50 protein-coding genes (1 of these 50 cut by a window edge) are annotated in these 57,532 nt (G+C 60.9%); 28 read left to right on the top strand and 22 right to left on the bottom strand.

Annotated features, from left to right (window positions below; genetic code table 11):
• Positions 1 to 108, top strand: partial view of an aminotransferase class I/II-fold pyridoxal phosphate-dependent enzyme gene (locus NCR98_RS16695; RefSeq protein WP_250526721.1) — the end only. 1,011 nt of this gene lie to the left of the window's left edge; 108 of the gene's 1,119 nt are visible here — the last part of the coding sequence; its start codon lies beyond the left edge, outside the window; the stop codon is at positions 106 to 108.
• A 5-nt stretch (positions 109 to 113) separates the two neighbouring features.
• Here the strand turns inward: NCR98_RS16695 and msrA are convergent, their stop codons facing one another.
• Genes msrA through msrB form a run of 3 tightly spaced genes read right to left on the bottom strand, consistent with a single transcriptional unit; the run spans position 114 to position 3,191 of the window.
• A complete protein-coding gene (gene msrA / locus NCR98_RS16690) occupies positions 114 to 827 on the bottom strand; it encodes a peptide-methionine (S)-S-oxide reductase MsrA (RefSeq protein ID WP_250526720.1) in 714 nt (237 codons plus the stop codon).
• A 17-nt stretch (positions 828 to 844) separates the two neighbouring features.
• A complete protein-coding gene (locus NCR98_RS16685; RefSeq protein ID WP_250526719.1) occupies positions 845 to 2,650 on the bottom strand; it encodes a cytochrome c biogenesis protein DipZ in 1,806 nt (601 codons plus the stop codon).
• A gap of 43 nt (positions 2,651 to 2,693) precedes the next feature.
• The gene (msrB, locus tag NCR98_RS16680; RefSeq protein ID WP_250526718.1) at positions 2,694 to 3,191 is read right to left on the bottom strand and encodes a peptide-methionine (R)-S-oxide reductase MsrB; all 498 of its coding nucleotides are present in this window, start codon (positions 3,189 to 3,191) and stop codon (positions 2,694 to 2,696) included.
• 153 nt (positions 3,192 to 3,344) lie between these two features.
• On the opposite strand from msrB, the gene NCR98_RS16675 reads away from it, so the two are divergent.
• From NCR98_RS16675 to NCR98_RS16665, 3 genes are all read left to right on the top strand, one after another.
• On the top strand, positions 3,345 to 4,058 hold the full coding sequence (locus NCR98_RS16675; protein WP_244829660.1) for a response regulator transcription factor: 714 nt from the start codon (positions 3,345 to 3,347) through the stop codon (positions 4,056 to 4,058).
• 5 nt (positions 4,059 to 4,063) lie between these two features.
• Positions 4,064 to 5,587, top strand: a complete 1,524-nt coding sequence (locus NCR98_RS16670) for a sensor histidine kinase (protein ID WP_250526717.1) — start codon at positions 4,064 to 4,066, stop codon at positions 5,585 to 5,587.
• Positions 5,588 to 6,518: 931 nt separating this feature from the next.
• On the top strand, positions 6,519 to 6,749 hold the full coding sequence (locus NCR98_RS16665) for a hypothetical protein (protein WP_250510055.1): 231 nt from the start codon (positions 6,519 to 6,521) through the stop codon (positions 6,747 to 6,749).
• A gap of 19 nt (positions 6,750 to 6,768) precedes the next feature.
• Here the strand turns inward: NCR98_RS16665 and NCR98_RS16660 are convergent, their stop codons facing one another.
• Positions 6,769 to 7,674, bottom strand: a complete 906-nt coding sequence (locus NCR98_RS16660) for a LysR substrate-binding domain-containing protein (protein WP_250526716.1) — start codon at positions 7,672 to 7,674, stop codon at positions 6,769 to 6,771.
• A 185-nt stretch (positions 7,675 to 7,859) separates the two neighbouring features.
• Here NCR98_RS16660 and NCR98_RS16655 point away from each other — a divergent pair, with 185 nt between their 5' ends.
• On the top strand, positions 7,860 to 9,176 hold the full coding sequence (locus NCR98_RS16655; protein ID WP_250526715.1) for an MFS transporter: 1,317 nt from the start codon (positions 7,860 to 7,862) through the stop codon (positions 9,174 to 9,176).
• A 62-nt stretch (positions 9,177 to 9,238) separates the two neighbouring features.
• Here NCR98_RS16655 and NCR98_RS16650 read toward each other — a convergent pair whose 3' ends face one another.
• Positions 9,239 to 9,925: a GntR family transcriptional regulator gene (locus NCR98_RS16650; RefSeq protein ID WP_244829665.1), complete on the bottom strand. Its 687-nt coding sequence runs from the start codon at positions 9,923 to 9,925 to the stop codon at positions 9,239 to 9,241.
• 234 nt (positions 9,926 to 10,159) lie between these two features.
• Here NCR98_RS16650 and NCR98_RS16645 point away from each other — a divergent pair, with 234 nt between their 5' ends.
• From NCR98_RS16645 to NCR98_RS16610, 8 genes are all read left to right on the top strand, one after another.
• Complete coding sequence (locus NCR98_RS16645; RefSeq protein WP_250526714.1) at positions 10,160 to 11,704, top strand: Rieske 2Fe-2S domain-containing protein; 1,545 nt, start codon at positions 10,160 to 10,162, stop codon at positions 11,702 to 11,704.
• A 78-nt stretch (positions 11,705 to 11,782) separates the two neighbouring features.
• Positions 11,783 to 12,781, top strand: coding sequence for a PDR/VanB family oxidoreductase (locus NCR98_RS16640; RefSeq protein WP_250467053.1), 999 nt, complete (start codon positions 11,783 to 11,785; stop codon positions 12,779 to 12,781).
• Positions 12,782 to 12,981: 200 nt separating this feature from the next.
• Positions 12,982 to 13,815: an ABC transporter substrate-binding protein gene (locus tag NCR98_RS16635; RefSeq protein WP_244829668.1), complete on the top strand. Its 834-nt coding sequence runs from the start codon at positions 12,982 to 12,984 to the stop codon at positions 13,813 to 13,815.
• Positions 13,816 to 13,861: 46 nt separating this feature from the next.
• Positions 13,862 to 14,578, top strand: coding sequence for an amino acid ABC transporter permease (locus NCR98_RS16630; protein WP_244829669.1), 717 nt, complete (start codon positions 13,862 to 13,864; stop codon positions 14,576 to 14,578).
• 14 nt (positions 14,579 to 14,592) lie between these two features.
• Entirely contained in the window at positions 14,593 to 15,243 is a 651-nt protein-coding gene (locus NCR98_RS16625) for an amino acid ABC transporter permease (protein WP_250526713.1), read from the top strand.
• On the top strand, positions 15,240 to 15,980 hold the full coding sequence (locus NCR98_RS16620) for an amino acid ABC transporter ATP-binding protein (protein WP_244829671.1): 741 nt from the start codon (positions 15,240 to 15,242) through the stop codon (positions 15,978 to 15,980). Before NCR98_RS16625 ends, NCR98_RS16620 begins: the two co-directional genes overlap by 4 nt.
• 14 nt (positions 15,981 to 15,994) lie before the next feature.
• A complete protein-coding gene (locus tag NCR98_RS16615; protein ID WP_250526712.1) occupies positions 15,995 to 16,756 on the top strand; it encodes an IclR family transcriptional regulator in 762 nt (253 codons plus the stop codon).
• A gap of 444 nt (positions 16,757 to 17,200) precedes the next feature.
• Positions 17,201 to 19,030: a serine aminopeptidase domain-containing protein gene (locus tag NCR98_RS16610; RefSeq protein ID WP_250526711.1), complete on the top strand. Its 1,830-nt coding sequence runs from the start codon at positions 17,201 to 17,203 to the stop codon at positions 19,028 to 19,030.
• Here NCR98_RS16610 and NCR98_RS16605 read toward each other — a convergent pair.
• On the bottom strand, positions 19,018 to 19,506 hold the full coding sequence (locus NCR98_RS16605; RefSeq protein ID WP_250526710.1) for a nucleoside deaminase: 489 nt from the start codon (positions 19,504 to 19,506) through the stop codon (positions 19,018 to 19,020). The two genes, NCR98_RS16610 and NCR98_RS16605, sit on opposite strands and share 13 nt — an antisense overlap.
• Positions 19,507 to 19,672: 166 nt before the next feature.
• Between NCR98_RS16605 and NCR98_RS16600 the strand changes: the two genes are divergently transcribed.
• The 10 genes from NCR98_RS16600 (at position 19,673) to NCR98_RS16555 (ending at position 31,318) form a co-directional block, all read left to right on the top strand.
• Entirely contained in the window at positions 19,673 to 21,841 is a 2,169-nt protein-coding gene (locus NCR98_RS16600) for an NHL repeat-containing protein (RefSeq protein WP_502799759.1), read from the top strand.
• A 212-nt stretch (positions 21,842 to 22,053) separates the two neighbouring features.
• Positions 22,054 to 22,749, top strand: coding sequence for a GntR family transcriptional regulator (locus NCR98_RS16595; RefSeq protein WP_250467041.1), 696 nt, complete (start codon positions 22,054 to 22,056; stop codon positions 22,747 to 22,749).
• Positions 22,750 to 22,800: 51 nt separating this feature from the next.
• Positions 22,801 to 24,069, top strand: coding sequence for an S-methyl-5-thioribose kinase (gene mtnK, locus NCR98_RS16590; RefSeq protein WP_250526709.1), 1,269 nt, complete (start codon positions 22,801 to 22,803; stop codon positions 24,067 to 24,069).
• 16 nt (positions 24,070 to 24,085) lie between these two features.
• Positions 24,086 to 25,165 (top strand): S-methyl-5-thioribose-1-phosphate isomerase, encoded by a 1,080-nt coding sequence (mtnA, locus tag NCR98_RS16585; protein WP_250526708.1) that lies wholly within the window; start codon positions 24,086 to 24,088, stop codon positions 25,163 to 25,165.
• Positions 25,162 to 25,833: an L-fuculose-phosphate aldolase gene (locus tag NCR98_RS16580; RefSeq protein ID WP_250526707.1), complete on the top strand. Its 672-nt coding sequence runs from the start codon at positions 25,162 to 25,164 to the stop codon at positions 25,831 to 25,833. Before mtnA ends, NCR98_RS16580 begins: the two co-directional genes overlap by 4 nt.
• Positions 25,834 to 25,897: 64 nt before the next feature.
• Positions 25,898 to 27,010, top strand: coding sequence for a sugar ABC transporter substrate-binding protein (locus tag NCR98_RS16575; RefSeq protein WP_250526706.1), 1,113 nt, complete (start codon positions 25,898 to 25,900; stop codon positions 27,008 to 27,010).
• Between the two features lie 74 nt (positions 27,011 to 27,084).
• Positions 27,085 to 28,629: a sugar ABC transporter ATP-binding protein gene (locus NCR98_RS16570; protein WP_502799758.1), complete on the top strand. Its 1,545-nt coding sequence runs from the start codon at positions 27,085 to 27,087 to the stop codon at positions 28,627 to 28,629.
• Positions 28,626 to 29,627 (top strand): ABC transporter permease, encoded by a 1,002-nt coding sequence (locus NCR98_RS16565; protein ID WP_244828172.1) that lies wholly within the window; start codon positions 28,626 to 28,628, stop codon positions 29,625 to 29,627. Before NCR98_RS16570 ends, NCR98_RS16565 begins: the two co-directional genes overlap by 4 nt.
• A gap of 41 nt (positions 29,628 to 29,668) precedes the next feature.
• Positions 29,669 to 30,679 carry a dihydroxyacetone kinase subunit DhaK gene (locus tag NCR98_RS16560; protein WP_250526704.1) on the top strand — a complete coding sequence of 337 codons (1,011 nt, stop codon included), beginning with the start codon at positions 29,669 to 29,671 and terminating at the stop codon, positions 30,677 to 30,679.
• A 12-nt stretch (positions 30,680 to 30,691) separates the two neighbouring features.
• Positions 30,692 to 31,318 carry a DAK2 domain-containing protein gene (locus tag NCR98_RS16555; RefSeq protein WP_250526703.1) on the top strand — a complete coding sequence of 209 codons (627 nt, stop codon included), beginning with the start codon at positions 30,692 to 30,694 and terminating at the stop codon, positions 31,316 to 31,318.
• Between the two features lies 1 nt (position 31,319).
• On the opposite strand, the gene NCR98_RS16550 is transcribed toward NCR98_RS16555, so the two are convergent.
• Positions 31,320 to 32,951, bottom strand: coding sequence for an ABC transporter substrate-binding protein (locus NCR98_RS16550; RefSeq protein WP_250493402.1), 1,632 nt, complete (start codon positions 32,949 to 32,951; stop codon positions 31,320 to 31,322).
• A gap of 407 nt (positions 32,952 to 33,358) precedes the next feature.
• Between NCR98_RS16550 and NCR98_RS16545 the strand changes: the two genes are divergently transcribed.
• A complete protein-coding gene (locus tag NCR98_RS16545; protein WP_250526702.1) occupies positions 33,359 to 33,586 on the top strand; it encodes a hypothetical protein in 228 nt (75 codons plus the stop codon).
• A 102-nt stretch (positions 33,587 to 33,688) separates the two neighbouring features.
• Here NCR98_RS16545 and NCR98_RS16540 read toward each other — a convergent pair whose 3' ends face one another.
• The 14 genes from NCR98_RS16540 to NCR98_RS16475 are packed head-to-tail and all read right to left on the bottom strand — an operon-like array spanning position 33,689 to position 46,943.
• Complete coding sequence (locus NCR98_RS16540) at positions 33,689 to 35,119, bottom strand: MFS transporter (protein ID WP_404989423.1); 1,431 nt, start codon at positions 35,117 to 35,119, stop codon at positions 33,689 to 33,691.
• Between the two features lie 40 nt (positions 35,120 to 35,159).
• Complete coding sequence (locus NCR98_RS16535; RefSeq protein WP_250526701.1) at positions 35,160 to 36,395, bottom strand: NAD(P)/FAD-dependent oxidoreductase; 1,236 nt, start codon at positions 36,393 to 36,395, stop codon at positions 35,160 to 35,162.
• Complete coding sequence (locus tag NCR98_RS16530; protein ID WP_250526700.1) at positions 36,388 to 37,353, bottom strand: VOC family protein; 966 nt, start codon at positions 37,351 to 37,353, stop codon at positions 36,388 to 36,390. The genes NCR98_RS16535 and NCR98_RS16530 overlap by 8 nt, the downstream gene beginning before the upstream one ends.
• A gap of 10 nt (positions 37,354 to 37,363) precedes the next feature.
• Complete coding sequence (locus NCR98_RS16525; protein ID WP_250526699.1) at positions 37,364 to 38,854, bottom strand: aldehyde dehydrogenase; 1,491 nt, start codon at positions 38,852 to 38,854, stop codon at positions 37,364 to 37,366.
• A 15-nt stretch (positions 38,855 to 38,869) separates the two neighbouring features.
• The gene (locus NCR98_RS16520; protein ID WP_250526698.1) at positions 38,870 to 39,694 is read right to left on the bottom strand and encodes an aspartate dehydrogenase; all 825 of its coding nucleotides are present in this window, start codon (positions 39,692 to 39,694) and stop codon (positions 38,870 to 38,872) included.
• A complete protein-coding gene (locus NCR98_RS16515) occupies positions 39,687 to 41,354 on the bottom strand; it encodes a thiamine pyrophosphate-binding protein (RefSeq protein WP_250526697.1) in 1,668 nt (555 codons plus the stop codon). The genes NCR98_RS16520 and NCR98_RS16515 overlap by 8 nt, the downstream gene beginning before the upstream one ends.
• Positions 41,347 to 42,156 carry an SDR family oxidoreductase gene (locus NCR98_RS16510; protein WP_250526696.1) on the bottom strand — a complete coding sequence of 270 codons (810 nt, stop codon included), beginning with the start codon at positions 42,154 to 42,156 and terminating at the stop codon, positions 41,347 to 41,349. The genes NCR98_RS16515 and NCR98_RS16510 overlap by 8 nt, the downstream gene beginning before the upstream one ends.
• Positions 42,153 to 43,019, bottom strand: coding sequence for an IclR family transcriptional regulator (locus tag NCR98_RS16505; RefSeq protein ID WP_250467011.1), 867 nt, complete (start codon positions 43,017 to 43,019; stop codon positions 42,153 to 42,155). The genes NCR98_RS16510 and NCR98_RS16505 overlap by 4 nt, the downstream gene beginning before the upstream one ends.
• Before the next feature lie 17 nt (positions 43,020 to 43,036).
• Positions 43,037 to 43,894 (bottom strand): alpha/beta fold hydrolase, encoded by an 858-nt coding sequence (locus NCR98_RS16500; protein WP_250526695.1) that lies wholly within the window; start codon positions 43,892 to 43,894, stop codon positions 43,037 to 43,039.
• A gap of 8 nt (positions 43,895 to 43,902) precedes the next feature.
• The gene (locus NCR98_RS16495; RefSeq protein ID WP_250467008.1) at positions 43,903 to 44,430 is read right to left on the bottom strand and encodes a cupin domain-containing protein; all 528 of its coding nucleotides are present in this window, start codon (positions 44,428 to 44,430) and stop codon (positions 43,903 to 43,905) included.
• Positions 44,431 to 44,463: 33 nt separating this feature from the next.
• Positions 44,464 to 45,219 carry an SDR family oxidoreductase gene (locus NCR98_RS16490; protein WP_250526694.1) on the bottom strand — a complete coding sequence of 252 codons (756 nt, stop codon included), beginning with the start codon at positions 45,217 to 45,219 and terminating at the stop codon, positions 44,464 to 44,466.
• Entirely contained in the window at positions 45,212 to 46,270 is a 1,059-nt protein-coding gene (locus NCR98_RS16485) for an aromatic ring-hydroxylating dioxygenase subunit alpha (RefSeq protein WP_250526693.1), read from the bottom strand. Before NCR98_RS16485 ends, NCR98_RS16490 begins: the two co-directional genes overlap by 8 nt.
• A gap of 45 nt (positions 46,271 to 46,315) precedes the next feature.
• Positions 46,316 to 46,624 (bottom strand): recombinase-like helix-turn-helix domain-containing protein, encoded by a 309-nt coding sequence (locus NCR98_RS16480; protein WP_250467002.1) that lies wholly within the window; start codon positions 46,622 to 46,624, stop codon positions 46,316 to 46,318.
• 1 nt (position 46,625) lies between these two features.
• Positions 46,626 to 46,943 (bottom strand): non-heme iron oxygenase ferredoxin subunit, encoded by a 318-nt coding sequence (locus NCR98_RS16475; RefSeq protein ID WP_250467001.1) that lies wholly within the window; start codon positions 46,941 to 46,943, stop codon positions 46,626 to 46,628.
• Positions 46,944 to 47,406: 463 nt separating this feature from the next.
• Between NCR98_RS16475 and NCR98_RS16470 the strand changes: the two genes are divergently transcribed.
• Entirely contained in the window at positions 47,407 to 48,480 is a 1,074-nt protein-coding gene (locus NCR98_RS16470) for a porin (protein WP_250466999.1), read from the top strand.
• On the opposite strand, the gene NCR98_RS16465 is transcribed toward NCR98_RS16470, so the two are convergent.
• On the bottom strand, positions 48,477 to 49,358 hold the full coding sequence (locus NCR98_RS16465) for an IclR family transcriptional regulator (protein WP_250526692.1): 882 nt from the start codon (positions 49,356 to 49,358) through the stop codon (positions 48,477 to 48,479). The genes NCR98_RS16470 and NCR98_RS16465 overlap by 4 nt on opposite strands.
• A gap of 377 nt (positions 49,359 to 49,735) precedes the next feature.
• On the opposite strand from NCR98_RS16465, the gene bcsA reads away from it, so the two are divergent.
• The 3 genes from bcsA to NCR98_RS16450 are packed head-to-tail and all read left to right on the top strand — an operon-like array spanning position 49,736 to position 57,243.
• Positions 49,736 to 52,108 (top strand): UDP-forming cellulose synthase catalytic subunit, encoded by a 2,373-nt coding sequence (gene bcsA / locus NCR98_RS16460; RefSeq protein ID WP_250526691.1) that lies wholly within the window; start codon positions 49,736 to 49,738, stop codon positions 52,106 to 52,108.
• Between the two features lie 13 nt (positions 52,109 to 52,121).
• A complete protein-coding gene (locus NCR98_RS16455) occupies positions 52,122 to 54,440 on the top strand; it encodes a cellulose biosynthesis cyclic di-GMP-binding regulatory protein BcsB (RefSeq protein WP_250526690.1) in 2,319 nt (772 codons plus the stop codon).
• Positions 54,421 to 57,243: a cellulose synthase subunit BcsC-related outer membrane protein gene (locus tag NCR98_RS16450; protein ID WP_250526689.1), complete on the top strand. Its 2,823-nt coding sequence runs from the start codon at positions 54,421 to 54,423 to the stop codon at positions 57,241 to 57,243. Before NCR98_RS16455 ends, NCR98_RS16450 begins: the two co-directional genes overlap by 20 nt.
• The last annotated feature ends 289 nt before the right edge of the window (positions 57,244 to 57,532 follow it).

Below are 57,532 nucleotides of genomic sequence, written 5' to 3'. Positions count from 1 at the left end.
TTGCTCGATTACGGCGACGCACATTTTCGCATTGGCTTCGGCAGGCGGAATATGCCCGCCGTTCTCGATTACGTCGACGCCTGGCTCGAAACGCGCGCACCGTGCTAAGACGTTCATTTCGATGCGACCGCCACGAGCACCGCGTCGTTTCTATAAGCCTGCGGGAATAATTGCTTGAGATTTCCCACCTTAGGCAGATCGTTAATCGCTATATACGTGCTTTCCGGATGTTCGGTCAAGTAATTCTGGTGGTAAGCCTCGGCCGGATAAAAGCCTTTGTAATTCTCGACATGAGTCACGATCTTGCCGGAATAAACATGCGCCGCATCGAGTTGCGCGATATATGCGGTAGCGACATCGCGCTGAGCCGTATTTTGCGGAAAGACTGCCGAGCGATATTGCGTGCCGTGATCCGGTCCCTGGTAATTCAACTCGGTCGGGTTATGCGCGACCGAAAAGAAAATCTGCAAGAGCCGGCCATAAGTCACTTCGGCAGGATCGAAGGTTATGCGCACCGACTCCGCATGGCCCGTATCGCCTTCGCTTACGCGCTCGTATTGAGCGGTGTCGGCATTGCCGCCCGTATAGCCCGAGACGACTTTCTTAACGCCACGCACGTGCTGAAACACGCCTTGCACGCCCCAGAAGCAACCGCCGGCAAATACCGCCGTCTCCGTGTGGGTGGCGCCTACGCTCTCGTCATGCGCGGGCGCCGGAATGACCTTGGCGTCTTCACTCGAATGCGCGGTTTGCTGCAACGCGAAAGCACCTGCAGCCAGCGCAGCCACGCTAAGGGCCTTGCCTGTCTTGCTGAATTTATTCGCCATGATGGCTCCTCGATGAATCAACCAAAGGTGAAGGCATAAGCCTCGACACCCGAATCCAGAAATTCGATGCTAAAGGTGCGGTCCTTGACAGGGCCCGCTTGCCGCACGAGTTGATAAAGGCGCTGTTGCGTCACGGTACCACTTCCATCGGCTGCGACATCGCTACCATGCGAAGCACCGGGAGGCGCGCCGTCGATACTGACGCGAAAGCGTACGGGCTTGCCATCCGGCGAAGGCCCGAGCACGAGATGCAGATCGCGCGCATGGAAGCGATAAACGATTCGTCCCGACTTGCCCGCGAGCGTCGCGTGCTCGGAGCCGATCTTCCACGGGCCGGCAACACCCCAGTCGTTCACATCGAGCGCCTTGGGCGGGGCATAGTCATGCACACGATCCTGCGTCTGGCCGCCAGGCGACATGAACTGCTCGGCGCGCGCATAGCCAATATAGGTTTCGGGTGAGCGCACGTCCGCGTTATCGGCTTGCATCATCGCGCCTTGTGCCGCGATATCTTCGTTGGTGTCGGGCTGCTTCGCCACGGGCGCATTACCGTGACCCGCTTCCGCTAGCAACTGGCGGATCACCTCTTCCGAATGCGCATAGTCGCCCTCGCCGAAATGGTGATAGCGGATCTTGCCCTCGGTATCCACGAAATAATGCGCCGGCCAATATTCATTGTTGAGCGCGCGCCAGATCGCAAAGTTATTGTCAATGGCTACCGGATAGTCCACACCCAGGTCATGCACGGCTTTCTTCACGTTGTCGACGTTTCGTTCGAACGCGAACTCAGGCGCATGCACACCGATCACCACGAGCCCTTGGTCACGATACTTTTTTGCCCACTCCTTCACATAAGGCAAGGTACGCAGGCAATTGATGCATGAATACGTCCACACGTCGACGAGCACGACCTTGCCGCGCAGCGCGTCCTTCGTGAGCGGCGGCGTGTTGAGCCATTGCACCGCGCCATCGAGCGAGGGCAGCGTGCCTTCCACGGGCAACGAAGCCGTCGGCGCAGTCGAAGGCGCCGCGCTCGCGCGCATCATGCGCGGTGCATCGGCGTCGGCATTGGTATTAGCGGCTTTCATGGCGTTATTGCGAGGCGAAAACCGGTCGACCAGCTTTTGTTCTATGCCCGCCGTCGTTACTGTCGATACCCTTGCAAGCACGCCCGTATCGAGGCCCAATGCGATAGCGGCGACGCCTGCAAGCATCGCGACGCCGATGCCGCGCCGTATCCATTCGCCCGCGCCGAGCGAGCGCTTCATCGCGGCGAATACGCGGCCACCGATGAGCAGCGCCACGGCAAGCGAAGTCGCGGCGCCCGCGGCATAAGCGAGCAGGAGCAGCGTGGTGCCTACGCTTGCGCCGTTCAATGCGGCACCCGTCAACACGAGTCCGAGAATCGGACCTGCGCACGGTGCCCACAGAAGACCCGTTGCGATGCCAAGCAGGAACGAGCCGCCGAAGCTCGCCTTGCCATCGCCGCGCTGGGCGAAAGCCGTCAGTCGGTTACCGGCGCTGACGAGCGGATGCATGATGCGATCGGCCAGGCGCGGCAACAGTAAAGCAAGTCCGAATACGGCGAGAAGCGCGATGGCGGCCCAGCGTCCATATTGATTTGCTTGCGTGGCCCAGCCGCCGCCAAGCGCGGCGAGCGTCGCCACCAACGCGAACGTGATGCCCATGCCGAGCAGCAACGGCAAGCCGCTTTTAGCAAACGGCTGATCCGCGCGAGAAAACACGAAGGGAAGGACAGGCAGGATGCACGGACTGAGTATCGTCAGCGCGCCGCCGAGATAGGCGAGAACGATGAGCAGCATGGTCGTGACTTTTTAAAAAGTTAATAAGCGTTGAGGTGGCCAATCAAGCAGCGCCAGCGGTGAACTTCATCGCGACGCCGTTCATGCAATAGCGCAGACCGGTCGGCTTAGGTCCATCGTCGAACACGTGGCCCAGATGTCCACCGCAGCGGCGGCAATGCACTTCGGTGCGCAAGACGCCGAACGAGCCGTCCTGCCGCGTGGCAATAGCGTGATCGAGCGGCGCCCAGAAGCTCGGCCATCCGGTGTGACTTTCGAATTTGGTGCTTGAAGAGAACACCGCAAGGGCACAACCCGCGCACGAGAAAGTGCCGGCCCGATGCTCGCCATTCAACGAACTCGTGTAGGGCCGCTCGGTGCCTTCGCGACGCAGGACGTCGTATTGCATGGAATCGAGCATGCGACGCCATTCGTCGTCGCTATGCGTGATTTCGAACTTCTCTTGCGGCGAGGGCGCGGCCAGCGCACGCAGACGGCCTGTCAAGGCAAACGCGGCTGCGGCAGCGGTGCCCGTCAGCAGAAAGCGGCGACGGTCTAGCATGATGTCTTTTCCTTCGCTCGATCAGATGAGCCCCATCTTAGGCGTGCGCGGCTTACCGAGTCCTCACCGAAAGTTAAATTAAATGTGATACTTGGCCGCGCCGCTTTTCTGCACAATATCCGGGCTAGCGCTTTAATTCTTTTGAATTTCCTCATGGACCAACCTAAACGCATTCTGATCGTGGAAGACGACATGCATATCGCCGATGTGCTGAGCCTGCATCTGCGCGACGAGCGCTATGAGGTCGTGCATTCCGCGGATGGCGCCGAGGGCTTGCGCTTGCTCGAACAAGGCGGGTGGGATGCGTTGATTCTCGATCTGATGCTGCCCGGCGTGGATGGCCTCGAAATTTGCCGGCGTGCGCGCGCCATGACGCGCTATACCCCGATCATCATTACTAGCGCGCGTTCCAGCGAGGTGCATCGCATTCTCGGTCTCGAACTCGGTGCGGACGATTATCTTGCCAAGCCTTTTTCGGTGCTTGAACTGGTGGCGCGAGTGAAGGCGCTTTTGCGTCGCGTGGATGCAGTCGCCAAGAATTCGCGCCTGGATACAGGCCGTCTCGAGGTCGCGGGTATCGCTATCGATCCGCTTGCGCGCGAAGCGTGGGTAGATGAGCTGCGCATAGAACTGACACCACGCGAATTCGATTTGCTTTATTACTTCGCCCAGCATCCCGGTAAAGTATTTTCCCGCATGGATCTGCTCAATGCGGTTTGGGGTTATGCGCATGAGGGCTATGAGCACACGGTCAATACGCATATCAACCGCTTGCGCGCCAAGGTCGAAAAAGATGCCACCGAGCCTGCCCGCATCGTGACCGTCTGGGGACGCGGATACAAACTCGCGACGGACAGCGCATCGTGAAGTTCATGAAGCTCACCCTGTCGCAACGGCTTTTCGCTGTGTTCTGCGTGCTGCTGCTTGCATGCTGCGGCGCATCGGCATGGTTGCAGATTCGCGCAAGCGATTTGCGCGAGAAGGAAGTCATTCAGAGCCTGTCGCGCGGGCTCGCTGCGCATATCGCCCACGATGGCGCGCTCATGGACGCAGGCGATATCGACGCGCCCGCCGTGCGCCGTCTCTTCAGCCAGTTGATGGTGGTGAACCCGAGCGTCGAAGTCTACCTGCTCGACAACGAAGGCCGCGTTCGTGCCGACGATGCGCCTCCCGGTCATCTGAAGCGCGATCGTGTCGATCTTGCGCCCGTGCATCGTCTGATCAATGGCGCGCCGCTCCCTATTCTGGGCGACGATCCACGCAGCATCGACAAGCGCAAAGTCTTTAGCGCCGCGCCGCTTGCCACGCCCGACAAGCCGCCTTTCGGTTATGTCTATGTGGTTTTGCTTGGCGAAGAGCACGACGAGCTTGCGGCGAAAGCCTCGGCGAGCGCGGTCTTGCGCACCACGCTTCTGTCCATGGGACTCGTGACCTTGCTCGGACTCGTTGCGGGCGTGATCGCTTTCGGGCTCATTACGCGTCCGTTGCGCCGCTTAACCGATGCCATGCGCAGGTTCGACGCAAGCGGGGCATCGGCCGAGCCATCGCCTGTACCGTTGCACGTGGCGGCACGCGAGAACGAGCGGGACGAAATCGTGGTGCTCGAAAGCGCCTTTTCCCAAATGGCCGCGCGCATCGGCGAACAATGGCGCGAATTGCAGCGGCAGGATCGTGAAAGACGCGAACTCGTCGTCAATATTTCACATGACTTGCGCACGCCGCTTTCTTCCTTGCATGGCTACTTGGAAACGCTTTCGCTCAAGGCCGATGTTCTTGCCGACACAGACCGCCGCCGTTATCTGTCGATCGCACTTGCACAAAGCGCGAAGGTCGGGCATCTCGCGCAATCGCTTTTTGAACTAGCGCGGCTTGAACACGGCATGGTGCATCCCGAAGCGGAGTCGTTCTCGCTCGCCGATCTGCTGCAAGATGTGTTCGAGAAATTCGAACTGCCCGCCGATGCGCGCAAAGTGCGACTTGATGCGCGCATCGAGCCGCGCCTGCCTAATGTATCGGCTGATCTTGGCATGATCGAGCGAATCCTCACGAATTTGCTCGACAACGCGATTCATCACACGCCGGAAGGTGGTACGGTCACGGTTAGGCTTGCACATTCAAACGGCCACGTGGAAGTCACGGTAAGCGATACAGGTCCCGGCATTCCAGCCGACGTGCGCGGCGTGCTCTTTCAGCGCGCTTTCGCTTCGGGAGGCAGGCATCGCGGCGGATTTGGCTTGCTGATCGTGCAGCGCATGCTTCAGTTGCATGGCAGCCAGATTCGACTCATCGATTTGGATCAAGCGGGCGCGGCGTTTAGCTTCGAGCTTCCCGCAAGCAGTGCCAGGAGCGGCGAGCATGCTCCGCAGTTGCCCGACCCATCGAATAAAAACGTTTAAAAAAGAGCCCGGCATCGCTGCCGGGCCAAATGGGACGGTCATCACCTACGCTCTTAAGCCTGAAGCAAAGCGCTTTGAGCGTTGCCCGGTTTGACCATCCGCGTGGACCTTGCTTGACTGAACGTGTTTCGTGATGGTTTTAGCCCGGAACCCTTAAACCATCCTTAAGATCGCCTGCGGCGGTTGACATTGGTGACGTTTTTAGTCAGGTGATTTTCTAAAGCAGACCCCCGGCCTTCGTCTTATTCCCCGCATAATCATGAACCTTGGCGCACGCGTCTAAGATGCAGCAAGCAAAACATTCCGGATGACATTTTCGTGTAAGCCATTGGTACTTTCCTCGGCAAAAGTTTTCTTGGTATTCGACAATATGTTTGCTAGCATGTACTGCATCTGCATGTTTAAACTAGCGCTCCGAGTCTCAAAGCGGTCACCCGTTACCTTATTAAGTCTTTTTTGCGCCTGGTTTTCTTTAGGCGCATTGGCAATCGACAACGTTGTGCTTTCCATCTCGATCTTTGGCAACGGGCACGCACACTATGGGATATTGCGTGTCAAGCTTATTTCCGTAAGCCAGTGCAAATGCCTGCATGGAATTTTTTCGCCGTTCTAATCGCGAAAAAATGCGGCCCGAAGTGAATGCCGCGCGTTTTCTTGGCTTAAAGAATGATTTTCAGGCAAAGGTTCGCCATTCTCGATAGCTCGAATAATGGCGGCGAAATCTTGCGCTTGCGATCCGCGCAACAGACAGGGAGGGCATGTGGAAACCGAACTGAGTCTACGGCTTGCGAGAGCTTTGCGGCGCTGCGCGTCGCATGGCTGTGTATTTCCCTATCAACGCTTTCACGCGTTATGCGGTAAAGGCTTACCGCTCGCAGAACGCTACGCCGCGCTTGAAACGGCCATAAGCGCCCTGGCTGATCTAAGGGATATGGACTACGGCGTGCTCATGGCGCTCGATTGCGGCCTGCCCGGCGCTGAGTTTTTCCAGCGTTATCTCAGGCATCGATACAGCGAGTACGTCACCTTGATGGGCGACCCGAAGTATCAGCGACAAACTCTCGCGCGCAAACGGGCGCTGGTTGCGCGTGAACGCGAGCGCGTTTTCGAACATGCGCGAGCAATCGAGGAAAAAGGCGAGAAGCAGGCTATCGCAGCCTGAAACAAGCGGCTCGATTTACTCAGGCTTCGACAGTTTCGTCGAGGCCTGCTTTCATCAGCACCCAGTCGCGAAAGCATTTCACCTTTTCGACATTGCGCTCGGTTACGCGATAGGAAAGGAAGTGCGTTTCTCTCGCAAGCGGCGCGAAGATGCCTGCCCCGAGTTCAATCAAATCGCCACGCGCAAGCTCGCGTTCGGCGAGCCGTGTCGTTTCCAGCGCGACACCCATGCCATCCGCCGCCGCCGATATCGCGAGTGCGGCACGGTCGAACGACGGTCTCGGCCCGCGCGGCATTTCCAGTTCGTTCAATGCAAACCATCCCGGCCAGGTCACGCGGCTGAGTTGCGAGTCGATGAGCGTCAGCTTACGGATTTGCTCGGCAACGGGCACGTCGTCGCGCACGAGCGCAGGCGAACAAAGCGGCACGATGCGCTCCGCTCCGAGCGCGCGCGTGATCACACCGGGACGCTCATGCGCGAAGCCATAAGAGATCGCGACATCGACTTCACGCACGCGCGCGAGATCGGCCGGCTCCGCATCCGATGACAGGCGAATGGTCACCATCGGATGCTCGTTCATGAACTCGGGCAGACGGGGCGCGAGCCACTTCGCCGCAAAGCTCGGCGCGCAGTGCACGGCAAGCACTTGCGCCTGGGGTTCGAGCGCGACCTCACCACACGCGGCTTCGATCACATCGAACACGCGTCCAAGGCTCTCATGAAGCCGGCGCCCTTCGGAGGTCGTCTCGACCCGCCGGTTGCGTCGATGAAAAAGCGGCCTGCCGAAGTACTGCTCCAGCTCCTTCACCTGATGGCTAATGGCCGATTGCGTGAGGTGCAGTTCGCTTGCGGCAAGCGTGAAGCTCTCCAGCCGCGCGGCCGCCTCGAATGCGCGCAAGAGAACGAAGTTGGGGATGCGCCTCATGGCAATTCCTTATGCATGAATGCGTGTCATGGTTCTATGAACAGGCATCGTTTGTCTTTCGTTGTGCGCGCCACGAACATGGAAGCCGTCGAGACATATCCATAACGGTCGTTCAAGGCCACGACACCGGCAAGAGGCACGCGATGCATGCGACGCCGCACCTGCCCCACAACGGAGACACAACAATGAGTTCCCATAGTCCGGTTGCGTACCTGGCGGGCGACGAATCGTCCACCTATGCAAAGGTGACATGGCGCCTGCTGCCATTTCTTTTCGTGTGTTATCTCTGCGCTTATCTCGATCGCATCAACGTGAGCTTTGCCAAGCTGCAGATGCTCAATAATCTGCATTTCAGCGAAGCGGTCTATGGAGCCGGGGCGGGCGTATTCTTTATCGGCTACCTTCTGTTCGAAGTACCAAGTAATCTGATCCTCTTGCGCGTAGGCGCTCGACGCTGGATTGCGCGCATCATGGTGACGTGGGGTGTCATCTCCGCCGGCATGATGTTCGTGACCAGCCCGACGAGCTTCTACATCATGCGCTTTTTGCTCGGTGTGGCCGAAGCTGGCTTCATTCCAGCCATCCTGCTCTACCTCACGTACTGGTTTCCGGCCTCGCGGCGCAGCAAGGTGACCGCGCTCTTCATGACTGGCATTCCGATGTCGGGCGTCGTTGGCGGACCGCTGTCGGGCTGGATCATGAGTCATATGGGCGGCATGCACGGTATCGCGGGATGGCAATGGCTCTTTCTGCTCGAAGGCATTCCGACCGCGCTCTTTGGCATCATCGCGTTCTTTTATCTCGACGATAAAGTCGCCGATGCAAAGTGGCTCAGTGACTCGCAAAAGGCCATGCTCGAAGCGAATCTTCGCGATGAGAAGCCCGCACATGCACTGCATTCCGTGAAGGATGGCCTCTTGCATCCCAAGGTGCTGCTGCTGAGCGTGACTTACTTTTTCTTCACGATGGGCCTCTACGGCGTGAGCTTCTGGCTGCCGACGCTCGTCAAGGCAAGCGGCGTTTCCGATCCGCTCAACATCGGTCTTCTGACGGCAATTCCATATGCGGCCGGCGCCATCGCCATGCTGGCAGTCGGTCATAGCTCGGACAAGCTCGGCGAGCGTCGCTGGCATCTGGCGGGCGCGGGCATTGTCGGCGCAATCGGTCTGTATTTCAGCGTGGTGTATGCGCACTCGACCTTCTTCGGCATGATCGCGCTCACGATTGCGACCATGGGCGTGGTCACGACCATCTCGCAGTTCTGGGTCTTGCCGCCCGCGATTCTCAGCGGCGGTGCGGCAGCCGCAGGGCTCGCGCTTGCCAATTCGGTGGGCAGCATCTCGGGTGTCGTGAGCCCGTGGCTGATTGGCATCATCCAAACGCATTCGGGTTCGACCGGTAATGGTGTGCTTGGTCTTGCGGTAAGTTGCGTGATAGGCGCCCTCATGGTCTTTACGATACCGGCTGCGTTGGTGAATAGCCGCCGTCGCACGGACCGATGAAAGCAGTTCAACACGAAAAGCCCTGCAAATGCAGGGCTTTCTCGCGCGATGCCGATTCATGTTCACGTTGCTTCCGCCTGCCTCTGTTCATTCAGTACAAGACCCAGACGCTCGACCAGATTCTTGCGCGCGTTCGCGGTATGGAGATCCGTGAGTTCGGATGCGCGTTGCGCGTCGCCTTCCGCGATTGCCGCTGCAATGGCGGCGTGCTCATCCCAGATCGACTTGCGCTGTCCCGATGCCTGCAAGACCGCGCCCATCACGCGACGCAGATGTACCCAATGCATCTGCGCGGTATCGGCGATCAGCGGATTGCCCGAGGCTTCGTAGATGGCGCCATGAAACGCCATGTCCGCATCGATCATCGCCTTGACATCGTCGCTTTTCGACGCGCGCCGGCCGTTCGCGATCAGCGACTTGTCGAGCTTCGCTCCACGTTCCGCCGCGAGGCGTGCGGCAAGCGAATCCAGTGCACCGCGAATCTCGTAGAGATGGCTGATCCACGCGGGATCGAGCGGGGTGACGAGCAAACCGCGACCGGGCGCGTCCTGCACGAGCCCATCTTTTTTTAGGAGCCGCAGCGCCTGCAGCACGGGTGAACGCGATACGGCGAGTTGCTCGGCGATCTCTTCCTGCGTGATGCGCGTACCAGGCGCGAGCGAGCCGGAACTGATGGCATCGAGCAAGACCTTGTAGACCTCGTCCACGTAGTCCGTGCGGGCCTGAAGCTTGAGAAGTTTGGCGGGCATGATGTCGAGATCAATCTCTGGATACAGAATACGACAAGGTTACAGCCCGCCAGTGCGGCGGTCAACGAACGAAGCCACGCATGCTAGTCAACATCCGCGTTTACCCATAGAGACAACGCAGCAGTCCGTCGCTAATCTTTGTATACAGAGTACGGAGTTCGGTAACCGGAGTTCGGGCTTCATCTATCAAAAGCAGCGGACCATATCCATCCCCACATCAGGACGAGACTCTCCATGACGATCAGATCAGACAAGCTGGAAGGGCAGAAGAGCAGTGGCGGCGCCACGCCCGCCGTCAAGAAGCTGATTCCCTTCGGCGGGTACTACACGAGCAAGGTGCCGGGCCACGATCCGGAGTTGACCGAGACCGGTCCCGGCACGCCGATGGGCGAGTACATGCGCGCGTTTTGGCATCCCATCTGCATGTCGATCGAACTGACCGATACTCCGCGTTACCTGAAAATACTCAACGAAGAACTCGTGGCGTTCCGTGACGGCAGCGGAAGGATTGGTGTGCTGCACGCGCATTGCGTGCATCGCGGCGCATCGCTTGAGTACGGTGCCATTCAAGAACACGGCATCATGTGCTGCTATCACGGCATGGTGTTCGATGTGGATGGCGCGTGTCTTCACGTACCGTTCCCTAAGGGCGAAGAAAAAGAGGCCGAGAAGTATGCCTGTTCGATTCGTCAAGGCGCTTATAAAGCCGTCGAACGTAACGGCCTGGTGTTCGCTTATATGGGGCCGCCCGAGAACGAGCCGCCGTTCCCTGAATGGGAAGGCGACTACACGGTGCTGCCCGGCGATGAACTCGTCCCCTACAGCAACTTCCAGCATTGCAACTGGCTGCAAGTGCAGGACAACGCCGCTGACAACTATCACCCGACCGCGCTGCATGCGGCCAAGAACGTCGTCAATGGCAACTTCCAGGGCACGACGTTCGATGAAGTCGGCGCGGCCTCGATGGAAGTCGCTCCCGATATGCATTTTCAACCGGTGCAGCAAGGCCGAAGCCTCGCTTGTGCGGGCGCGCGCCGCGTGAACAAGGATCGTCTCTTCGTGCGGGTGCAGCATCAGGTGCTGCCGAACCTAAGTCTGCATGCATATACGTCGGAGGACGGTTCGAAGAAGAAGCTCTTTAGCCGATTTCATATCGTGCGCTGGACCGTGCCTGTCGACGATCAAAACAGCAAGATGATTGGCTGGCGCGTGATGGGTCCGGGCATCGACACACGCGGTGTGGGCAAGAAGGAAATGGTCGGCTACGAGTCGATCGACTTTCTCGAAGGGCAAGTCGCCATGCGTCGTCCGGAACGCTTTGGCAAGTACAAGATCGAAGATATCGTACCGATTCCGCCGAACCATCGCGAGCGCGAGACTTATAAGGAAGCGCAATATGCACCGGGCGATTACGAAGCGATCATTTCGCAGCGGCCCATTGCCGTGCACGCGCTCGAGAATCCGACGAAGTTCGATGCGGGCCTCTTCCTCTTCCGCAAGATGTTGCGCGATGCGGTGCGCGGTTCGAACCCGGCGGCATCCGCGCAGAATTTCGCCGAATGGTTTCGCGAGAACGCCGGCTCGCCCAACAGCTTCTGCTCGGGCAACGTGTTCGAAATTCCCGAGGGCAAGACCGTTGAAGAAGAAGTCACGCGTCGTCGCGCCGTCACCAAGAAGATCGTCGCCATTATCGCGCAGAGCGAGACGATGAAGGGTGATGAGCGCGCTAACTTCGTGCGGCAAAGCTTCGAGGAACTCGAGCAATCGATGAAGCAATAGCGGCTTATGGCGAAGGCGCTTTGACCAATGCCGAGCGCTTTCGCAGGCCCGCCGCTCATCGATCGAGGAGACGCAACCATGTCGACACAACCCATATCAACCGACCGCCAGGCACAGACGCTGCAATTGATGGTGCGACAAGTCCGCTTCGAAGGACGCGGCATCAACTCCTATGAGTTCGTCGACCCTGAGGGACATGCATTGCCGCCGTTCACGGCTGGCGCGCATTTGGACATCCATCTTGCAGGCGGCGTGATCCGTCAGTATTCCATCTGCAATGCGCCGCGCGAACGGCATCGCTATGTGATTGCCGTTCTGCGCGATGAGCGCGGACGCGGTGGCTCGAAAGCACTGCACGAGCAACTGCGCGTACAGGACATCGTGAAGGTGAGTCTTCCGCGCAATAACTTTAGTCTCGTCGATGGCGCGCGTCGCGTGTTACTGATCGCAGGCGGTATCGGCGTCACGCCGCTCAAGGCGATGGCGCACGAACTGGACGACGCCGGCATCGACTACGAGATGCATTACTGCACCAGGGACGCAAGCTGCGCCGCGTTTGCTGACGAGTTCGAATCGATGCGCGCAAGCGGAAAGCTGCACCTGCATTTCGATGGCGGCGACCCGGCCACGGGCCTCGATCTGCGCCGGTTGCTCGACGCACCGCGCGAAGGCGAGCATGTGTATTACTGCGGCCCAGGCGGCTTCATGAAGGCATGCGCCGATGCCGCCGGACACTGGCCCACCGGCACGGTGCACTTCGAGCATTTCAAGGCGCCGGAGCGCAATCTCGACGATGAAGCCGCCAACGATGCACTTGACAGTTTCACCGTGCGCATTGCGAGTACGGGACAAGAGATCGAGGTATCTAAGGAAGAAAGCATTGCAGACGCGTTGGCACTGGCAGGCGTACCGATTGAAACCTCTTGTTGCGCAGGTCTATGCGGCACCTGCAAAGTGCGCTATCTCGAAGGCGAAGTCGAACACAACGACTGCATTCTCGGCGACGACGAAAAGACCGAATTTCTCACGGCGTGTGTATCGCGTGCGACGAGCAGGGTGCTGGTGCTGGATCTTTAGCAAGCGCTTGAACCACCACGAAGGGCAGACAAAGAAATTTGTCTGCCCTTTTTCTTTGCGAGCCTCTAATCCATCCACGCGTAAACCCGCTTGCCTCAAGTTTTTTTTAGTGGAAGACTTGCCTCCCATCTGCCGCGTCGGATACGTGTCCGATATATCGGACAAGCCTCAAACGGATTTTCCTCTTGCGAGATGCACACATGAAACTTGTTAGAGAAAGCGCGCGCTTTGCTCGTTGGGTTGCAATTGCCGGCCTTGTCGCGTTGGCGGCCTGTTCGAAAGTCGAAGCACCAGCGCAGGATGGGGCGGCAAGCTCAACGCTTAAGACCGTTTTGCAACGCGGCACCTTGCGCGTAGGCGATTGCTTGAGCTTTGCGCCCTTCGGTTTCTATAACAAGGACGGCCAGCCGGACGGCTACGACGTCGATCTCGCTAAGGAACTCGCTAAACAAATGGGCGTAAAGCTCGAAGTGGTCAACACCACCAGCGCCAACCGCATTCCAAATCTGCAGACGAGTAAGGTGGATGTCGTGTTCTGCAATTTCACTCGCAATCTCGAACGGGCCAAGGAAATTGCCTTCACCAATCCGTACGTGGTGGCGAGTGAAGCGCTGCTGGTCAAGAAATCGAGCGGGATCAAATCCATCAAGGACATGAGCAACCGCACGATTGCCACCGTCAAAGGCTCGACCAACGGCGACGAAGTGCGCTCACTCAACATGCAGGTGAAGATTCAGGAATTCGACAGCTCGCAAGCCGCCATTCTCGCCGTCAAGCAAGGCCAGGCTGACGCGATGATCGAAGACAACAACTTTCTCGCATACCAGGCATCGCTCGATCAGGAACTTACCGTCACTGACGAAGCCCTCGTGCCGCTTGAATACAACGCGTTCGGCGTCAAGGCCGGCGATCAGGTCTGGCTCAACTATCTGAACCTGTTCCTGTTCCAGATCAACGCGTCCAAGCAGAACGCGCAGCTCTATAAAAAATGGTTTGGGCAAGAGCCGCGTTTCCCGCTCAACCCGCAATATTAATTTAACCGTGACGCCGGTTGCGTGACGTCCAACGTGAGGAAAAATCATGGGCTATGAATGGTTGACGCTTGCGGGCTATTTCAGCGACTTCCTGCATGCCGCATGGCTCACGCTGCAAATCACGCTGCTGGCGTTCATTCTGGCAATGGCGCTCGGTCTTTTGACGGCGCTTGCAAGCGGGTCCAAGAGCCGCGTGCTGCGCGGAATCGCAAGCGTTTATATCGAAGTCATCCGCAACACGCCGGTCCTGCTGCAGATATTCATCGTGTTCTTCGGCTTGCCGTCCCTTGGCATTACGCTCGATGCTTATACAGCAGGCGTGATCGCACTAGGGGTGAACGTAGGCGCTTATCTGGCGGAAGTGTTTCGGGCGGGCATCCAGTCGGTGCCCAAGGGTCAACTCGAAGCGGCATCGATTCTCGGACTAGAGCGCTCGCAGATCTTCACGCAAGTGGTCTTGCCGCAAGCGGCACGCGCTGTTTATCCGGCTATCGTCAACAACCTGATCCAGCTTTTGCTCGGCACGTCGCTGCTTTCCGCGATTGCACTGCCCGAGTTGAGCGGTACGGCGACCGTCATCAATTCGCGCACGCTGCTTTACGTACAGACTTTCACGGTCACGCTTCTTGCCTATCTCGTGCTCAGCAACCTGCTTTCCTGGGCTGCAGGGCAGATTGGCTTGAGGCTCTTTCATCCGCCGCTCGTCATCAGGAAGCCTTCGCGCCGATCGTTCATGCTGCGCCGTCCTGCCGCGCGCACTTAATCGGAGAGCGAGACATGTCGAGCGATTTATTGACGACGAGCCTGTCGATCCTTTTGCAAGGGCTCTTGATGACGCTGGCCTTGTCGGCCGCGTCGATCGTGGGCGGTACGGTAATCGGTCTTCTGGCCGCCGTGCTTCGTTCTTTCGGGCCTTGGGGCACCGACAAGATTGCAAGGCTCTACACCGAACTCTTCCGCGGCACGCCAGTGCTCATCACACTGATGTTCATCTATTTCGGCGTGTCCTACTTCGGCTATGCCATCGATGTCTTTGCCGCCGGAGTCGTCGGCTTGAGCGTTTATCAAGGCGCGTATATCGCCGAAGTATTTCGCTCAGGCATCGAGGCGGTCCCTAAAGGACAGTGGGAAGTCTCGCAGATTCTCGGTCTATCCAAAACGCAAGCGTTCTTCTCCGTAGTCTTGCCGCAGACCGGCCGGATCGTTTTGCCGCCGCTGGTCGGGCAATATCTCTCGCTTATCAAGGACACGTCGATCGTTAGCATGATCGGCATGTCGGAGTTGATGCACGGCGGCCAGGCGATCGTCGATCGCGTGGGCAAGCCAGTCGAGATTTATGGCCTCGTCGCCATACTGTATTTCATCGTGTGCTTTCCGCTGTCGCAGTGGGTGCGCCGTCACGACCGTAGAAGGAGCGTGCTGTCATGAGTGAAGCGTCGATCATCAACCTCGCGGGCGTGAGCAAGTCGTTCGGTGCCACGCAAGTGCTGCGGGAAATCAATCTCGATGTGAGGCTTGGCGAAGTGCTTGTCTTGATCGGCGCATCGGGCTCGGGCAAGAGCACCGTGTTGCGTATCATGAGCGGCCTTGAAACCGCGGATGCGGGCGAAGTGTGGGTCAACCAGGTGCCGCTGCACGATGCACGTCGCGCTAAAGAAATTCGTGGACATGTGGGCATGGTGTTTCAGCAGTTCAATCTGTTCCCGCACAAGACCGCGCTCGGCAATGTCACGCTTGCACTCATCAAGGCGCGCAAGATGAGTCCCGCCGATGCCAAGAAGCGCGCCATGGATGCGCTCGACCGTGTCGGCCTCGCCGATCGTGCGACGCATTACCCGAGTCAATTGTCGGGCGGCCAGCAACAACGCGTGGCCATTGCACGCGCACTCGCCGTTGAGCCAGGCATCATGTTCTTCGACGAGGCGACTTCCGCGCTCGATCCGGAACTTGTCGGCGAAGTGACCGAAGTCATGCGCGGACTGGCGCGCGATGGCATGACGATGGTCGTGGTCACGCACGAAATGGGTTTTGCGCGCAAGACGGCGGATCGTGTGGTGTTCATGGACAAGGGCGTGATTGCAGAGCAGGGCGCACCCGAGCAAATCTTCGTGAATCCGCAGAACGAACGCACGCGGCAGTTTCTGCATCGCGTGCTGGATCATTGAGCGGAGCCCGGCCGATGTCGACAGTGGAAACGTCGCGTGCGCGCGGGGTGGATCGGGTCGTGGCGATCATGAAGCAATTGCATCTAGCTCGCAGGCCGCTTGCGATGCGCGAATTGATCGAAGCGACTGGCGCGCCGCGTTCAAGCATCTACGAACTGGTTGCAATTTTAAGCGAGGCGGGTCTACTGGAAGCGGGCCCCGACGGCAGCATCTTCTTTGGCCGCGAGATGCATTACTACGGCTCCGATTACGCGGTGCACAACGATTTGATCAGCCGCGCGCATCAGTCCATTCTCGCGCTCGTGCGGAACCACGACGAGACCGCGCAACTGTGCATGCTCGAAGGCGACAAATACACGGTCGTGCTTTCAGAAAACAGTTCTCGACCTTTCAATATCAGTTCGGATATTGGCGTCAAGGTCCCCATTCCCTGGACGGCATCGGGCAGGCTGCTGCTAGGTCATTTGAGCGGCGACGCAATTCGCGCGCTCATTCCTGATGAAGACTTCGTTCTGGACAACGGCAAGCGAGTAAATTTCACAGACTTCCTCGCCGATGTGGAACGCGCAAGGGAGCAGGGCTTCTGCTGCACGACAGGCTTGTCGCATACGTTTCGCTATTGCATGGCCGCGCCCGTTCGCGATCGTTCTGGTTTGGCCGTCGCGGCGCTCTGCTTCATGACGAGTCGCGACACCGATCCAGAGAAACGCGATCTCATGCTTGACGACCTCATTCGCTCGGCACACGCCTTATCGCAACCTCATAGGCGCGGATGAATCGCCGCTTTGCGAAAAGCCAAAAGCCAAAAGCCAAAAGCCAAAAAAATATAAGCAAACCCTAAAAAAGCTCTGTGCGATGCCGCGCGGATTGTTTCCAGTTAAGCGCATTTGCCAGACAAGACATCATGCACCCCATGCAATGATCGCCAATAGATAGTCCGTTTGAACAAAATTCGCGTCGGCACATCGCAAGTGCTAAGCGGGCTTAATATAATTGGTGACAAGTAACCCTCGCTGCATGGCGGCGCAAAGCCCGGAGAGAAGCTTTGCGCAACGCCCGACTAGGACTAGCTGGAGTCCCGTGTCGATGGGAATAGCACTTGCTGCCCGTTCCCTTTGTGCCTGCAGTTGTCCAAGCATAATAATGACGCATGCAGGCTGGCGGTTTCGAAGGCACTCCTTGCTTACGTCTGAACACCGCCAAAGACGAGGAAAATACAAATGAGACCGGTGGTTTTCGGCAAAAGATTCGGATGGCTGCACGCAGGCGCCGGCACGCGCGGCGTCGTTCTCTGCAACACCTATGGCCACGAATATGTATGGACTTATAGCGGCCTGCGTCACCTGGCAGACGCTCTTGCGGCCCGCGGCTTGTGGGTCTTGCGCTTCGACTATCTCGGCACGGGGGATTCAGCCGATCTAGAAGCAGGACAAGATCTGTTCGATTCGGCGGTGGATGACATCGGTTCAGCCGTCGATTTCCTCAAGGAACAGACGGGTATCGAACACGTCACGCTAGCGGGCTTTCGGGTCGGTGCCGCGTTCGCTTTGGCTGCGGCGCTCAAGCGTCCCGTCGACGATCTCGCCTTGCTTGCGCCAGTCGTGAGCGGACGCACCTATATCCGCGAACTCGGCGCGGTGCGCAAGACCTGGCTCGACCAGCTCGCACCGCCCCTTCGCGAAGCGCAACCCAAGACTGGTCCGCTCAACGTGCTGGGTCAGGTTTATGACGATGCCTTTAGAGCCCGACTGGAAAAGATCGATCTCGCGTCGCAAGTGAAAAGTGCGGCTGATGCGCCCGCCAATCGCGTATTGCTGATGCACGCACGAACGAGCTCGAAAGACCCGCTGCTGGATGCGCTCAGTGGGCTTGGCGTCGATACGCAGACACAACCCTTTGAAGATTTGCTCGGCTTCATTCAAGAGTCGGCATTCACGGTATTGCCCAAGGCTGCTTTGGCAACGGCCACTGAGTGGATTGCAAACGGCGCGCTCGAAGCAGGCCCCGTTAATACATCGGCTGCGGCACATGACGTGTGGCCAGATCTCGTCATCGAAACGCCGGAGGCTGTCGAGCGTCCCGTGCGAATGGACGAACAAGGACTCGTAGGCGTGCTGTGCGAGCCGCGTCATGGTGCAGCGCGTGGCCCAGTGTTTGTCATGACGAATACGGCGGCGAGTTCACGCGTAGGCGATAGCCGGCTTTCCGTTCGGATTGCACGCGAGCTAGCATCACGTGGTATTGCTTCATTGCGCTTCGATGCACGCGGCCGTGGCGACAGTCCGCTTCCTTCGGGCGATGTGCAGTCAGACACGCCCTTCGGCAGAATCTATAACGTGGTCGCAACCGAAGACACTGGCGTCGCCGCGCGTTGGTTGTCCCGGCAAGGCTACAAGACGATCTATGCGTTCGGCATTTGTTCAGGTGCGTATCACGCTTTGAAGGCAGCGGTCAGCGAGAGCGTTATTACCGGCGTGATTTCGGTGAATATCCCTACGTTCAAGCGTCCCGAGGACAAAACGCCCGAAGCGTTGCGCGAATCCACACGCAACTCCATGGCGGGTTATGCGTTCTCCATGCTCGATCCGCAAAAGTGGAAAGCCATTTTGCGCGGCGATAAGAATCTGCTTCGCGTAATGGGCTTTATCGGCGGCTACATGCTCACGCGTGCGCGTTCACGTGTTGTCGATGTCTTGAGGCTCGACAGCCTGAGCAAAACGCCGCCCGAGCAGGCCACTACACCCATGCCGATTATTCGCGCGCTCGACGCTAGAGGCGTGAACACGGTGCTGGTCTACGGCGCCTACGATGCGGGCCTGGACTTGCTCGCCGCGCATTGTGGCAAGCTGGGCGCTCGACTCAAGCGGCTTCGTTCAGTGCGTGTCGCAACTTACGCCGATGTCGATCATTCGTTGTTCAATGCCGCGAGTCTTCCGCAAGTGATCGCGTTGTGCGAGTCGGTCATCACGCAGACGAACGTGCAGACCGAAGTTCCAGGCGTGTCACAACAGCGAAACCATAGCAGCGCACTGACCGATCAACGCGTTTGATGCTTCTGCATATAAGCGACATGTAGTGCACGCACGCGTTCTGCAAGGTCGTCGACGGGGCCATCCACGATTGCTCCGTCGATCACCTCTTCAATGGGCAGCGCGCGGACAGGGCCGGGCCCAGCACCGAGTTCCTCACGCCAGCGCGTGAACTGCGCAGTCGAACTCGCATAGACGATTCGCCCAAGCCCCACCCATGCATGCGCCGCCGAACACATCGGACAATGCTCGCCCGATGTGTAGACCATGGCATTCTTGCGCGCGGGCTCGCTCATATTTTCCGCAGCCCACTTTGCAATAGCGAACTCAGGATGCAAGGTCTTGTCGCCCGTGCTGATGCGGTTACGATCCTCAAAGAGCACGTGACCGTCGCTCGCCACCAGTAGGGAACCAAAGGGTTCATCGCCTTGGTCGAGCGCTTCTTTAGCCAGTTCGATGCATCGTTCGAGATGTTTCCTGTCCACGCTATCTATCATTCGACCTCTCCGTTGTTTGCTCGCCTTCTTGCACATTGAACACGCCTCTATAAACCGGATTCAAGCATTCGTACCGACCGCCGTTAAGAAGAAAACAGGCCTTTTCTTCATATCACTAGGGTCGTAACTCGATTTCGCTTTGCGGCGGTTTGCCGGGGTGCAGGTGATGAACGTTTCATGTTTCCTAGCGGTATGGCTAATGGTGTTCAGCCTTGCCAGCGGCGCGCGCGCGGCTATGTCGCCGCTCAATTACACCACGTCCTGGATCGGCAACACTTTCGGCTTCGGCGATGGCAAGTGGATGCAGCAGGACATACAAGCCATCCGCGTTGCACCGGACGGAACCGTCTATACCAATAGTCCGTGGGATGAAAGCGGCGCCGAGATCGCGGCGTATCGCAATGGCGACCGCATCGCGGTGGCGGGCGCGACGCATGGTTGGGGCGCGGCGGGCGGCGACGCCATTGCATCGAACAGCACATACCTCTATGCGGCGATGTCCATCGGCAATCAAGGCGGTGGCCTCGTCGGCGCGGATTATCCGCCCAACGGTTATACGTGGTTCGGCATTACGCGACGCACGATCGCCAACATCGCCAAGGGCGCGTCTTTTACGGGCGGCGCCGGCAACAGCGCGAACGCTACCAAGAACAGTTTCCTGATCGTGGCGACTGTGCCGGCCGGAACGGACGCGGGGATTCGCGGCCTGGCCGCTAACGATAGCGAGCTTTTTGTTTCCGACGCGTCGAGCAATCAGATCGTCGTGTTCGATGCCAACACGATGAGGCGTAATCGCGCGTTCAACGTGACATCACCGGGACGCATGGCACTCGATATAGACGGCACGCTTTGGGTCATTACAGGCACGTTCAACGGACACCCCGCCATTGCACATTATTCGACGACAGGCGCGCTACTCGGCGGCGTGCCGATACTCCCGATAGGAACGGTACCCGCGGATATCGCGGTCACTCCATCGGGTGATCTTTATATCGCGGATAACGGCGTGGGCCAGCAGATCTTGCCTTTCCGAAAGAACGCGGCGCTAACTGCGGTCGGCACGCTCAAGGGCGTGAATCATGCGACCGCTGGCACGATCGAAGCAGGGCGCTTCAACTCGGTCACGGGTATCGGTTTCGATCAGGCCGGCAATCTGTACGTTGGACAAAACGGCGAAGGCCCGCGAGCTCTCAACTCTGCCTCGGTAGGAACGGGCGCGGTGCTGCAGGCTTTCAAAGGCGTCACACGTTCTATTACATGGGAACTGGACGGTCTCGTGTTCGTCGATGGCGCGAGCTTCGATCCCGGCGCGCCGAACACCATCTATACCGGCTCGAAAGTCTTTACGATGGACTGGAGCAAGGCGCCCGGCAAGCAATGGACGTACACGGCGCATACCGTGGACCGCTTCACTTTTCCTGATGACCCTTCGATTCACATCGGACGCGCGGTGCGTGGCCAGCCGATGGTACGGCGCCTGAACGGCAACCGGCCGTATCTATTCACGCTCGATCCATATTCGCATCAGCTCTATGTGCATCGCTTCGACGCCGCGCACGGTTATACGGCAATACCATCGGTCATGTTCGCCGAGTCCTATATTTCAGGCGGTTTTCCAGCGAATCAACCGGCCTATGGCGAATGGATGTGGCGCGACATCAATGGCGATGGCCATCTCGACACGAGCGAATTCATAGGCAATCCATCGACGGGGAGTCTGATAGGCAACAGCTTCATCTGGGTCGATTCCCTTGGCAACGTATGGTTCGGTACCCCGACGAGCGGCATACGAGAAATGCCGCTGCAGGGCTTCGATGCCTTGGGCAATCCGCTTTACACCTATGCATCGGCGAAGACTTATACGATGCCAGCGCCTTTCACGCGCATTGGCCGAGTGCTTTACGTGCCTGAGACCGACACGATGTATATCTCGGGCTTCACGCAAACCATTCCCTATGATGCCGCGCGCTGGAAAGAGGCCGGCCCATATCTCGCGCGTTACGACAACTGGACTCGCGGGCCGCGCGTCATGACCTATCTCATCGCGCTCCCTTGGGACACGACGACCAACCCCGTGATCACGCCCGTGGGACTTGCGACAGCGGGCAATTACCTCTTTGTCGCGGGCCTCTTTACGCAGAAGGTGTATGTGTACGACGCGCGCACCGGCGCACACGTTGGCTGCATGTCGCCGGGCGCGAACGTAGGCTGGACTAGCGGCTATGTCGATGTGGAACTGGGTATCAGCGCCACGCTAAGGGCCAATGGTGAATACGACATTCTTTTGGAAGACGATGCACGCGCCAAGATTCTGATGTACCAGTGGAAGCCATGAATTCTTGGCGCAGTGCAACGCGCCAACAAGTCAGACGCGGCAAGCAAATGAATATGGTCTTGCTGCAACCGCATGGCCGTTCATCGGTATCGCCAGCTATTGAGCCTACAAAATATCCAAGGGAAAGTCCTAAGAAAAACATCTGATGTCTGATGTATATTTGACTGCATGCTACCTAAGAGAGCAACATGCGTCTAAGCGTAGAGCGCTCAATGAGCGACAAGATTCAAGAGTCGCTCCTGACCATGATCCGTGAGCGCAAGCTCAAGCCAGGCGATCAGATTCCTACGGAACTGGAACTCTGCGAATTGCTCGGGGTAGGCCGTTCGAGTTTGCGTGAAGCCGTTGCTCAGATGATCTCGCACGGTCTGCTGTCTCGGGTACAAGGTCGCGGCACCTTCATCAGACAAATTTCGCTGAAGTTGCAGGGCGGTCTGGATGATCTGATGTCCGTAACCGACATGATCAAGAGCGTCGGCGCCGTGCCTTCAACGAGTCGCATACAGATGGATACCATTGCGGCATCGGAGAGTTTGTCAGAAAGACTCGGCATCGAGCTTGGGGCGCCGTGCGTACGTATCGAACGCGTTCGCCGCGCGGACGACGCCGTAGCCGCCTATTGCATCGACACCATTCCGAAGACGCTCTTCGATGCAGCGGACGGTGAAGTCGGCGAATCGCTTTTCGGCATGTTTGCGCGCACGGGCCGGCGTCTGTCGCATACGCATACGTCGATACAGCCGACCATCCTCACGCCGCGCGATCTGCCGGAACTCGGAGACGGCTTCGGTTTGTTTCTCCTGCTGGACGAAGTGGATTTCGATCAGAGCGGGGAACCGCTCTGCTATAGCAACGACTACTACAACACGAGCATTTTCAAATTCGATCTGGTGCGCAAGCGTCGCTAAGACAATCTTGCGTTTAGACGCGCACCAGAAGCAACATCGGAGGAGACACCGATGGAGTTCGAGGCTTTTACCGCAAGCGAGCTTGCCGCGTATCTCGGCGCAATTCCCGAGATACGTGCGCTGCTTGGCGAGCCGCACGATCTGGAAGTGGCCGAAGTCGGCGACGGCAACCTGAACTATGTGTACTTCGTGACGAACACGAAGGCGCCGGAACGCAGCGTCGTCGTCAAGCAGGCGCCGCCTTTTTTAAGACTAGTCGGCAAGACGTGGCCGTTGTCGTGTCAGCGCATGGAGCATGAGGTAGCGGCGTTACGCCGCTTCGGTGCGCTATGTCCGCGGCATGTGCCGAAGGTGTATCACGCTGACGGCAAGCGCTTTCTGATGGTGATGCAAAGGCTTGCCTCGCATCGTATTTTGCGGCAAGGCCTGATGGATGGCGTCGTCTATCCGAAGCTCGCCGCGCATCTGTCGACGTATCTTGCGCAAACGCTTTTCCACGGGTCCGATCTGTTTCTTGCGCCGGACATCAAGAAAGAGGCCATGAGCGCGGCGGTCAATTCCGAGCTGTGCAAAATCACCGAGGACCTCGTCTTTACGTTTCCTTTCGAAGATCATCCGTCGAACGTGTACAGCGCCGCATTGCCTGCGTCATCGCTTGAACGACTGAGGACCAGCGAAGCGTTGCGCATTGCCGCGGGCGACATGAAATGGGCGTTCATGAATCACGCCGAGACCTTGCTGCATGGCGATCTGCACACCGGTTCGATCATGGTCAACGAAGACGAAACCTTCGTGATCGACCCGGAATTCTCGTTCTATGGACCGATGGGCTTCGATATCGGCGCGGTGCTCGCAAACCTGCTGCTCGCGTATTTTTCGCGCGACTGGCATGGCCGTATAGACGATCGAGATCCTTCCGGCTATCAGGAATGGTTGCTCGTTCAAGTGGCCGAGGTCTGGAATGGCTTTAGCGCGCAATTTCTAAAGCTGTGGCGCGAGCACGAAAGCCGTAGCGGACGCGGCTTTATAGGCGGTCACGCAGAAGCGCGATCTGTCGAAGGTTATCGCACGCACTTCATGCGTCGGCTGCTAGCGGATACGCTCGGCTTCGCTGGCTGCAAGATGATTCGGCGCATTGTCGGCATGGCGAAGGTCGCGGACATCACGCGCATTCCAGATGCTCAGGCGAGGGCGCGTATCGAAGTGCGCTGTCTGCGTTGCGCGGAAGACCTGCTGGTCAAGCGCGCGACGCTTGGCAGTATCGAACAGGTCGTCATGCTTGCGCGCGAGGTTCAGCGCGAAACAATCACACATGCATAGTCCACTCGGAGCTTCCATGGTTGCGCAGTCCTTGTTCCCCACGCTTGCCCCGACGATCGAATGGCGCGATGGCGATCTCCTGCTGCTCGATCAGACGCGCCTGCCGCATGAAATCGTGGTGGAGCATGTCGCCGATGCAGCCGCCGTCTGGCGAGCCATTCACGAATTACGCGTGCGGGGTGCGCCCGCCATCGGCGTCGCGGCAGCATACGGATTGTGCGTCGCCATGCAGGACGCGCGCGACTTGCCCTTGACGCAATTTCGTGCCGAGCTTGAACGGCGCGCGGGCTGGCTCGATACCGCGCGCCCCACGGCGGTGAATCTGAGTTGGGGATTGAGACGCATGCTGCAATGCGCGCACGCATGCAACGCAAGCGACTCGAAGGCGCTTTACGAAGCTTTGGTGGATGAGGCCAAACAGATTCATGCGGAAGATCAGGCGCTATGCGCAGGTATCGGCATGCATGGTCTGCCGCTTATCGAACCGGGCAGCGGCGTGCTTACGCATTGCAATGCAGGTGCGCTTGCCACCACAGGCTTAGGCACGGCCACCGCGCCGATCTATGCCGCACATCGCGAAGGCATTGCGTTCAAGGTGTTCGCGGACGAGACACGGCCGCTTTTGCAAGGCGCGCGCCTGACCGTGTTCGAACTGCAGCAGGCGGGCGTAGATGTAACGCTGATCGTGGATAGCGCGGCCGCGTCGATCATGTCGCATGGACTGGTGGACCTCGTGATCGTCGGCACGGACCGGGTTGCGGCAAATGGCGACTTCGCCAACAAGATCGGCACGCTGAGCGTGGCCATCGCAGCGAATTACTACGGCATACCGTTCTACGTGGCTTGTCCTTCGTCCACACTGGACTTCCGCACACCGACCGGCGCGCAGATCGAGATAGAAGAACGTCGCGAAGAAGAGGTGACATCGCTTGCAGGGCAACCTATTGCGCCGCGTGCCATCAACGCGCGCAATCCCGCATTCGATGTCACGCCGCATGAACTCGTCACGGGCTTCATCACGGAGCGCGGTATCGTGAAAGCGCCTTTCGAACGTTCGTTGCGTGGTTTCTTCGCAGCCGAAGGTAATGCCGCATGAGCGCGGTGGATGAAGGCGCGCTGCGCCGGGGTATTGTCGAGACCTCGCTCGAAATGGAGCGGCTCGGCATCAATCAGGGAACCTCGGGTAACGTCAGCGCGCGCTTCAACGACGGCTTTCTCATCACGCCGAGCGGCGTTCCTGCGCGTGAGATGCACGAAGACATGATGGTGTGGCTGCCGTTAGATGTCAGTGACGACGCGAGCGTGCTGCGCACGGCTCGCCCGTCTTCGGAATGGCGCATTCATCGCGACATTCTTCGAGCACGGCAAGACATGCACGCGGTCGTGCATACGCATTCCATTGCGGCCACGGCGCTTGCCATTCATGAACGCGATATTCCCGCCGTGCACTACATGGTCGCGGCCGCCGGCGGACATTCCATTCGCTGCGCGCCTTATGCGCTCTTTGGCACGCAAACTCTTTCCGATCACGCTTTAGCCGCGCTTCTGAACCGGCGTGCGTGTCTGCTCGCGCATCATGGTGTGGTCGCGCTCGGCACCGATCTTGCGCGCGCCGTGTGGCTCGCGCATGAAGTGGAAGTGCTTGCCAAGCAATATCTTCTCGCCTGTCAGTTGGGTGCGCCGCCGCTTCTTTCGGAGGAGCAGATGGATGAAGTGTTGGAGAAGTTCAAGACTTATGGCAAGCGCGACAAGAAGGATTCTTAGCGCGCTTGCCTTGAGGAAATAGTCGTTTGCATCGTAATGAATAAATCCTACAACGGAGACAGCTATGGCCTGGAATTCAGCAAGATTCGACGGATGGGGCACGTTCGGCAAATCGACCGGCGCGGTTTTTTTATGCGCGGCGGCCGTGCTTAGCGGTTGTTCCAAGAGCGACAACAGTTCGACCACCAGCAGTTCGGGCGCGAGTTCGAGCGAAGCCGCGAGCGCTCCCGCAAGCGCACCGGCGCCGGCCGCTGCCGCAGGCGGCAAGGCGAAAATAGGCTTTTCGATTGCAACGCTTAACAATGCGTTCTTTGTCGGGCTCAAGGCCGGCGTGGAGAAGGGCGCCAAGGAGCAAGGCTTCGATCTCGTCCAGACCAATGCCAATGGCGACGCGCAACAGCAAGTCAACGACGCCATCAACTTGCTGAGTCAAGGCGTGACTGCCCTCGTGCTGAATCCTATCGACTCCAAGGCCATCATTCCGGCTGTCGAGAAAGCCAACTCGATGAACATTCCGGTCTTCACGCTCGATCGTGGGTCGGATGGCGGCAAGGTGACTTCGTTCGTTGCGTCGGATAACGTCGCGCTCGGTCAAACCGGCGCCAAGTGGATTGCCGATCAACTGACCAAACGCTACGGTTCGGCTAAAGGGAACGTGGTGGATTTGATCGGCCTTGTCGGCACGACCGCCGCCACCGACCGTGAGAAAGGCTTTAGCGACGAAATGGCGAAGTATCCCGACATCAAGGTGGTTGCGCGTCAGGAAGGCGCATTCGATCAGGAGAAGTCGCTTAACGCGATGACCAATATCCTGCAGAAATATCCGCAAATCGACGCTGTATTCGGCGCCAACGACGACAACACCGTGGGTGCGGAAAAGGCTATCGACAATGCGGGCCGCTATAAGCCGCTCGGCGATAAAGCGCACATTCTCGTGATCGGCGCGGATGGCACGGCGCAGGCGCTTTCCGCCATTCGCTCGGGCAAGCAGGACGCGACCATCTCGCAGAACCCCATTCAGATGGCCGCCAAGTCGCTGCAGTTCATTGCGGACTACAACGCCAAGAAGGACGTTCCGGCGAATTATGCCTGGCCGACTTTACTCATCGACAAATCGAATATCGATTCGGATGAGACCAAGAAGTACGGGCTGTGGTCAGAGGAAGTCAAACAGTAAGGCAAGCCGCGGGCACACGCTTAAGACTTCAAGCGTTCAAGCGTTTGGGCTCTAGCGCGTTGCCCGCTAACGGAATGCACGACATGACAGTCGAAACGGAAGCGCAAGCGCAGGCGCCGCTCAAAGCGTCCGCGCCGCTATTGCGCATGCAAGGCATCGTCAAGAGCTTTCCTGGCGTCAAGGCGCTGCGCGGCGTCAGCCTCGAACTGCGAACGGGCCATGTGCTCGCTATCGTCGGCGAGAATGGCGCGGGCAAATCGTCGCTCGTGAAGACCTTGTCTGGCGCGTATGAGCCGGACGAAGGCACGATCGAGATCGACGGCGTACCGCTTGCGCGCGGCACCAACGCGGCGATCGATGCAGGCGTGGCCGTGATTTATCAGGAGCTCTCGTTGATCAACGACATGACGGTCGCGGAAAATTTATTCCTTGGCCGCATGCCTGCAAAGAACGGCTTCGTCAAGCAACGCGAGGCCAACCAGCTTGCGCGCGAAGCGCTGGATCGCGTGGGACTCGACAACGTGCCGCCGTGGATGCGCCTCGGCGATCTGCCGCTCAACAAGAGGCAGCTCGTGGAAGTAGCAAAAGCCGTGGCGCGCGATGCCCGAATCCTCGTCATGGACGAACCCACGGCCGCGCTGCAGAGCCAGGACATCGCCAATCTTTATGCCGTGGTGCGGCGGCTGCGTGCCTCGGGCATGGGCATCATCTTCATTTCGCATCATCTGGAAGAGGTGTTCGAACTCGCCGATTCCGCCGTCGTGATGCGCGATGGCGCGACGGTCGGCGCGCGTCCGATGTCGCAATGGACCGAAGCCGAACTCGTGCAGGCAATGGTCGCGCGCAATCTCGAATCGTTCTATCCGTGGGAGCCGCGTCCTTATGGCGATGTCGTGCTCGAAGTGCGCAATCTCGCTAGCGCGCCGTTGCTGCGCAATGCGAGCTTTACGGTACGCTCGGGCGAAATCCTGGGCATAGCGGGCATTGCCGGGGCAGGACGCACGGAATTGCTCAAGACGATCTTTGGCGCGCTGCCCGCAACCGGTGGCGAGATTTTCGTGAAGGGCAAGAAGGTCACGAATCATTCGCCCACTCAAGGCGTGCGTCACGGCCTCGTTTATACCTCGGAGGACCGCAAGCTCGAAGGGCTCGTGCTCGATGCCAACATCGAAGAGAACATCGCACTGTCGAGCCTTAAAGCGCTTGCGAGCGGCGGCTTCGTGAGCCGCGCCAAGAAACGCAAGCTGGCGCAGGAAGCAAGCACGCGCTTCGGCGTTCGCTCGTCTTCGGTGTTGCAGATCACCGGCACGCTTTCCGGCGGCAATCAGCAGAAAGTCATTCTTGGCCGCGCAACGGCGACAGCACCCGTAGTCATCATGCTCGATGAACCCACACGCGGCATCGACGTGGGTGCGAAGACCGAAATCTACGCACACATGGTGTCGATGGCGCGTGCGGGCGCAGCGGTCGTCATGGTGAGTTCCGAGTTGCCGGAGTTGCTCGGCATGTCGGATCGCGTGCTCGTGATGTATCGCGGCAGCATCGTGACGGAGCTACGGCGCGACAAAGCGGACTCTGAAACTGTCATTCAATGGGCTACAACAGGAGCAGGCGCATGACCTCCACCGCAGCCAACCGCGAGGACTCGGAGGCGCTCTCGCGCCGCGTGATTCGCCAACTGAGGAGCGGCATCGGGCCATTGTTTGCCGCACTCGTCATCATCTGCATCGCCTTGTCGATTGCATCGCCCGAGTTTCTGACGACCAGCACGCTCACCAACATCATGGTGCAGGTCTCGGTGGTGGGCATTGCGGCGGTAGGCGGCACGTTCGTCATCATCACGTCGGGGATCGATCTGTCGGTCGGATCGCTCGTTGCGTTGAGCGGCATGGTCGCGGCCACGGTCATGGCAGGATCGAGCCCAGGCGCCGTCGGTCTCGGCGTTGGAGGGTTATGCGTCGCAATTGCGGTCGGGGCCGCGGCAGGCGCGCTCAACGGCCTTGCCGTGTCGTGGTTGCGCCTCGTGCCCTTCATCGTCACGCTCGCGATGATGGCCATGGCGCGCGGCCTCACGCTCGCCATATCCGATGGCCGCACGAAGTTCGATTTCCCCACCGCCTTCACGGCCTTCGGCGCGAAGACCGTCGCGGGCTTGCCCATGCCGATGATCGTCATGCTCGTGATCTTCGCCATAGGCCATGTGCTCTTGCGCAAGACCACGTTTGGGCATCAGGTCTTTGCAGTCGGCGGCAATCAGGAAGCTGCGCGTCTTGCCGGTATTCCCGTGCGCCGCGTGGTTTTTTTCACCTACATGCTGGCCGGCGTAACTGCTGCCATCGCTGGGATCGTGCTTGCCGGACGGCTCAATTCCGCCTTGCCGTCCGCGGCCAACGGACTCGAATTGCAGGTGATTGCCGCTATCGTGATTGGCGGGACATCGCTTGCGGGTGGACGTGGCTCGATCGTGGGCACCTTTATCGGCGTCGTGCTGATCGGCGTGATCAACGTGGGTTTGTCGCTACTCGGCGTGAATCCCTTCTGGACGCAATTCATTCAAGGTGGGGTCATTTTCGCGGCTGTCTTGCTCGACGCGCTTAGTCAGCGGCGCAAGCGTTAGACGTGTTCTTGCAACGCACCCTAAAACCGGAGGAGCACAACATGAAGAAAATCATTAACCAGCCCGATGTCTTCGTCGATGAAATCATCGAGGCTTTGCTTATCGCTCATCCCGCGTGGATCAAGAGCGCGACGGACGACAAACGCGCGCTCGTGCGCAAGGACGCGCCCAAGGAAGGCAGAGTGGGAATCGTGACAGGCGGTGGCTCGGGGCATTTGCCCGGCTTTCTCGGGTACGTCGGCGAGGGACTTTGCAGTGGCGTGGCAGTGGGCAACGTGTTTTCATCGCCCTCGGCGGAACAGATATTCGAAGCGACCAAGGCAGTGGATGGCGGCGCGGGCGTGCTTTACGTGTACGGCAACTATGGCGGCGACGTCCTGAATTTCGATCTTGCCGCCGACTTGGCCGAACCCGAAGGCATCGACATCAAGACAGTGGTGTTGACCGACGATGTAGCATCCGCGCCGAAGGAACGTGCGGCCGACAGGCGCGGCGTCGCGGGCATGTTGTTCGCGTTCAAATGCGCGGGCGCCGCCGCTGAACGCGGCGATTCGCTCGATGAGGTCACGCGCATTTGCGCCAAGGCGAATGCTCATTGCCGGACCATGGGCGTGGGCCTCTCGCCGACGATACTTCCCGCGGCAGGCAAGCCGACCTTCACATTGCCCGATGGCGAGATGGAAATCGGTATCGGCATTCATGGCGAACCGGGAACGCATCGCGGCAAGCTCGAAACGGCCGATGCCATCGCCGAGCGGCTTATCGGTCAGATTCTCGGCGATCTGAACGCGCCTAAGGGATCGAAGCTCGCGATACTCGTGAACGGCCTCGGCGCGACGCCGCTCGAAGAACTGTATTTGCTGTATCGCCGTTCCTCGCAACTCATCGCCGATCAGGGCCTGAAAATAGCGCGCTCGTATGTCGGCGAATACGTAACGAGTCTGGAAATGGCGGGGGCATCGATCACGGTGATGCTGCTCGACGACGAACTCGAAGCGCTGCTCGAAGCGCCCGCGAGTTCGCCATTTTTCCGCGATGGCACCGCATCGTAAGAGGAGTGCGCAATGAGCGTATCGAAACAGGAACTGCGCGCCATTTTGACGCGTGCGCTAAGCGCGCTGCCCGCGCATGCCGACGAGTTACGCGACCTCGACGCCGCTTTGGGCGACGGCGATCTCGGCATCACGGTGCAATCAGGGTCCATTGCCATCGTGAAGGCGCTTGCCGCTTTGAACGATGACGCCTCGCTTACCGACGTATTGTTCGCTGCGGGCAAGGCGTTCTCGACAGCGAATCCATCTACGTTTGCGGCGCTTGTCGGCGGCGGCTTGCTCGCGGCAGGCAAGGCGATGAACGGCAAGGACACGGTGAGCCGCGACGAGGCGCTTGGCATCGGACGCGCGGTGGCTGCGCGCATCATCGAACGTGGCAAGAGTCAGGTCGGCGACAAGACCGTGCTCGATGCACTCGTGCCGAGTCTCGATACGCTCGAAGCATCGCAAGGCAGCGCGAGCGAGGTGCTCGATGCCATGATTGCGACTGCCCAAGCGCAGGTAACGGCTACTGCCTCGAAGCAATCGCAAAAGGGGCGCGCGGCATGGGTGCAAGAACGCAGCATCGGCCACGCTGACCCTGGTGCGACCGCTTATGTGCGCTTTTTGCAGGCCTTGCGCGAAGCGGTCGCCAGTTGAATCAATCCAGCGTGATGCCGTCGAAACGATGGCCTCCAAGCGGACTGATCAGATAACCGTGCACGCGCTTCGAGATCGGCTGAAACGTATTGGCGTGCGCAAGCGGTGTGTACGGCACCTGATCCTTGAAGACGACTTGCGCTTCTTCATAAAGCTTCGTGCGCGCGCTTTGATCTGTTATGAGGCGCGCCTTAGCCAAGAGATCGTCGAACTGCTTGTTGCACCATTTCGCCATGTTGCTGCCATGCACGGCATCGCAGCCCAGCGTGGTGCCGAGCCAGTTGTCGGGGTCGCCGTTATCGCCTAGCCAGCCGTAGAGAATGGCGTCGTGCTCGCCATTGGTCTTTGCGCGCTTGTTATATTCGGCCCATTCGTAGCTGACGATATTCGCCTTTACGCCGATCTTCGCCCAATCCGATTGAATCAGTTGCGCCATCAGTCGCGCGTTTGGGTTATAGCCGCGCTGCACGGGCATGGCCCATAGCGTAATGGTGAAGCCATCGGGAAAGCCCGCTTGCTTCAACAACTCGCGCGCCTTCGCGGGATCGTGCGGTGCGTCTTTCAGCGCCTTGTTATACGACCATTGCGAAGGCGGCATTGGGTTCGTGGCCAGCGTGGCCGCGCCTTCGTAGACGGTCTTGATGATCGCCTGCTTGTCGATCGCCATGTCCAGCGCGCGGCGCACCGTCACGTTGTCGAGCGGCTTGTGCGTCGTGTTGTAGCCGACATAGGCAACGTTGAAGCCCACGCCCGACAACACCGTGAGCTTCGGATTTTTTTTCGCCTCGACGATATCGGCAGGGCGCGCGAACGAGGTGAGTTGGCACTCGCCGCTCGCGAGCTTTTGTTCGCGCACGGCGGCATCGGGCGTGATCGAGAAGACGAGCTTGTCGATATGCACGTCCTTGCGATTCCAATAGCTTGGGTTCGCGTCGTAACGAATGGTCGCGTCCTTTTGATAATCGCGGAACACGAAAGCGCCGGTGCCGACAGGCTTCTGATTCATGTCCTCCGGCCGGCCTTCCTTGAGCAATTGCGCGGCATATTCGGCGGAAAGAATAGACGCGAACTCCATGGCGATGTTGCGCACGAAAACGACATCGGCCGTCTTTAGTGTGAAGCGCACGGTGTTGTCGTCGAGCTTCTCGACCGATGCGATGTTCTTGTCGTAGCCGAGATCGGTCAAATACGGAAAGCTCACCGGGTGCGCCTTCTGGAACGGGTCGTTCGGGTCGATCATGCGTTTGAACGTGAAGACTACATCGTCGGCGTTGAAATCACGCGTGGGCTTGAACCACGATGTCGACTGGAATTTCACGCCGCGTCGTAGATGGAAGGTGAAGGTTTTGGCATCGGACGACTCGTCCCACTTTTCGGCGAGGCCCGGTGTAAGGTCGAGCGTGCCGCGTTTGAATTCGACCAACGTGTCGTAGACGGCGTGCGCGCTGGCGTCGAAGTCGGTGCTGGTGGTGAACTGGGCGGCATCGAATCCGGCGGGGCTGCCTTCGGAACAGAAGACGAGGGTCTTGCTTTGAGCCGATGCGGTCTGCGGCGCGGCGATGAACGCGGCGAGAAGGGAGACGGCAAAACCGCACAGGGCGCGTGCGCTTCTTCGAGTCGGAGCTTTAACCATTGTGCCTCTCTGGGATGGAGATGAGTGGATGAGGCGTACTTTAGCAAGGGATTGGCTTCTAAGTCGTCGAGCGTAATTGCGTGACGCGCTGATCGGGAAGTGGTGTCGCTGCTCGGATTTATAGCCGAGCGTCCAACATAATAAAACTAATGTCTAATAGCGACCGACGATGGATCACATTTTTATCGCTTTACGTTGTAGAACGTGAGTGAATTATCTGTGTCACCATCGAAGCTTTATCTATTGAAGCAGATGCGGCCTTTGGCGAAGAAACCGTCGCGTCGAACGCAAGCAAGTAAAGCCGACGATGCGCGCCAAGTTAGGCTTACGCATCGGGTGCCGTAAAAAATCAGCGCTTTCGAGAAAACAGGCCTCACGTTTCACGCGAGCCTGCCGTAATCGTGAACATGAACTCAAAAACCTTTCTCCCATTCGCTCCCGGCAGCGCCTTGCACGGGAATACTCAATCCGTCGCTTTAGCTGTCGCCGCGCTGCGAAAGGCGCGAGGCAAGCTCAATCCCGACGACGTCACGGCAGGCACGCGCGAGTTCGAAGCGCTTGAACTGGATTTCCTGAGGGATATGATCGATTTTCTGAGCGTCGATCCGAACGAGCACTGCTGGTTCGACGATTAAACGCAACGGCCGCTTCCATCTGCGGCCGTTGATTCGTTTCACCGACTGGCGGGCATTGGAATCCGTGGCGAATCTCAAGCCAATGACCGCCGCCTGAGCACCTCACGCCTCCAACTGCTCCAGCACCTGGCCCTTGGTTTCGATTCCGAGGAAATGCACCGCCAGCGCGGCCAGCAACGGCACCGCGCCGAGCGCATAGAAGGCGAGGTCCATTTGGCCGCCGAGCAGCGTCTTGCCGACGAGCGCCGGCGCGAAGATCGCGGCCACCTTGAGCCATGCGCCGCCAAGTCCGCAGCCGAATGCGCGGATGCTGGTCGGATACAGTTCCGGCGTATAGACATAAGCGGTGATGAAGCCGCACGCCATGAATCCAAGCCCAAGCGCGCAGAACGTCGCGACCACGTAGACGGATTCATGCTGGAACACGCCCGCAAGCACCAGTGAAATCGAGCACAGAACGAACGACCAGTTGATGACCGGCTTGCGCCCAACCTTGTCGACGATCAACGCGCAGGTGAGCGAGCCGATCACGCCGAGCACGGAAGCCGCGACGGCCAGGTTCAACGCGAGTTGCAGCGGTGCGTGATAAACCGTCTTGTAGATGGTAGGCAGCCACGTCGAGAGACCGTACTGAATCACCCCGCACGTCATCCATAACATCGCGACCGCGATGGTGCGTTTTAGATACGCCGGGCCGATCAGATCGAGACGGCGGCGCTTCGGATGGCGCAGCGCCATGGCATCGAATTCGGCGACGTTGCCAAGCGGCGGCAACGGGCCTTTCACCGAGGCCTCGAAGGCGCCGAGCGCATCGCTCGCTTCGCGCATGCGGCCGCGTTCCGAGAGCCAGCGCGGCGATTCCGGCACCAGCGTGCGCAACAGGAAGAACAGCACGAGCGGCACGCCGCCGATGATATACATCGCTTCCCAGCCGAAGCGCGGCACGATCCACGCGCCAAGCCCGTTCGATGCCAATAGTCCGATGGGAAACACGATCTCGTACAACAGCACGAAACGTCCGCGTCCATGCGCACGCGTGATCTCGTTGATGTAGGTCGCCGCCACCGGCAATTCGCCGCCCAATCCCAGCCCCTGCACGATACGCAACGCCACGAACACCGCGAACGAAGGCGCGAAGCCGCACGCGATACTGGTCAGCCCGATGATGCCCGAGCTCCACGCAATGGAACGCACACGCCCGTAACGTTCCGCGAGCGATGGAAACAGGAACGCGCCTACGAGTTGCCCGATCGATCCCGACGCAATCAGAAAGCCCACTTGCCCCGGCGTCAGCCCCCACTTCTGTATCAGAAGCGGCAACGTGGCCGCAATGACGATGACATCGAAGCCATCGAAAAAAGTCGCCGCGCCGATCAGAATCCGGGCGCGCACCTGCATCGCATTGGCGGGCAGCCTCTCGATGCGCGCGATGATCGATCCTTTCGTCACCGGGGAAGCGGCGGCTGCGGCCGCGCCCTCGGCAGTGGTGGCGGTGCCGCCGTGCTCGGCGACCGTATTGCCCATGGTCCTCATGCCTGCTCCTGGGTGATTCGGTAAAGGGGTGATGGTTGTCTCAGGCGAGCGCTTTCGCGGTGTCGGCGAGGGCGGCGAGGTCCACCGCGCGTCCCTGGCTCATCCATTTCTTCGCGACCTTGAGATCGCGCGCCGCGTTGATCGCAATCACGCCGCGCAGCGCGTCGCCATCGAAGAAGAAGAGCGAAGCTCGGCGCGCTTCGAGATCGCCACGTACGACATGTGTGTAGCCGGGCGCGATATCGCCGAGAATCTGCAGATTGACGTCGAATTGATCCGACCAGAACCACGGAATTTCCGCATACGGCGCGCGCACCCCGAGTACGGCGCGTGCCGTGGCAATAGCCTGATTTTGCGCATTGGCCCACGATTCGAGCCGCACGCGACGCTTGAGCCACGCATTAGGATGATTGGCGACATCTCCGCAAGCGAACACGCAAGCGTCCGACGTGGCGCCGAATTCGTCGACGACGATGCCATCGTTCACGTCCAAACCCGCATGTTCGGCAAGCGCCGTGTGCGGATTCAGGCCGATGCCCGCAACCGCAAAATTGGCGTCGTGCGTGCTGCCATCGGCGAGTTGCGCGCGCACGCCGCCTGCATGGTCTTCCAGCGATACGAGCGATGCATTCAAACGCACGTCGACACCGTTATCGCGATGCAGACGCAACAGAAACGCCGATACCGCTTCGGGCACCGAGCGCGCGCATAGACGCGACGCACCTTCGATCACCGTCACATCAACGCCGAGCTTGCGCGCGGTCGCCGCCACTTCGAGACCGATCCAGCCGCCGCCGATCACGAGCAGGCGCTTGCCATGCGACTCGCGCATACGCGTGCCGAGCGCGACGGCGTCGTCGAGTGTGCGCAAGTAGGCAAGATGCGAGGTCTTCACTAGCGCGTCCGGCAGACGGCGTGCCGCGCCGCCGGTCGCGATCACCAGGCGGTCGTAATGCACTTCGCGGCCGCTCGCCGTCCGCACGACGCGCGCTTCGCGATCGATCGATGCCGCGCATTCCGGCTGCCACGCTTCGACATCGAGCGAAGCGAAGGCATCGTGATCGACGAGACGCACGGTGCTTATGTCCGCATCGCCCGAGAGCACGGCCTTCGAAAGCGGCGGACGCTCGTACGGCAGATGGATTTCATCGGCGATCATCACGAGCCGGCCATCGAAGCCTTCCTTGCGCAAGGTCCTGACGATCCAGCCGGCCGCCTGTCCGCCACCGATGACGACCACGGTGCGTGGCGCGTCGAGCACGTTCGAATCAGCCATTTTTACGCTCCGTCATGAACTTGCCTTCCGGCGCCTTCGCGTCCTTCTGACGGCGCGTGTGGCCGTCCAGCCCGCCATCCACGGCCCATTCGGCGAAGACCGTCGGACCTGGCTCGAAATCGCGCGGCTGCCATTCGGGCGTGAGCATGTCTTCATCGGCGTAATACTCGATGAGACCGCCCGCCGGATTTTTGAAGTACCAAAAGTACGCCGATGAAACCGGATGCCGCCCCGGTCCAAGCTGCGTGGCCCAGCCGCAGCGGCTGATATGCAGGCCGCCGCCGAAGACTTCGTGGATGTCGCGAACGGTGAAGGCGACGTGATTCAGGCCGCGTTTGCCATCGGGCAATTGCAGAAGAAAGATGTCGTGGTGCCCGCCGTGCGGCGCGCAACGCATGAACGCGCCGCGACCCGGGTAACGATCGGAGGTCTCGAAGCCGAGCAGCTCGTGATAGAACTTCTCCTGCTCGGCCACGCAGTTCGTGAAGAACACGACGTGTCCCACTTCCACGGGTTCGGCGCGATCGTAGACGGGGCTCGGTGTATCGACACGCAGCGTCTGTCCCCACACGTTCGAAGGCGAACCCTTCACGTCGAGCGCGCGTTTGGTCGTGACGACCACGCGTATCGACATGCCGTTCGGGTCGATACAGGCGACCGCGTCATCGGTCTCGAAGTGACCCGGCTGACCCGCGAAGCGTGTGCGCAATGCGTCGAGCTCCTCGCGCGTGGCGACGCCCCAGGTCACTTCGCGCAGCGTTGGACCGGCTTCGAAGGCGGGCGGCAACGCGGGGTCGTCGGCGAGCGCGAGTTGCACGGCGCAACCGTTGAGCGTTTCGAAGCGCGCGCGCGTCTCGTCGTGGGCGACTTCGCGCAGACCCCAATCCGCGAAAAATCGCCGGCAGGTGCCGAGATCGTTCACGCCGTAAGTGATGCTTTCAATGCCAAGGATGGTCATAGCCGCCTCTTCAGTTCGCCCACGGCAGCGGGGCGTCGTTCAAGCCCCAGTAAAGGCTCTTTTGCTGCATGTATTCGCGCAGGCCCAAATGGCCTTTTTCGCGTCCCATGCCGCTGTCCTTCCAGCCGCCGAATGGCGTCGAAATCGAGAATTGCTTGTAGGTGTTGATCCACACGGTGCCGGTTGCAAGCGTGCGGGCCGTGCGCCACGCGCGCTTGTAGTCGCGCGTCCAGATGCCTGCGGCAAGACCGAACACGCTGTCGTTCGCAGCGCGGATGAGCGCGTCTTCGTCGTCGAAGGGCAGGGCGGCGAGCACCGGGCCGAAGATCTCTTCCTGGCACATGCGCGCGTCGTTGCTCAAATCCTCGATGATCGTCGGTAGATAGAAGAAGCCTTTTTCGCGGCCTTCGCCCGTGGGACGTTCGCCGCCGCACAACACACGGCCGCCTTCGGACTGACCGAGCGCGACGAAGCGTTCCACGGTCTCGCGATGCTGCGCCGTGATGAGCGGACCCATCTGCGTGTTCTCGCGCGTCGGGTCGCCGACACGCAGCTTGCGCGCGCCTTCCACGAGCCGCGCCATGAATTCGCCATATACCTTGCGTTCGACGAACAAGCGCGAACCCGCGATGCACGATTCACCCGACGAACTGAAAATGCCGTATAGCACGCCGTTGACCGCGTGATCGAGGTCCGCATCGGCATAGACAATGGTCGGAGACTTGCCGCCGAGTTCGAGCGATACCGGCATCAACTTCTCCGCCGCGAGTCGCGCGATGCCACGGCCCACTTCGGTGCCGCCCGTGAACGCGACTTTTCTGACGAGCGGATGGCGCACCAGCGCGTCGCCGATCACCGATCCCTTGCCCGGCAACACGCTCACCACGCCTCGCGGCACGCCCGCCTCCTCGCAGATGCGCGCCAGCGCCAGCGAAGCAAGCGGCGTCACTTCGGCGGGTTTGAGCACGACCGCGTTGCCGGCGGCGAGCGCGGGTGCGAGCTTCTGCGCATCGGAGGCGATGGGCGAATTCCACGGCGTGATCGCGGCGATAACGCCGAGCGGTTCGTGCACGCTCATCGTCAGATAGTCGCCGCGTGGGGGCGTCAGCGCTTCTTCGAGTGTTTCGAGACACGATGCGAAATAGCGGAACGTGCTGGCGGCGCTCGCGACGAGCGCGCGCGTTTCGCTGATCGGCTTGCCGTTGTCGCGGCGCTGCAATTGCGCGAGCGCTTCGTGGCGCGCTTCGATCAGGGCAGCGATGCGATGCAGCACCGCCGCGCGCTGATGCGGCTTGAGGCCGGCCCAGTCGTCGCGGCGCCACGCGCGATCTGCAATCTCCACGGCTTCGAGCGCATCGTCGGCGCTCGCCGTGGTGATCTCCGCGTTGACTGATTGATCGGCCGGATAGATGCTCGCGTAACCGTTGCCGCGGCCTTTGCGCCACTCGCCGCCGAGAAAAATCTCGCCAGACGAAACGAGCGAAGTGTCGGGATGATTCATGGTTCTACATGCTCCTCAAATGACGCAGCGTGCAGCGCGATTGCGCAACGCACGAATCGCGCTGAACGCGGTGAGCGCGGACGTCTTGGGATTCGACGGCAGCGGTTTGCCGCACATTTCGAGCGACATCTCGCCGAACGCGCCGCGCGCCACGATGCGATGCACGTTGCGTTCGACTGTCGGATCGGCGATCAGCGTGACGCGCGTGCCATCCAGCCCGAGGCCCGCGAGCGCGATGGTTGCCGCGACGTTCGCGTTCTTCGGATAGAGCCGCGCCGCATCGCGCGCCGTGCCTTCGAAGATCACGGTCTCGACCGTCAGCGCGTGCAGGTCGCAGACGCCTTCGGCGGGCGTGCCGAGCCAGCCGAGCGGCGGCTTGCGGCCGGTGTATTGCACTTCGTCGAGGCCGCCTTCTTTCGCCGATGCCAGCGCGTCCACACCGCCTATCGCGCCGGAAAGCAGCGTGAGCGTGGCCGCGCCTTCGTCGGCGGCGTGCGAGAGCGCGGCGAGCAGGTTTACGTCGGACAGCGCACCGATGGACGCCACCGCGCAGTCCGTACCCGACCTGAGCAGCGGCACCACGTGATCGACGAGCGCCGCATGGCCCGCGCATTCGAGCGCGAACTCGGGATGATGCGAAAGCGCATCGACATGCGATACGACATCGACGCCGTCGCCGAGCAAGGCGCGCACATTGTGGCGATCGCGCTCCGGCACGATCACATGCGAGATGCGCACATGCGGATCGTGATCGAGCGCGCGATACACCGCGCGGCCGATCGCGCCGAAGCCGATCATCGCGACATCGATCGCTTGATGGACATGTCGGGGATCACGCATATTCCGGCTCCTTCGGCTCTTCCTTTTTCACGGGCGGCCCGGCAAACGCGGTCGCGAACGAGCCGACCGAAAGCATGTCCACTTCCACGAGCACGGGACCGTCGATGGCAAGCCCTTCGCGCACGATCTCATCGGCCTGATCGAGCGACGTGATGCGGCGATGCGCGAGGCCGAGACTCGCGCAAAACTGCGCGAAATCCGGTTGATGCAGATCGACGAACATGCGCCTACCGCCGTACTGCGCGTCTTGAATGTTGCGGATGACGCCGTAGCACTGGTCGTTCATCAGTACGATCATGACGTTGGCTTTTTCCTGCACGGCGGTGGCGAGTTCGCCTACGTTCACCATCAAACCGCCATCGCCGACGAGCGCGACGGTTTTCTTCGCCGCGCACGAAAGCGCCGCGCCGATGGCCATCTGCATGCCCTGACCGATGCCGCCGCCTAGCGCATGCACGCCCGCGCGCGGGTTGAAAATCTTCAGCAGCCGATTGCCCCACGTGCTGTTCGAGATGGTGACGTCGCGCACCCAGTTGTAGTCGCGGCCTACCGCGCGTTGCAGCGAATCCACCAGACGCTTGTACGGCCCGAGTCCCTTCGATACTTCCGCCACCGCGACTTCCCGCGCGGCGGCAAGATCGCCCGCGAACGTCTGATCGACGCGCAAGCGGCCCTCGAGCAACGCGGCGAGTTCGTCGAGCACGGTGGCGGCATCGCCATGCACGAAGAGTTCGTTGCGGTAACCCCGGTTGTCGGCGAGTGCGTCGGCATCGATACGATAGAGCGGCCATGGCAGCGCGAGCTTGTACTTGAGCGTTTCGTTGCCGCGCAGACGCGAGCCGACGACCACGAGCGCGTCGCACGTCTTGTAAAACGCTTCGACGGAAGGATGCACGTTGAACGCGCCGAGCGTGGCCGGATGATCCTCGGGCAACACGCCACGCCCCTGCACGCTCGTGACCACGCCGAAGCCCAGCTTCACCAGACGCTCGACCGCCGCGCGCGCGTGACGCGTGCCGCCGCCAAGCCACAGGAGCGGGCGCTTCGCTTGCGTCAACGCTTCGGCGAGTTGCTGCACGCGCAGAGTGTCGTGCGTGAGCATGCCGACGTGCGGTGCGGCGAGGTCCGCCGGCCATTCGATCTGCGCCGCCTGAATGTCGATGGGAATCTCGACGCTCACCGGACCCGCAGGCGCGGTCAGCGCGACGCGCACGGCTTCGCGGATGGTCGGCAGCGCGGTCTCCACGGTGCGTACACGAAACGCCGCCTTGGAGATGGAATGCAGCATCGCCAATTGATCCGGCGCTTCGTGGATATACGCGAGGTCCTGGTCGAGATACTCGGTTTCGATCTGACCGGTGATATGCAGCAGCGCGGTGCCCGCCGTCAGCGCTTCGACCATCGCGCCTGCTGCATTGCCCGCCGCCGTGCCGGTCGAGGTGAACGCCACGCCCAGTTCGCCCGACACGCGCGCAAGACCGTCGGCCATGTTGAGCGCGCCGGCTTCCCCGCGTGCGCCGACGTAGCGGATGTTGCCGCGCCGGCCGATGGCGTCGAGGATCGGCATGTTGTGGATCGAGATGACGCCGAACGCCGTGCGCACGCCGCATTGTTCGAGAAACGCGGCGATCAGTTCGCCGACCGTGGTGGTTTTAGACATGTCGGGCAAAGCCTCCAGAAACATCGATATGACTGCCGGTCGTGTAGGACGACAACGGCGAAGCAAGATAAAAGAGCGCTTGCGCGGCTTCTTCGGGAAGACCGAAGCGGCCGAGCGGAATGTTTTTCTTCCGCGCGAGCTCGGCGGTCCATTGCTCCCAGCTCTGACGCGGTTCGGGCTGCGCATCGAGATAGTGTCGATAGCGGCGCTTCCACTGTCCCGATTCCACGATGCCGATGAGGATCGAATTCACGCGGATGCGCTCGGGCGCAAGCTCGGTCGCTAGCGACTTGACGAGACTTAACACGCCCGCACGCGCCGATGACGTCGCGACCATGTGCGCCTCGGGCTGCAGCGCGAGCAGCGAATTCACGCAGACTATCGCGGGCGAGGGCGCATCCTTCAACATCGGCAGGAAAGCGCGCGTCGGACGGATGATGCTGAAGTACTTGAGGTCGAGCTCGTCGCGCCAGGCGTCGTCGGTGGTATCGGCGAAGGTGGACACGCGGCCCTGTCCCGCGTTGTTCACCAGCATGTCGACGCGGCCGAAGCGCTCCATGACGCGCGCCGCGAAAGCGTTCACCTGTTCGGCATCAAGCACGTCGCAGCGGGCCGCGAGCAACGGCGTATCGGGGAACTGGCGCTCGAGTTCGGCCTGCGCGGCGTCGAGGCGTTCGCCGTTGCGGCCGCAGATGGCGACTGCCGCGCCCGCGCGCAGGAAGAGTTGCGCCGTCGCGAAGCCGATACCAGACGATCCGCCCGTGATTACCGCAACCTTATCCGTGAGATCGATCTGAATCATTGCAACCCCAGAGACTTCATATAGCGGCTCGACGCGGCGGTCCGCGCGGCCGGACGATAATTCAGACGCATGGAGAGCGCATCGGCGGCTTCGCGGACCCGGTCGATGAGACCGCTTTCGAGCAGCGCGGCATCGATCTCCGGACGCGGGATCGTCGTCGTGATGACGGCAACGATGCGCCCCGTGTCGTTACGCACCGGCGCGGTCACCACCGAAATGCCGCGCTCGAACGATGACTGGCTGGTGGCGAAACCGCGTTCGGCGTCTTCCTTCACGCGTTCGAAGAGTTCCTCGACCGTTTCTGGCGTCGCCTTCGTAAAGCGTTCCAGATGCGGCTCGGGATAAAGCGCGCGTAGCTCGTCGAGCGAAAGATCACCCATCAGCACATGACCGTGCGTGGTCGCATGAGCGGGCAGACGCGTGCCGACATTCACCTTCACCGAGCTGAAGATCGGCGCGTGACTTTGCGCTTTCGCCACGAACACGACATCGCGGCCATCGCGAATCAGGATGTGGCTCGTGAGGCCGGTTGCATCGCGCAAAGCCTCGATCACGGGCAAGCCGAGATCGGTCAGTTCGAGCGAACTGAGGTATTCGAAGCCGAGGCGTAATACGGCGACGCCCAGCCGGTAATTGCGGTCCTTGTCCGCGCGCTCCAGAAAGCCCAGCGATTCGAGCGTTTGCAAGAGGCGAAACACCGTCGTGCGTGGAATGCCCAGACGCCGCGACAGTTCGGGCGCGCCAAGCACAGGCTCACGGGGCGAGAATTCGGTGAGAATCTTGAGGCCGCGTTCGAGTCCCGGCACGATGTAAGTCGGTTCGGCCTTGTCGGCGTCGTCTGCGCCGAACGTCTCCGGTTTCATTGTTTGTCCTTCGTCTTTCATGGTCGATCCGCGCTAGTGCAAAACGATTCGATCAGCGCCGTATAAGCGCCGGGCGTTTCGACATAACCTGCGTGGCCCGCGTGCGGCATCACCTGCAAGCTCACGCGTGCCGCTTGCGCGATGCGCTCGCACGCAACGGGCGGCGTGATCGCGTCATGCGCGCCGACGGCCACGGCCACGCGTCCTTCATAACGTGCAACGTCCGCTGCAAGATCCGCGTTGGCGAGCAGATGCGTCGCTTGCGCATAGCCGGCAGGAACGATGCGCGCCATGTTCCAGCGCACCCAGTCGCGCGCGGCATCGTCCGCATCGGGCGACAGCATGTTGGCGCTGCGTTCGCGTGCAAGGCCTTGCGCACCCAGTTCGGCGAGCATCGCCAGACGCGCGTCGCGTTTCTTTTCACGCTCTTCCTTCGATGCCGCGCCATATCCCGCCGCCGGCGATATCAGCAGCAAGCCCGCGACGCGCCCTTGCATGCGCGCTGCAAACGAACCCGCGATGATCGCGCCGAGCGAATGACCGACAAGCACGCAACGCGGGATATCGAGCGCATCGAGCCATGCCGCAAGCGCTTGCGCATAATCCGCCGCATGCGGCTGCGCGCTTGCCACGGGCGTCGATACGCCATAACCCGGCGTGTCCCATGCGAACACACGGCGATGCGCGCCGAGTGCGTCGAGTTGCCTAAGCCACGACGCCGCGCCCGAACCGATACCATGCAGAAGCACCACGGGCAGGGTGCGCAGGTGCGCGGCACCTGCCTTGTGATAACCCGTGACACCATGAGCGGTATGGATACGCGCTTCGGGAAACTGCGCGAGCGCGTCGAGGTAGGTGAGCGTGCGAGCGGTCATGGCGGGTCTCAACGCTTGAGCTTGGCGAGCGGCGAGTCCGGCGGATACGTCGGCGTAATGGGCTTGGCCGCGCCGAGCATCACGCACATGAGCGCGTCTTCCTCGCCGATGTTGATCTCCGTGCGATACACGCCCGGCGGCACCGAAATGAGATCGCGCTCGCCGATCACCGTTTCCCAGGTTTCGCCGTCCTTCTCGCAAACCACTTTCATCTTGCCGCGCAATACGAAGAAGATTTCCTCGACGTCCATGTGGATATGGCTCGGTCCGATGTTGCCGGCGGGAATGACCATCGTCGAGAAGGTGAAGCCGCCTGCGGGAACCGTGTTCATGTCCTTGGCGACACCGGTGCCGCCCGTGCCGACATAGCGCATCTGCGCACGGCGATACTTCGGGTCGTAGTCAGCCTGAAACTTAAGCGCGTCCCAGTCGTAGCGCCGCGTGTCGAGGCGCGCGACGCGCGTGGTCATCCATTGATCGAAGCTCGCGCCAGCGGGCTGCTCCCACGATTTGCGTTCGATATCTGCATCGGCCATCGTCAATCTCCAGGTGTTCGAATGAGGTAGAAGTCAATTCATCGCGAAGCCGCCGTTGACCGGCAGCAATTGGCCCGTCACGAAACGCGCGGCGTCCGAGAGCAGGAACAGCACAGGGCCGTTCACGTCGTCGGGTACTTGCGCACGCGTGAGCGCGCGGCCCTTCAGGTAATACTCGTGACGCTCGGCGGGAACGTAGGCGGTCGCCTCGACTTCGGTGAGGCCGGGCGCAATGGCGTTGACCGTCACGTTGCGGCCGCCGAATTCGCGGGCGAGGGAACGCGTCATCGCAATCACCGCGCCCTTGCTCGCAACGTAGGCAAGAAGCTTCGGTGCGCCCCACAACGCTGTATCCGAAGCGATATTGACGATGCTTCCGCGCCCCGACTCCGCGAGATGCGGCAGGCATGCCACACTCATCAGCCATGCGCCGCGCACGTTGACGTTCATGACGGCATCCCAGGTCGCGGGCGTCAGCTCTTCCGCGGACTTGCCGCCCGAGTTGGTGATCGCGGCGTTGTTGATGAGGCCGTCGATACCGCCGAGCGTCTGCACGCTCGCCGCCACGCACGCTTCGATGCTTGACGGGCCTGCCAGGTCGAGCGCGATGAAATGCGCGTCGTGGCCCGCTTCTCTGAGCGATCGCGCGAGCGCTTCGCCTTCGGCACGCAGGACATCGCCGAAAGCGACCCGCGCGCCTTGTTTGGCGAGCGCCGTGACGAACGCTGCGCCGAGTCCGCGAGCGCCGCCGGTCACGAGTACGCGGCGGCCTTTGAGCGCGTCACGCATGAACGTGCTCCGCGTCCTTTGCACTCGTTTCCAGCGCGGCCAAATGCTGCTGCGCGCGTTGCTTCAGAAGACGCCGAACGCGCGTCATGCCGACATCGTGCTGATAGAGAAATTCGTGATCGCGCGCGTTGGGCGCAAGGCTTTCGAGCACGTAGCGGTCTTGTTCCAGCACGGCCCAGTGCAGCCCTTCCAGACGATTGCGATACAGGAAACGCCATGCGTCGCGCTGCCAGCCGGACACCTTGCGTGTGCGCCAGAAGTAGACCTGGCAGTTGTCTTCGTCCACGGGCGTCGCAAAACCGATGATGCCGAAGTTGCCGCCCGGGCCGAACTTCTTCTTGTAGGGAATAGCCAGGCGCATCCACAGACAGGCGGTTTCGCCGAGTTCCACCCAGTCGAAATTCACGTCGCGCTGATTCACCTTTTCGAACATGAGACCGGTGTCGGTCTTGCGCACGCGCATGTCGGCCTGCTTGTCGCCTTCGGCCATCGAATGCGAGGTCGCGTGAAGATATGCGCCGTGCATCGGGTCCATGACGTTATCGATGGCGTACTGGTAATTGCACTTCCAGTGCGACATGCAAAGAAAGCTCGCGTATTCCTCGCCGACGAGTTCTTCCGGCAGCACGAGCGGCGCGGGTTCCTGATTGGCGTCGTCGCCGAACCAGAGGAAGATCGCGCCGGCGCGCTCCTCCACCGGATACGACTTCACGCACTTCTGTCCTTCGAGCGGGCACGCGGAAACGGCCGGCACTTTCTGCACGGTGCCGCTGCCATCCACTTCGATACCGTGATACCAGCACGCCACGCTGCCGCCGAGATTCCACCCGAGCGACAGCCGCGCGCCGCGATGCGGGCAGCGATCTTCGAGCGCATGTACATGGCCTTCGTTATCGCGCCACAGGACGATCTGATCGCCGAGACGCGTGAGCCCGATAGGCGCATTCGCCACTTGCCAGCTCGGCGCCACGGGATACCAGTAATTACGCAGACCGCGATCCAGATAGCGCTGGACGGGATCGGCGGTCGAGATTTGCTTGAGGGACGTCATGGGGATCTGCTCCGGATTCGATGTCGTTTTGTCAGTGCCGCCGCGTCATTCCGCGAGCGTGCGCAACTCGGCGGCGAGACGTTCGGTGGTCCAGGCCGCGCCTTCCGGCGTGCGAAAGCCATCCTTGTTCAAGCCTGCGGCCACCTGATCGAGTTCCAGCGCACCGGCTTCGAACACGCGTTCGAGGGCATCGCCGAAATCGTTCTCGTACTGGGTCGGTTCCGCCTTGCGCGTCTGCCAGACGAAGTTTTCGGTTTGTCCGGGCTGCTCGATCACGCCCTTGCCCGCGACGTTATTCGGTTGCGGCGCGAGCCACGGCTTGAGATGCGGATTGAAGCTCACGATTTTTTCCATGTCACGCCACCTTGATCTGGATTTCTTCACCGGCCAGACGCACCGAATACATCTTCAGGTCGCGTCCGCCGGGCTCTTTCATGCATTTGCCCGTGGGGATGTGAAACACCGCTTCGTGCAGCGGACATTCGACGGTGTCGCCATCGATAAAACCCTGCGTCAGCAGCGCATACGCGTGCGGGCAGACGTTTTCGAGCGCATACACCTCATCGCCGACTTTGTAGATGCCGATTTCCGCGCCGTCGTCGAGCTTGAACTCGATCGGCGCGTCTTCCGACAGGTCGCCGGCATGACCGGCGCAACGCCACTGTTCTGCCATCTCTCACCTTCCTTGGGATCGTGTTGCGTTCCACCTAAGGAACATCAGTTTATGTATGGGCATTATAGGAGTGCTTTTGCCGCGACAAAATAAAAATCCGCCGCTCTAGGTGAAAACACCGAAGCTGCGTCTTAAAAATGTGCGTTCGATCTCGCCTCCAACGCGCCTAGAGTGCGCTTCGACGTTGATTCAGAAGCATTTTTCCTGCCGGAGTGACGATCCTGTAGCCCCGTTGGACGTTTCCGACCGCGTCGCAAAATTATTATTTCCGCGCTAAAAAGCTCACTATACTTTCCATAGGCAGGACGTTGATCCTTATATGGAACATAAATATGGATCAGCGCGATGCCTTCCGAAGCACGGTCATCGAAGGCCGTCCGGGATGCGGTCAAGCGCTACGAAACGGCAAAGGAAAGAAGCGGAACGGGTCCGCTCTTGAACCACACGGTTAGGAGGACGAAGGGTGAAGCACATCATCGCAGCGGGGCTGCTCGGAGCCGGGATCGCAACCGGCGCGGCGGCGCAAAGTACAGTGACGCTTTACGGCAGCCTCGATGCCGGCATCGCGTACGTGAACAACGTGGGCGGACATCCAAAGTGGATGGAAGAGCAGGGCAACATGCAGCCGGATCGTTGGGGCTTTCGGATCGTCGAGGATCTGGGCGGCGGGCTTAAGGCGGTGGCGCAACTCGAAAACGGCTTTTATACGAATACCGGAACCTTCGCGAAGGCCAACACGCTGTGGAATCGGCAAGCCTACCTCGGTCTCGATCAGAACAACGTGGGCACGCTGACGTTCGGGCATCAGACGCCATTCAGCTTCGACATGCTCGGACCGCTTTCGACGGCCTATCTCGCGGCAAGCTGGTACGCGTTCCATCCGGGCAATCTCGACGAACTCGCCGATACGGGCGTGGTGCCGTACGACAACTCGGTCAAATTCCGCTCGGCGAACTTCTATGGCTTTTCCGCCGGCGCGATGATGGGCCTAGGCAACACGACGAACTTTTCCACGGGCAGGAACCTCGGTTTTGGCGTCTCGTATGCAAACGGTCCGTTCAAGGCGGCCGCGACTTACGCGAACGAGCATAACCGCACCCCGTCCATCGTCACGACGGGCATCAACACCTTCCAGGGCGTTGCATCCGCGAGTTACGTGGCGGACAAGCAGGAAGTGATGGGCGCGGGCGCGTCATACGAGATCGGCAAGTTTCTCGTGCATGGGCTTTATACGCGTGTGAAGCTGGAATCGAATGGCTTCTCGAACACCTTCCAGTCCTACGATGCCGGTCTCACCTACAAGCTCATGCCCGACAACTGGATCGCGGGCGGCGCGGCCACCACGACTTTCGCGGGCGGACGCTGGACGCAATTCGAAATCGGCGAGATCTATTTGCTGTCGAAGTCCACGCAGCTATACGTCAATGCGCTCTACGAGCACGCCACGTCGGGCGCCAAGGCGGCGTTCTTCACGGCGGGCGTGTCGAGCACGGCCAATCAGGTGATCGTGCTCGCGGGCATTCATCACTCGTTCTAGCGGGAGAGGAGCCGCGCGGTCGGATCGTCGGGCGATGGGCGGTAGTTCAGCCGCGCGGACAGATCGATGGCCGCGCCGCACACCGCTTCGATAAGCGGGCGCTTCTCCTCGTCCCGCCCGATGTCTGAGCGCGGCACGGTCGCCGTGACGGCCGCAACGATGGCACCCGCGCGGTCGCGCACCGGCGCCGTGACCACCGAAATGCCGCGCTCGAACGACGCCTCGCTTAGACCATAGCCAAGCGTCGCGCACTCGCGGACGCGCTCGTACAGTTCATCGACGGTAACGGGCGTGCGGTCCGTGTACTGCTCGAGCCGCTCTTCCGGATAAAGCGTGCGAAGCGCCTCGCGCGTCAGGTCGCCCATGAGTACGTGACCGTGCACGGTCGCATGAGCGGGCAGGCGCGTGCCGACCTGCACCTTCACCGAACTGAACATGCGCTCGTGACTCTGTGCCTTGGCGATAAAGACCACGTCACGCTGATCGCGGATCAGCAGATGCGTGGAAAGGCCGGTGGCATCGCGCAGGCGTTCAAGCAACGGTGTGCCAAAGTCGGTCAGTTCGAGCGAATTCACATATTCGAAGCCGAGTCGCAAGACCGCGACGCCCAGCCGGAAATTGCGGTCGCCATTCACGCGTTCGAGAAAGCCGAGCGATTCGAGCGTCTGCAAGAGGCGAAACGTGGTCGTGCGTGGAATGCCGATGCGGCGCGACAATTCCGGCGCGCCGAGCACCGGCTCACGCGCCGAAAATTCAGCAAGAATGCGCAGGCCTCGTTCGAGCCCTGGCACGAGATAGTTGGCGCCTGCCGTGGACGCGTCCGCTTCCCCGTCGGGGCGGAAGTCCGCGTCGGTTTCATCTTGTCTGCCTGAAGCCATGATCGGCGGTCGTCTTCATTGTTATTCGAGAGATGGCAATGATAACGCGCGGGCTGACTAGGCAAGCCGATCGTCGAAAGTGCGCGTTTGCGATTCGACCTGCGCGCCCCCCCGATATCGAGAGCACCGAAAAGGTGCTTTCCATGCTTTCCACAAGCGAATGTCGGTACTTCTTTCATATAAAAATCATTTTCAAACCGAAACCGCTCTTTGCCAGGAAACGTTTGCTCAGGATTTCTTGCGACCTGCCGTTAAGTGAATCAGGCGCCTTGTTCTCCTTGGTTCTTCTCCGTATGGGCGGAACGCGCCGATGCCAATGGGGCAACGCACGGTCTTAAGGACCCGTGCCTTGATTCGAATCAACGCGGGCGAGATTAATGAGTGTAGCGACCAGGTTGAATTTCACGCCGCGTGCATTGCGGCCGCCCGCGCGCGAGATGCCGAGCGTCGGTGTCGAACACGCGCCACCGCCTCGACGGCCCGGCGGCTTGCCGACCTGGGTCATCGTCGTGGCATGCGTCGCGGCATTCGCGGTCGTCGCCGTGCTGGCGATGGTTCGCATCGACCTCGAAGCGCAGTTTTGCCTGGCGTTCGCCACGCTCGCCGTGATGGTCGTGCTGCGCCGCTCGCGTTTCATCGAACACACGCGACTCTTCTTCCTCTTGTGTTCCGCTTTCCTTTCGATGCGCTACGTCTGCTGGCGCACCACCTCGACACTTGGCTATAACGGTTTCGCCGACTTCATCCTGATGATGATGATGTACGGCGCGGAACTCTACGGCATCGTGCTGACGCTGGGCGGTCTGTTCGTCAATAGCCGGGCGCTGGAGCGCCCAGGCGTGCCGTTGAACCGCTCGGCCGGCCCGCTGCCGACCGTCGACGTCTACGTGCCTTCGTACAACGAGCCGCCGGAGATGCTCGAGATCACGCTGCGCGCCGCACTCGACATGCGCTATGACCGCGAGCGCGTGAACGTTTACTTACTCGACGATGGCGGCACCGAACAAAAGCGCACGCAGACCGATCCGGTCAAGGCTGCCGCCGCGCAGGAACGCGCCTTGACGCTCTCCCTGCTCGCCGCGCGGCATGGCGCACAGTACTTGAGCCGCGAGCGCAACGAGCACGCTAAGGCGGGCAACATCAACGCGGCGCTCGCCAAAACCAGCGGCGAACTCATCGTGATCTTCGACGCCGATCACGTGCCGACCGCCGATTTCCTCGAAAAGACCGTCGGTCATTTTCAGCGCGACAGTGAGCTGTTCCTGTTGCAGACGCCGCACTTTTTCAGCAATCCCGATCCGCTCGAAAAGAACCTCGGCATGTTCGGCAAGATGCCGCCCGAGAACGAGATGTTCTACTCGGTGATTCAACGCGGTCTCGACTTCTGGAACGCATCGTTCTTCTGCGGTTCGGCGGCGGTGCTGCGCCGCAAGTGTCTGATGGAGATTGGCGGCATTACGGGCACGTCGATTACCGAGGATGCGGAAACGGCGCTGGTGCTGCACGCACGCGGCTATCGGAGCGCCTATCTGAACGAACCGCTGATCGCCGGATTGCAGCCGGAAACCTTCGCGAGCTTCGTCGTTCAGCGCGTGCGCTGGGCGCAGGGCATGATCCAGCTTCTTCTCTTTCGCAATCCGTTGCGCATGAAAGGGCTCAAGCTCGCGCAGCGCATCTGTTACTTTTCAAACGCGTTCTTCTGGTTCTTCTGCTATGCGCGCGTCGTGTTTCTGCTCGCGCCCGCACTGTATCTGCTGTTCGGTTTGCAGTTCTATAACGCGACGCTGCCCGAGTTCTTTGCATACGGTCTGCCGCAGATGGCCGGCGTGATCCTCACGACGGATTATCTCTTCGGCAAGTATCGCTGGACGCTCATCTCCGAAGTCTACGAAATGCTGCTGTCGTTGTTCTCGCTGCGCGGCGTGATCGCCGTGCTGCTCAATCCGCGCGCGCCCACCTTCAACGTGACGCCCAAGGGCGAGCAAAGCGACGCGGATCAGATTTCCGAACTCGCCGGGCCGTTCTACGCGATGTATCTCGGCGTGCTGATTTCCGCCATCGTCGGCGTATGGCGTCTGATCGACGGCGACACGCAGCGCGGCGTGATCGCTTCGTCGGTTGCGTGGAGCGTGCTGAATCTCGTGCTGCTCAATGCGTGTATCGGCGTGCTGTACGAACGCCGTCAGCGCCGCGTCGCGCCGCGCGTCCCCGCCGACATTGCCGGCACGCTTCTGCTGCCGAAGTCCGCCAACGCGGATGCGGCAACACCCGTCCGCTCGTTTTCTCCGGCGTTCGGCTGCCATATCGTCGATCTCTCGGCAGGCGGCGCGAAGCTCATCGTGCCATTCGACGCCGAGTCTTCCATTCCGCGCGGTTCGCCCGCGACGCTCGATGCCTTCGATGCCGCGCGTGGTTGCCACAGCCAGTTGCCGGTAATCGTGCGCGGCGTGTTCGAGCGCGGCGACGGCACGTGCGCGGTCGGCGTCGAGTTCGCCGATCGTAGCGTCGAAGGCTTGAGCGACCGCGTGTCGCTCGTCTATGGCGACAGCGGCCGCTGGCGCAGTTTCCGCGACGGCCGCAACAAACGCATCGGCATCCGGCGAGGTCTCGGCCTCGTCGTGCGGCTCGGCACCGTGCACGCGCTCGCGCACTACCGGACCTTTTTCACCGCGCTCCTGCGCTATGTCGCGAAACGGTTGTCGCAGCGACGGCGTGATCTGCGTGGCGTCGTCACGCAAGCGAAGTCTTGACTGGATCTTCACCATGTTTGCCATTCGAAAAACCATGATTGCCGGCTGGGCGGCGTGCGCGATTTTCGGCGCGACGGCAGAGGCGGCATCGCATGCGCCGAAAGCCGCATCCGCGCCGCTCGCGGCCAATGCCGACGCCACCGCCAACGCAAACGCGACGGCGGCATCGTCGCCCGTGTCGCTTGCGACCTACGCGAATCTGTCGGGCCCGATGCGTATCGTTGGCGCGTCCGCTTCACGTTCGGTCAGCGTGCCCGTGTCTGCGCGTGAAGCGGTGCGCGGCGCGACGCTGCATCTGGTCGCGTCCAACTCGGTGTCCTTGCTCGGGGAACGCTCGCAGCTCGTCGTGCGCGTCAACGATCGCGCAATCGCACAGTTTCCTCTTTCGCCGCGTCAGCCGGAACTGACTGCCGACATCCGCGTGCCCGCCGAACTGCTCCGCGCCGGTTATAACAATTTGACCTTCCAGGTCGCGCAGCATTCGACCGAGAACTGCGAAGAACCGAATGCGCCGGAACTATGGACCGAAGTCGATACCAGCGCGTCGACCTTTGCCGTCGATACGGAATTGCGCCCGCTCACAAGCACGCCGCCGCAGCTTGCCACGCTCGACGATCTGATCGATCCGAAGCAGAACGCGCAGCGCTCCATCGCGATCGTCAACGCGGCCCATCCGGTGACGGACTCGCAGCTTTCGAGCGGCGGTCTGCTTGCTCAGGGCGTCGCGTTGCGGCTGCGTTACAGGAATGCCGATCTGCGCGTGCTCGATGCGCAAGCGGGCGAGGGCGCGGGCATGTTGCGTGGCCTCGATCTCGCGTCGCTCGCCAACGCCGACGTACTCCTGATCGGCAAGCGCGACACGCTTGCGCCGTATCTCGATGCAGCCATGCTGGAGCGTATCGGCGGCGCGTTTCTCGGCGTCTATCCGAAGCCCGACGATCCGCGACATTTCGTGCTGCTCGTCGCGGGACGTACCGATGAAGAAGTGAATCTGGCCGCGCGCGTGTTCTCGCACGCGGAACTGCCGCTGCCGCGCCGCGCCGAAATGACGGCCGACGGTTTGACGGAAGCGCGCATGGACGGCGCGAAGGGTGGTGACGCGCTGTCCGGCACGAAGCCGTACTCGCTGCGCGATCTAGGCTTCCGCAGCACGACGCTCGGTGTGGGCTCAAGCGCCGATGTGACACTGACCTTACCCGCCGATGCCTACGCGCCGGAAAACGCGCAGGCCGTGCTGACGCTCAACTTTGCCGAAGGCGCGCGCATGCGTTCGGACTCGGTGCTGAACCTGTACCTGAACGACCGCTTCGTGCAGGCCGTCGCGCTGGATCAGCAGCAGGGCGCGGTGGTCAACCGCTATCGCGTGTCCGTGCCGTTGCAGCGCTTCCAGCCGGGCGCCAACGTGCTCTCGCTGCGCCCGGTGCTCGTGCCGCTCGTGACCGATCGCTGCACGCTGCGTCAGTCGGCCAATCTGCAACTGTCCTTGTTCGACGATTCCACCATCGAGCTGCCGCCCATGCTGCACTTCACGAATCTGCCGGACCTTCGGCGTTTCGCGGAAAGCGGCTTTCCATACACGCGCCGCGCCAATGGCGCCGATCTCGCGATTCAGCTCAACGCGCGCGACGACGACACGCTGAACGCCGCGTGGTCGCTCCTCGGCAAGCTCGCGCAGAAACAGGGCAGGCCGCTGACCGCCGCGCAGATCACGGCGGGCGTGCCGGGCGTGGGCCGGCAGACCATCGTCGTCGGCGCGGGCGCCGAGTTGCCGCGCGCGGCGCTCAACGGCGCGCCGTGGGCGCCGGGCAAGTCCATGCGCTTTGCGAGCAACGAGCCCGCACCGGCCGAGCCCACGCTCGCCGACAGCATCTGGGCACGCGTGGCGGGCGTGTTCGGCAAGCCGGCCTACGCGGCGGACATCGCGCCCGACATGGTGCTCGACGGCGATATGAAGTTGTCGCGTCAATTGCTCGTGATGCAGTATCGCAGCGCCGCGAGCAAAACCACCGCGACGACCACGCTTTTGACGGCCGCGACGCCTGCCGAATTGCTGCATGGCGTGCAGCAGCTGATCGCGCCGCAGCACTGGGGATCGCTCGATGGCGACGTGAGCGTCGTCAGCTTCGACAGCGACGCGCTTTGGACGACGCGCGTGAGCCGTCGCTACGAAGTCGGCGAGATCGGCGCGTTCGATCATATCGGCTACGAAGTATCGGCACATCCGTGGATGGCTTACGGCGTGCTGGCCGGGGCGCTTGCGATGCTCGCGGCGCTCACGGCGTTGCTGTTGCGTCGTTATCACCGCAAGCATCATGTCGATTCGAGAAGCTGATCGGCGCAATGCGCTCGCCGAATTGCTCGTGCGGGAAACGGCCTTGTCGATGAGCGTCATCGGTCCGCGCAATCCTTACAGGATGGGTCGCGACATGCCGCGCCACCGTGCGCGCTTTACACCGGCTGTAGGTGCGCGGCTCGCGACGGCATTGCTTTGCGTTGCCGCGTTGCCGTCCGCCGCGGTCGCGGCAGGCGGGCAGGGGAACGTGGTTTCGGCGGAGCGTGGCGTCATGCCGGGAGTGGCCGCGAGTGCGGCTAACGCGGCCAGTTCAACGCGTGCGCCAGGCGTGAAGGGCGCAGCGAGTGCGGCAAACGCGAGGAACAGCGCGAACTCGACGAGCACCATCAAGGAAGTCCAGCAACAAGCTCAAACGAACGTTCTCGTGCACGCAATGCCGCGCACGCCGTCCGGCGATCCGACGGCGGCTCACGCTTCAAGCATGCGCACGCCCGCCATCAAAGCGCCCGGCGCGCCCGACGAGCGTCCGCTCTGGAACCTCTTGCACGCAAGGCGCCTCGCCGATTTCGACGCGATGCTCACACGCGTCGAGCGGCGTTTTCCTGCGTGGTCACCGCCCGCGAGCCTCGTCGCAGAACGCACCCGTCAGCAGCGTGACGCGCAAATCCAGCGCTCGCTCGCGGGCGATGTCGCCTTGCTGCGCGCGCAGATTGCCAGCGACCCCGATGCGTTCGGCTGCGCGCACATCGACCGTGCATGGCGAGCGGGCGAACTGCTTGCCGCCGCGGGCGATGACGGAGCGGTCTACGCGCTCTATCGGCCGATAGTCGCCGCTTGCACGTCCGATGTGAATCGCGTGGTCACGCTGCAGCGCGCGACGCAGCAGTTGCCCGCCGCACAGGCCGACGCATTGATCGACATCGAATGGAAGCAAGGGAGTCGCGGCGAGCCCGCCGCACGCGATTTCGCGCTCCTGCGCAATGCGCGCGTGCTCGATGCATCATCGACATGGGCGACGGACGCGGCAAGCACGAAGCGCACGCTCGCCGAACTCGCGCCGTCGATCCGCGACTCGCGCGATGGGCCGTCCGCCATGCGCGCGGGTTGGCTCGAACTCGCACAGAACGACTACGTCGCAGCCGCGCAATGGTTCGAATTCGCGAGCGACTGCGACAAAGCGACCTTGAACGACGCGATGCTGGGCCTCGCGCAAGTACGCATGGCGCAAGGCGATCTCGATGATGCCGAGCGCCTGATCGAGTCACCCTCGCTCGCCACCGATTCGCGTACGCGTCCGCTGCGCGCGGAAGTTGCCATGGCGCGTGCAAGCGATGCGTACCGGCAAGCGCGCTATCGCGATAGTCTGACGGCGCTCGACGCCGCGCAAGACGCGGGCGCGGCCGATGAACGCGTCGAGCCGTTGCGCGGCTGGAATTTCTTTGCGCTGGGCGACTATGCGCAAGCGGAGCGCGTGTTCGAGGCGAATTATCAGCAACATCATGACGACGACAGCGCCGAAGGCCTTGCGCTGAGTGCGAAAGCGCAAGGGCGTGGTCATCGCGCGACGCATACCGAAAGCGCCGATACGGGGCCGTTGCCCGCTTACACCGCGGCGCTCGACGCGCAGCATCTCTATTACCAGAAGCAGTTCGTCGAAGCAGAGCGCATGTGGCGCAATGCGATTGCGGGCAACGCCGACGCGCAGCGCATCGCGCACTATCTGCCCGCCGATCTCACCGGCATCGACGCGCCGTCGATCACCGCCGGTTTGGGCTGGGCGAATCACGCGGGCACGCGCGGCGAGAACCGCTTGACGGTGTTTTCGCCGACGCTCGATGCCGAATGGTTCGACGCATCGCGCTCATACGAACTGCGCTATCGCCAGTTGTTTCTGAACAGCGGCACGGGCAACGTCAACGCCGAAGAATTGCAGGGCAAGCTCACACAGACCGTGCGTCTGGGCGATGATCGCCTCGACGTCCATGCGATGGCGGGCGCAACGCAGGGCGGACCGTTCGGCGCATCCTTTCAGGGCGAGGCGGGCGTCGGCCAGACGACGTCGTGGGGCGCGTGGTCGGCCTATGCCGCGGCGTTGCCGGTGCGCGATTCGCTGCTTTCGTGGCGCGGCGAGACCGTGCGTCTTGACGGCACGAATCCCAACGCGAACGTCTTCGAATGGGGCCGCGTCACGCGTGCCACGACGGGCGGCAGCGCGCGCTGGCAGATCGGTGAGCGCTGGAACGTCAGCGCGGGCGGTCATCTGGACTGGCTGACGGGCCATGAGGTCGAAGGTAACGAAGGCTTAGGCGTCGATGTCGCGGCGAGCTACGATTTGCGTGCGCCGGGCTTCGACTATTTGAGCATCGGGCCTGCGCTGCATTACCTGGGCTATCGGCGTAACGAGAACTTCTTCGTGCCGACGCAGGGCGGCTATTACAGTCCGCAGAGATCGACCAGCGTGGGCGCGGCGCTTCAGTTTCTATCGAAGGAAGGCCGGTCTTGGCAGGTCTCGGGAAACATTGAAAGCGGCTGGAATTATTCGAAGCAATCGATGGGGTCGTGCTCGACGACCGAGGCCGCGAAACTGGGCGTGGTGATCGATTGCAGCGGCAGCAACGATCGCGGGCCTTACGCGCACGTTCAACTTGCGGGCGCGCTGCAGGTGACTTCGCGCTGGCAAGTGGGTGCGCTTGCCGATGTCAACGTGACGCCTGGACGGGACCGGCAAATTGCCGCTATTACTTACGTGCGGTACTTTTTGTCGCCGCGCAGTGCGGTGTTCAGTCGTGATCTGCCGCAAAGTGCGCGGGATTTGAGGCTGGCGTTTGATGAATCGCGGTGATGCGGTTGGGGCTTCGGCACGTCGGTTACGGTTTGTGGGTGATCGGCGTGTCGATGACGTTTCGCGCGACCGCTTTGATGATGGATTTGTCCGCTTCGGCGCGACGAGGTTGATTTGAGCTGGCGTTGTCGTGGTGCTTTGGCTGAAGACAGACGAGCTGATACGCCGGGCAACTCGTTACTTTACATAACATAAATTAGCAAACTTTTTGTTGTAGGTCCCAAGTTCAAATGTCGTGTTTCTGCCAAGTAGAGATGTCGCCTTTTGGCTTAAGTTCATTGCCGGACAA

Source organism: Caballeronia sp. GAWG2-1 (genome assembly GCF_023631405.1).
Classification (GTDB): Bacteria; Pseudomonadota; Gammaproteobacteria; order Burkholderiales; family Burkholderiaceae; genus Caballeronia.
This window is presented reverse-complemented; position numbering and strand designations above follow the sequence as displayed.

Excerpts from the sequence above, each read along its gene's own strand:
- NCR98_RS16600 (WP_502799759.1), top strand. The coding sequence starts at position 19,673 with ATGAACGTTTCATGTTTCCTAGCGGTATGGCTAATGGTGTTCAGCCTT.
- NCR98_RS16535 (WP_250526701.1), bottom strand. The coding sequence starts at position 36,395 with ATGGCTGATTCGAACGTGCTCGACGCGCCACGCACCGTGGTCGTCATC.
- NCR98_RS16620 (WP_244829671.1), top strand. The coding sequence starts at position 15,240 with ATGAGTGAAGCGTCGATCATCAACCTCGCGGGCGTGAGCAAGTCGTTC.
- NCR98_RS16515 (WP_250526697.1), bottom strand. The coding sequence starts at position 41,354 with ATGTCTAAAACCACCACGGTCGGCGAACTGATCGCCGCGTTTCTCGAA.
- NCR98_RS16575 (WP_250526706.1), top strand. The coding sequence starts at position 25,898 with ATGGCCTGGAATTCAGCAAGATTCGACGGATGGGGCACGTTCGGCAAA.
- NCR98_RS16490 (WP_250526694.1), bottom strand. The coding sequence starts at position 45,219 with ATGCGTGACGCGCTCAAAGGCCGCCGCGTACTCGTGACCGGCGGCGCT.
- NCR98_RS16530 (WP_250526700.1), bottom strand. The coding sequence starts at position 37,353 with ATGACCATCCTTGGCATTGAAAGCATCACTTACGGCGTGAACGATCTC.
- mtnA (WP_250526708.1), top strand. The coding sequence starts at position 24,086 with ATGGTTGCGCAGTCCTTGTTCCCCACGCTTGCCCCGACGATCGAATGG.
- NCR98_RS16525 (WP_250526699.1), bottom strand. The coding sequence starts at position 38,854 with ATGAATCATCCCGACACTTCGCTCGTTTCGTCTGGCGAGATTTTTCTC.
- NCR98_RS16595 (WP_250467041.1), top strand. The coding sequence starts at position 22,054 with ATGAGCGACAAGATTCAAGAGTCGCTCCTGACCATGATCCGTGAGCGC.
- NCR98_RS16560 (WP_250526704.1), top strand. The coding sequence starts at position 29,669 with ATGAAGAAAATCATTAACCAGCCCGATGTCTTCGTCGATGAAATCATC.
- NCR98_RS16640 (WP_250467053.1), top strand. The coding sequence starts at position 11,783 with ATGTCGACACAACCCATATCAACCGACCGCCAGGCACAGACGCTGCAA.
- NCR98_RS16455 (WP_250526690.1), top strand. The coding sequence starts at position 52,122 with ATGTTTGCCATTCGAAAAACCATGATTGCCGGCTGGGCGGCGTGCGCG.
- NCR98_RS16570 (WP_502799758.1), top strand. The coding sequence starts at position 27,085 with ATGCACGACATGACAGTCGAAACGGAAGCGCAAGCGCAGGCGCCGCTC.
- NCR98_RS16635 (WP_244829668.1), top strand. The coding sequence starts at position 12,982 with ATGAAACTTGTTAGAGAAAGCGCGCGCTTTGCTCGTTGGGTTGCAATT.
- NCR98_RS16565 (WP_244828172.1), top strand. The coding sequence starts at position 28,626 with ATGACCTCCACCGCAGCCAACCGCGAGGACTCGGAGGCGCTCTCGCGC.
- NCR98_RS16485 (WP_250526693.1), bottom strand. The coding sequence starts at position 46,270 with ATGACGTCCCTCAAGCAAATCTCGACCGCCGATCCCGTCCAGCGCTAT.
- NCR98_RS16495 (WP_250467008.1), bottom strand. The coding sequence starts at position 44,430 with ATGGCCGATGCAGATATCGAACGCAAATCGTGGGAGCAGCCCGCTGGC.
- NCR98_RS16675 (WP_244829660.1), top strand. The coding sequence starts at position 3,345 with ATGGACCAACCTAAACGCATTCTGATCGTGGAAGACGACATGCATATC.
- NCR98_RS16650 (WP_244829665.1), bottom strand. The coding sequence starts at position 9,925 with ATGCCCGCCAAACTTCTCAAGCTTCAGGCCCGCACGGACTACGTGGAC.
- NCR98_RS16625 (WP_250526713.1), top strand. The coding sequence starts at position 14,593 with ATGTCGAGCGATTTATTGACGACGAGCCTGTCGATCCTTTTGCAAGGG.
- NCR98_RS16605 (WP_250526710.1), bottom strand. The coding sequence starts at position 19,506 with ATGATAGATAGCGTGGACAGGAAACATCTCGAACGATGCATCGAACTG.
- NCR98_RS16475 (WP_250467001.1), bottom strand. The coding sequence starts at position 46,943 with ATGGCAGAACAGTGGCGTTGCGCCGGTCATGCCGGCGACCTGTCGGAA.
- NCR98_RS16580 (WP_250526707.1), top strand. The coding sequence starts at position 25,162 with ATGAGCGCGGTGGATGAAGGCGCGCTGCGCCGGGGTATTGTCGAGACC.
- NCR98_RS16655 (WP_250526715.1), top strand. The coding sequence starts at position 7,860 with ATGAGTTCCCATAGTCCGGTTGCGTACCTGGCGGGCGACGAATCGTCC.
- NCR98_RS16660 (WP_250526716.1), bottom strand. The coding sequence starts at position 7,674 with ATGAGGCGCATCCCCAACTTCGTTCTCTTGCGCGCATTCGAGGCGGCC.
- mtnK (WP_250526709.1), top strand. The coding sequence starts at position 22,801 with ATGGAGTTCGAGGCTTTTACCGCAAGCGAGCTTGCCGCGTATCTCGGC.
- NCR98_RS16480 (WP_250467002.1), bottom strand. The coding sequence starts at position 46,624 with ATGGAAAAAATCGTGAGCTTCAATCCGCATCTCAAGCCGTGGCTCGCG.
- NCR98_RS16505 (WP_250467011.1), bottom strand. The coding sequence starts at position 43,019 with ATGAAACCGGAGACGTTCGGCGCAGACGACGCCGACAAGGCCGAACCG.
- NCR98_RS16550 (WP_250493402.1), bottom strand. The coding sequence starts at position 32,951 with ATGGTTAAAGCTCCGACTCGAAGAAGCGCACGCGCCCTGTGCGGTTTT.
- NCR98_RS16545 (WP_250526702.1), top strand. The coding sequence starts at position 33,359 with ATGAACTCAAAAACCTTTCTCCCATTCGCTCCCGGCAGCGCCTTGCAC.
- NCR98_RS16520 (WP_250526698.1), bottom strand. The coding sequence starts at position 39,694 with ATGCGTGATCCCCGACATGTCCATCAAGCGATCGATGTCGCGATGATC.
- NCR98_RS16510 (WP_250526696.1), bottom strand. The coding sequence starts at position 42,156 with ATGATTCAGATCGATCTCACGGATAAGGTTGCGGTAATCACGGGCGGA.
- msrA (WP_250526720.1), bottom strand. The coding sequence starts at position 827 with ATGGCGAATAAATTCAGCAAGACAGGCAAGGCCCTTAGCGTGGCTGCG.
- NCR98_RS16610 (WP_250526711.1), top strand. The coding sequence starts at position 17,201 with ATGAGACCGGTGGTTTTCGGCAAAAGATTCGGATGGCTGCACGCAGGC.
- NCR98_RS16450 (WP_250526689.1), top strand. The coding sequence starts at position 54,421 with ATGTCGATTCGAGAAGCTGATCGGCGCAATGCGCTCGCCGAATTGCTC.
- NCR98_RS16465 (WP_250526692.1), bottom strand. The coding sequence starts at position 49,358 with ATGGCTTCAGGCAGACAAGATGAAACCGACGCGGACTTCCGCCCCGAC.
- NCR98_RS16630 (WP_244829669.1), top strand. The coding sequence starts at position 13,862 with ATGGGCTATGAATGGTTGACGCTTGCGGGCTATTTCAGCGACTTCCTG.
- NCR98_RS16615 (WP_250526712.1), top strand. The coding sequence starts at position 15,995 with ATGTCGACAGTGGAAACGTCGCGTGCGCGCGGGGTGGATCGGGTCGTG.
- NCR98_RS16500 (WP_250526695.1), bottom strand. The coding sequence starts at position 43,894 with ATGACCGCTCGCACGCTCACCTACCTCGACGCGCTCGCGCAGTTTCCC.
- NCR98_RS16540 (WP_404989423.1), bottom strand. The coding sequence starts at position 35,119 with ATGAGGACCATGGGCAATACGGTCGCCGAGCACGGCGGCACCGCCACC.
- msrB (WP_250526718.1), bottom strand. The coding sequence starts at position 3,191 with ATGCTAGACCGTCGCCGCTTTCTGCTGACGGGCACCGCTGCCGCAGCC.
- NCR98_RS16665 (WP_250510055.1), top strand. The coding sequence starts at position 6,519 with ATGGACTACGGCGTGCTCATGGCGCTCGATTGCGGCCTGCCCGGCGCT.
- NCR98_RS16645 (WP_250526714.1), top strand. The coding sequence starts at position 10,160 with ATGACGATCAGATCAGACAAGCTGGAAGGGCAGAAGAGCAGTGGCGGC.
- NCR98_RS16685 (WP_250526719.1), bottom strand. The coding sequence starts at position 2,650 with ATGCTGCTCATCGTTCTCGCCTATCTCGGCGGCGCGCTGACGATACTC.
- NCR98_RS16670 (WP_250526717.1), top strand. The coding sequence starts at position 4,064 with ATGAAGCTCACCCTGTCGCAACGGCTTTTCGCTGTGTTCTGCGTGCTG.
- NCR98_RS16555 (WP_250526703.1), top strand. The coding sequence starts at position 30,692 with ATGAGCGTATCGAAACAGGAACTGCGCGCCATTTTGACGCGTGCGCTA.
- bcsA (WP_250526691.1), top strand. The coding sequence starts at position 49,736 with ATGAGTGTAGCGACCAGGTTGAATTTCACGCCGCGTGCATTGCGGCCG.